The sequence below is a fragment of the Mycolicibacterium chlorophenolicum genome, from assembly GCF_001044235.1.
Classification (GTDB): Bacteria; Actinomycetota; Actinomycetes; order Mycobacteriales; family Mycobacteriaceae; genus Mycobacterium; species Mycobacterium chlorophenolicum.
The window spans coordinates 57,672-115,342 of record NZ_JYNL01000010.1 but is presented as its reverse complement, the minus strand read 5'-3'; the positions used below and the strand labels follow the sequence as shown (position 1 = coordinate 115,342).

The following is a 57,671-nucleotide window of genomic DNA, read 5'->3' as shown; positions in this document are numbered from 1 at the left end:
GCTGCGGCCGGTGTAGATCATCGACCAGTCCACACCGAGGCGGCGGGCGGCCCGCAGCATCGGCAGGACCGGGGTGATCCCGATGCCGCCGGCGATGAAGCGGAACCGCCGCGTCGGGGATCCGTGACCGGGCACCGTCAGCGGGAACGCGTTGCGCGGGCCGTGGGTGTCCACGACAGCGCCCTCGGTGAGCGCGCCGTGCACCTCGACCGATCCACCGCCGCCGGCGGGGATGCGCCGCACCGCGATCCGGTAGACGTCGGCGTCCGAGGGATCACCGCACAGCGAGTACTGCCGGACCAGACCGCTGGGCAGGTGCAGGTCCAGGTGAGCGCCGGGATACCAGCGGGGCAGCGAACCGCCGCCGACCGCGGTCAGCGTCAGCTCCACGACGTCCTGGTCGCGGGCCACGACGCGGCGCCGCAGCACGCTCAGCGCGATCGTGTCGTCGCGGCGCGCGGGCGGGGAGATCCGGCGGCGCGCCGAGGCGGCGAACAGCCCGGAGATGCCGGCGCCGGCCAGCGCCAGCACCGGGTCGTGCCGGGTACGTCCCGACGCGCTCGGCGGGGTCTGCCGGTAGTACGGCAGCAGCCGCATCACAGGTGCGCGGCGCGCGCCGCGGGCGAGGTGGCCAGATAGGCCACCGCCTGGGCGGTGGAGCCGAACTGCTCGGGGGAGTACCGGGGCCGGAAGTAGGTCAGCGTGCCCGACCCGAACAGCTGGCGGTAGCGCGGCAGCAGGCCCAGCTTCGAGTCGCGCATCCGCATCCGGTTGAACTCCCACCAGCCGACGTCGACGGCCGGGTCGTTCTTGACCAGGTACCAGGCGGTGCGCTGGAAGAACACGAACAGCATCGTGGCCGACAGCGTCATCGCCCGGATCCTCGCGAGGTAGCTGTCGTGGAAGTACGTGGCGACGTCGTGGGCGACGCTGCGGTGCTCGACCTCCTCGCTGCCGTGCCAGCGGAACAGGTCGGTCAGCGTGGGGTCGGCGCCGTGCTCGTCCCACGAGCAGTTCAGCGCGAAGTCGCCCATCACTGCGGTGTAGTGCTCGATCGCGGCGATCAGCCACAGCCGGTCGCACAGGTGGTTCATCCGCCGGGTGGGGTCGGGGGAGTCCAGCGGGGCCAGCACCCGGGAGAAGACATGCTCCACCTGGGCGAGGATCGGGGCCGGATCGACGCCGCGCTCGACCATGAAGTCGTGCAGGATCGCGTCGTGCACATCGGCGTGGGTGGCCTCCTGGCCGATGAACCCGCGGATGTCGTCGGCCAGCTTCGGATCCTGCACCATCGGCAGTGCTTCGTTGAAGGTCTGTACGAACCAGCGTTCGCCGGCGGGCAGGACCAGGTTCAGCACACTGACGACGTGGGAGGCGACGGGGTGGTCGGGAATCCAGTGCAACGGCACATCGGTGACGTCGAACGCCACCTTGCGGGCCTGGATCTGCACGGGGCCCGGATCGATCTCGTCGGCGAAACGGCGCGGTCGCAGCATGACGGGGAGTCTACGACGCCCGACCCGGTTAGTGGGAACGCTGGTCCCGGATAGCTGGGGGTGTCAGCCGGCGGGCAGCGGCTGACCGGGGATCGCCGGTCCGCCGGCGATCTGCGGCGGTGCGCCGGCGATCGGCGCGCCCGCACCCGGGGCGCCGGCGATCGGCACGACCGGCGTGGGGGTGACCGTGGTGATGCCGTTGGCGCCGACGGTGGGCCCGCCGGTGGGGCCCTGGGCCTTGATCTGGTCGGCGGCGGCCTGCGTGCAGTCCAGCGACAGCAGCATGCGTCCGCCGCTGGTGACCTTCTGCTGGTCGACCAGGCAGGCCGACTGCGGCAGCACGCTGCCACGGGAACCGCCGAAGTAGGCCTTGATGCCCTGGCTCTTGAGGATGGCCAGCGCGCGGCCGTACTGCTCGCCGGTGACGTTGTACGGGCTGGGCGCCCCGGCCGGCTGGGACAGCGCAGCACCGGCCCCGACCAGGGCGATTGTTCCGGCGGCCACCAGGCCACCGCTGAACACGACGAGCTTTCTCACGACAACTCTCTCCTCGGGTCGGCGACGCGGTGCGAACATATCGCAGCGGTGACGAATGTGAAACCGCTGCGCAGCCCCGCGGCGTTACATCGCCGGTCGCGGGTCAGCCCGCGACGGGCTTGACCGCCGCGCGCATCACCTCGCACAGCGCGGCCGTCCGGGGATCGTCGAACACGTCGTCGAGCAGCACCGCCCGCCCGTCGGGACCGGCCAGCGGAACCCGCCAGTTGGGGTATTCATCGGTGGTTCCCGGCTGGTTCTGGGTGCGCGTCTCCCCGACGGCGTCGGCCAGCGACATCGCCAGCAGGCGCGACGGCGTGCGGCCCAGATACCGGTGCAGGGCCCGCACGACCTCCTCGGGGTCGGGGTCGGTCTCGCTGTCGGGCAGCAGCCCGGCCCGGCGCAGCTCGCTCATCCAGGCCCGCTGGTGGGCGCGGTCGGTCGCCAGTTCCTCGGCGGCGGGCCGGGCCAGCAGACCCAGCTCGTCGCGCAGCCGGACGTGCTCCCCGGCCAGATAGCCGGCGGTCGGCGGCAGGTCGTGGGTGGTGACCGCCGACAGCGCGGTCTCCCGCCACCGCTCGGCGGGCAGCGGCGCACCGTCGTGGTCGGCTTCGAACCACAGGATCGAGGTGCCGAACAGACCGCGCTCGTGGAGATAGTCGCGCACCCAGCGCTCGACGGTGCCGAGGTCCTCACCGACGACCAGAGCGCCGGCCCGGTGCGCCTCCAGCGCGACGATGCCGATCATCGCCTCGTGGTCGTAGCGGACGTAGGTGCCCTCGGTCGGGAGCGCGCCCTTCGGGATCCACCACAGCCGGAACAACCCGATGATGTGGTCGATGCGCACGCCGCCCGCATGCCGCACCGCCGCCTGCACGAGCGCCCGGAACGGCTCGTAGGCGGTCTCGGCGAGCCGGTCGGGGCGCCACGGCGGCTGGGACCAGTCCTGGCCGAGCTGGTTGAACTCGTCGGGCGGGGCGCCGGCGGTGACCCCGAGCGCCAGCGTGTCCTGCAGCGCCCAGGCGTCCGCGCCGTCGGGATCCACGCCGACCGCGAGGTCGGCCATGATGCCGAGCTCCATGCCCGCCGACAACGCGGTGGCCTGTGCGGCGGTCAGCTGCTCGTCGAGCAGCCACTGCAGCCAGCGATGGAAGTCCACCTCGGCGGCGTGGGCGGCGGCGAACTCGGCGACCGCCGGACTGCGCGGATGCTGCAGCCCCGCCGGCCACCCGTGCCAGTCGGAGCCGTGATGTTCGGCCAGTGCACACCACGTCGCGAAGTCGTCGAGGCTGCGGCCCTCGCGCCGGCAGTAGGCCTGGTAGGCGATCTCGCGGCCGGCCGAGAACTCGACCAGGTAGATGCTCTCCAGCGCAGCGCGTTTGGCCTTCCACACCCCGTCGCGATCGATGCGTTTCGAGCGGGCGGCCTTCGCCTGCACCTGCGCGCGGGCCTTGCGGATCCGCCCGCGGTGGCGCAGGTAGGCGTATTCGGGCACCGCCTCGACCCGCAGATAGAGCGGGTTGACGAAGCGGCGCGAGGTCGGCAGGTAGGGCGAGGGCTCCATCGGGGCCGTGGGAGCCGCCGCGTGCAGCGGGTTGACCAGCACGAACCCGGCGCCGTGCCGGGCCGCGGACCACACCGCCAGATCGGTCAGATCCGCCAGATCGCCCACGCCCCAGGACTTCTGCGACCGCACGCTGTAGAGCTGGGTGGACAGTCCCCATGCCCGGCTCTGACCCAGCCGCGCGGGCGGCGCGATCCGCGCCGGGGACACGATCACCGTCGTCGCCGCGTCGAACGAGCCGACCTGCAGGTGCAGCCGGTGATAGCCGACCGGCAGATCGGCGGGCAGCTCGAAGGTCGCCTCGCCGATCAGTCGGCCGTCCAGATCGTAAGGGGGACTGTTGTTCTCGAGCTGGCGCAGCCCGGTGCGCACGCTGCCGTCCTCCAGTCGCAGCCACAGCCCCACCGGGTCGCCGTGCGTCACGTGCACCCAGAACGGGGTGGCGGCCCCGGTGCGGGCGACGATCGCGGGGGGCACAGACCGCGCCCAGTGGGCGCGCTCGTGCGCGGTGAGCGCCTCGGCGCGCTGCTCCTCGGTCGCCGCCGGCACCCCGAGCGCGGCGAGGACCGCGATCAGCGTGGCGGCAGGCACCGTGATCCGCCGGCCGCCGGTCCAGTCGTCGTACTCGGTGGCCACGCCGTACCGGGCGGCGAGATCGATCAGCGACGCGGTGCGCTCCTGCTCGGACATGGCGCAATCTTGCCCTCACCGCCGGTGCCGCGTCGCGTCGACGGTGTCGACGGCCCGGTAGGGTCGGTGCACCATGCCGCCACACCCGCTCGACGGCGGCGAGGCGCGCGACCGGCGGGCCCGTGTCGCGATCGGCGCCGTCTTCCTCACCAACGGTGCGCTGTTCGCCAATCTGCTGCCCCGGCTGCCGGAGATCAAGACCGACCTGGGGCTGTCCAACGCGATGCTCGGCGGTGCGGTCGCGTCGTTCTCCGCGGGCGCGCTGATCGCCGGGCCGACGGCCGCCGCGCTGATCCGGCGGTTCGACTCCGCGCGGGTGTCGCTGGCCACCACCGTGGTGCTCGCCCTGTTCATCGTGATCGCCGCGTCGGCGCCCGCGCCGCTGATCCTCGGTGTCGCGCTGTTCCTCGCCGGCGCCGCGGACGCCATCACCGACGTCGCCCAGAACGTCAACGCCCTACGGCTGCAACGACAGTACGGCCGGTCGATCATCAACTCGCTGCACGCGGTGTGGGCGGTGGGCGCCGTCACGGGCGGCCTGATGGCGGCCGCCGCCATCGCCGCGCACGTACCGCGAGCGATTCACCTCGGCGGCTCCGCGGTGCTGTTCTGCGCCGTCGCCGCCGCGGCCTACCCGTTCCTGCTGCACGGGCCCGACCACGACGACCATCCGGCGCGCCGGGACGGGGCCGCGCCCGCGGGCGCCGCGGTGTATCTGACGCTGCTGGCGCTGGTCGGGATCGCGATCGCCGGCGCCACCGTCGAGGACGCCGGAAGCTCCTGGGCGACGCTGTATCTGCGGGACAGCCTCGGCGCGCCCGGGCCGGTCGCCGCGCTGGGCTACGTCGCGCTGGTGGGGTGCATGTGCGTGGGACGGCTCATCGGGGACCGGCTCGTCGACCGGTTCGGTGAGCGGGCCGTGGCACGCGCCGGCGGCGTCGTCACCGCGGCCGGAATGGCTGCGGCGCTGGCGTTTCCGTCGGTGCCCGGCAGCATCGCGGGCTTCGCCGCGGCCGGTCTGGGGGTGGCCACCGCGGTGCCCGCCGCGATGCGTGCCGCCGACGAGCTGCCGGGCCTGCGTGCCGGCACCGGGCTGACGATCCTGACCTGGCTGATGCGGGTCGGCTTCCTCGGGGCGCCCCTGGTCGTGGGGGTGGTGGCCGATGCGGCGAGTCTGCGAGTGGGGCTGCTCAGCGTGGTGGTCGCCGGGGTGAGCCTGATCGCGTTGAGCGGGGTGCTGGCCGGCCGGCGCCGGTAGCCGTCAGTACACCAGCCCGAGCCGCGGCGGACGGGTGCCGTGCAGCGTGTGGTTGCCCAGGTGCACGTATTTCCACCGGGCCGGATCGTGCAGCGAGTGCACCCGCACGTTGCGCCAGTGCCGGTCCAGGTTGACCGCACCGTCGGTGGCCGAGGTGCCCGCCAACTCGAAGATGCCCCCGGCGATCTCGACGCCGTCCTGCTGGGCCAGCGCCTTGGCCGCCGCGACGGTCAGAGACGCCTCGGCGGCGGCGTCGCGGGTCATCTCCGGCGCGGCGAGCGCCTCGTCGATCAGGGCGGTGCCCCGCGCCAGCAGCGCCTCCAGCACGTAGAGCCGCGCGGTGAGCTCGCCGAACCGCCGCACGATGTGCGGCTCCTCGTCGGCGCGGTCGATGCCGGCGTCGAGCGCCTCCTTCCACGGCCGCGAGCGGGTGCGGACGAACTCCGCGCCGTCCTCGAGGGCAGCCCGCGCGATGCCGATGTCGATCGCGGCGTGCAGCGCCTGATCGAAGGCGCCCGCCACGCTGGGCGGCGCGTCGACCGGGTGCGGCGGCGGGCCCTCGTCGATGACCAGGTCGGCGGGGACGGTCACGTCGCGCAGCGTCACCCGGCCGCTGCGGGTGCCGCGCTGCCCGAACGCCGACCACTCGTCCAGATCCAGCGTGACGCCGGGTGGGTCGGGCCGCACGAACAGCGTGGCGGTGTCTCCCGAATCCCGGTCGGCGATCCGCGCCGACACCGCGATCCACGCCGCGCCGAGCGCGCCCGTCGCGTAGTACTTGGTGCCGTTGGCCACCCAGTCGCCGTCGCGGCGGGTCACCGTGGTGCGGCGGTCCAGCGCGTGGGCGGTGCCCCGCTCGGCGGTCGCGTTGCCGAGCTGGGCGCCGGCGAGCAGATCGGCGAAGATCCGCGGCGCCGGCTGCCGGTCGCCCAGTCCGGCGATGTTGTGGGCGATGACGTAGTGCGCCAGCAGCAGCTGCCCGACGGCTCCGTCGGCGCGCGAGAGCCGGCGCAGCACCTCGACGACCGTGGACGCCGGCAGCCCGGGACCGCCGTGCTCCGCCGGAACGGAGATGCCCAGCAGCCCGGCCTCGGCGACCAGGCGCAGCTGCGGGATCAGCACGGCGTCGGCGCGCTCCCGTTCGGCGCTGCCGGGTGAGATCGCGGCGGCGACCCGGTCGGCGGCGGCCAGGGCGTCGCGCGGCGTGGACAGCACCGGCGGTGTGGTGTCGGTCGACCCGCCGGGGGTCGGGGCGAGGATGTCGGCGGTCATGGCGGCACCGTAGGGAGGGGCGGCGCGGCGCGGGAGAGTTGTGAGCAGCGAGAATCTTTGTCGTGCCGCGCCGTCGGGGCGATCTCGGCGGAGCACGCCGCTGGTACAGTTACGTACCGGCTGTCGATCGAAGGAGATCAGCGATGACCGCGGAGGCGACGACCCGCAGCAATGCGGACGGACGGCCAATTGTGGACACCACCTACGGGCCTGTCCGCGGCGCCGACGACGGGGTGGTCGCCTCGTGGAAAGCGGTCCGCTACGCTGCCGCGCCGGTCGGTGACCTGCGCTGGCGGGCGCCACAGGCGCCGACCCCGTGGACCGAACCGTTCGACGCCACCCGCGTGGGCCCGGTGTGCCCGCAGCCCACCGATCCGCGCATCCCCATCGACCTCGGCGCCCCGCAGGGCGAGGACTTCCTGCGCCTCAACGTGTGGGCGCCGTCGGGTACCGAAGCCGGTGCCGGCAAGCCGGTGATGGTGTGGGTGCACGGCGGCGCCTACATCCTCGGGTCGGCCAGCCAGCCGCTCTACCACGGCCGACGGCTGGCCGCCGACGGCGACGTCATCGTGGTGACGGTCAACTACCGGCTCGGCGCACTGGGCTTCCTCGAGCTGGCCACCCTGGGTGCCGACTCCGAGCGGTTCGCCACCAACCTCGGCCTGCGCGACGTGCTCGCCGCGCTGGAGTGGGTGCGCGACAACATCGCCGCCTTCGGCGGTGACCCCGGCCAGGTCACGCTCTTCGGCGAATCGGCCGGCGCCGGCGTGGTGACCACGCTGCTCGGCAGCCCGGCGGCCAAGGGCCTGTTCCACGCCGCGATCGCCCAGAGCTCCCCGGTGACGTCGTCCTACGACGCGGAGCCGGCCAGCCGGATCGCCGCCCGCTTCCTCGAGGTCGTCGGGGTGGGCCGCGACGAGCTGTCACGACTGGCGGACGTGCCGATCGAGGCGATCGTCGCCGCGTCGCGCACCGTGTTCGACGAGGTGCCGGTGCACACCCCCGGCCGGCTGGCGTTCGCGCCGATCGTCGACCGCGACATCATCCCCGACTATCCCGTGCGGTTGGCGCGGGCCGGCCAGACGCATCCGGTGCCGCTGATCATCGGCACCAACCGCAACGAGGCGGCCCTGTTCCGCTACATGAAGTCGCCGCTGATGCCGATCAAGCCGGAGTCCATCCGGGCGATGTTCGCCGAGATCGCGGCCGAGCAGCCGGAGCTCTCCCTGCCCGCGCAGCGCGAGCTCGAGGGGATCTACCGGGGCCGCCGCAAGGGCAAGGGGCTGGGCCTGGCCGGTGACCTCGGCTTCCGGATGCCGTCGATCTGGTTCGCCGACGGTCACCGCACCTCCGCGCCGGTGTATCTGTACCGCTTCGACTTCGCCACCCCGATGCTGCGGCTGCTGCGCCTGCACGCCGCGCACGCCACCGAGTTGCCGTTCGTCTGGGGCAATCTCGGTGCGGTACGCCGGGATCCGATGTTCGCCCTCGGCGGCCGCGCGGCCGGCGAACAGGTGTCGCGCCGGGTGCGCGCACGCTGGACGAACTTCGCGCGCGGCGGGGTGCCGACGGGGCCGGCCGGCGAACCGCAGTGGCGTCCCTACGGCGCCGACGACCGCGCCACGCTGGTCATCGACCGGCAGGACTCCGTGATCGACGACCTCGACGGGCCGGTACGGCGCGCCTGGGGCGACGACATCCTGAGCTTCCGGTAGGAGCGGGGGAGCGACGTGGACTTCCTGGACGTGCTGCCCCCGCAGATGCGCGACCCGGTGCTGTTCGCGATCCCGTTCTTCCTGCTGCTGCTGATCCTCGAGTGGACCGCAGCCCGCAAGCTCGAACACGTTGTGGCGCAGAGACGGTCACCGGAACCGGGGCGGCCCGCCGCCGGCGCGTACCTGACGCGTGACTCCTGGGCCAGCATCTCGATGGGGCTGGTGTCGGTCGCGACGATGGGCGCGTGGAAGTTCCTGGCGCTGCTGGGCTACGCGGCGATCTACACCTATCTGGCGCCGTGGCACCTGTCGGCCACCCAGTGGTACACGTGGGTGATCGCGCTCGTCGGGGTGGATCTGCTGTTCTACTGCTACCACCGCATCGCCCACCGCGTCCGGCTGATCTGGGCCACCCACCAGGCCCACCATTCCAGCCAGTACTTCAACTTCGCGACCGCGCTGCGCCAGAAATGGAACAACAGCGGCGAGATCCTGATGTGGATCCCGTTGCCGCTGTTGGGCGTTCCGCCGTGGATGGTGTTCTTCAGCTTCTCGGTCAGCCTCGTCTACCAGTTCTGGATCCACACCGAGCGCATCGGCACGCTGCCGCGGGCCGTCGAGTTCGTGTTCAACACCCCCTCGCATCACCGGGTGCACCACGGCATGGACCAGATCTACCTCGACAAGAACTACGGCGGCATCCTGATCATCTGGGACCGGCTGTTCGGCACCTTCCAGCCCGAGGTGTTCCGGCCGCACTACGGGCTGACCAAACCGGTGAACACGTTCAACATCTGGCGCCTGCAGACGCGCGAGTACGTCGCGATCGGCCGCGACGTGCGCGCCGCGCGGCGGTTCCGGGACAAACTCGGCTACGTCTTCGGCCCGCCCGGCTGGGAACCCGCGAGTGTGGCCGGCAGCGAGACCACAGCGCATGTCACGCCGTAGTCTGCGCGGTGTGGAGACCGTCTTCGATGCCCCAGTCGACCCCGCGCTGATCGACCGGTCGCTGTCCGGCAGCACGCTGGGCTCGGTCTGGCTGGACACGCCCCGGCCGGACTACCCGCCGCCGTCGGGTCCCGTCACCGCCGACCTGCTGGTCATCGGCGGCGGCTACACCGGGCTGTGGAGTGCGCTGCATGCCGCACGCCGCCATCCCGACCGGCGGGTGATCCTGATCGAGGCCGACCGCATCGGCTGGGCCGCGTCCGGGCGCAACGGTGGATTCGTCGACGCCAGCCTGACCCACGGCTACGACAACGGGAAGTCCCGCTGGCCAGACGAGATGGACACCCTCGAAGCACTGGGCATGGAGAACCTCGACGGCATGGCCGCCGAGATCGCCGAGCTCGGCCTCGACGTCGAATGGCAGCGCACCGGCATGCTGACCGTGGCCACCGAGCAGCATCAGGTGGCCTGGCTGGCCGAGGCCGCCGCCGACAAGCACGGCGAGTTCTTCGACACCGCGCGGGTGCGCGAGGAGGTGCACTCACCGACCTATCTGGCCGGGCTGTTCAGCGCCGACGACTGCGCGATCGTCAACCCGGCGAAGCTGGCGCTCGAGCTCGCCCGGGCCTGCCGGGAGGCGGGCGTGGAGATCTTCGAGCACACGACGGCCCGCGGGATCGACTCGGGTGGCGCGTCGATCCGGGTGCACACCGACGGCCCGACGCTGACGTGCCGGCAGATCGTGTTGGCCACCAACGTGTTTCCCAGCCTGCTGCGCCGCAACCGGCTCTACACGGTGCCGGTCTACGACTACGTCCTGGCCACCGAACCGCTGACCGACGCCCAGCTGGACCGCATCGGGTGGCGCAACCGCCAGGGCATCGGCGACTCCGCCAACCAGTTCCACTACTACCGGCTGTCGATGGACAACCGGATCGTGTGGGGCGGCTACGACGCGGTGTACCACTTCGGCCGACGGGTCACGTCCGCCTACGAGGACCGCACCGCGAGCTACCGGCGGCTGGCCGCCCACTTCTTCCTGACCTTCCCCGCCCTCGACGACGTGCGCTTCACCCACCGGTGGGCCGGCCCGATCGACACCAACACCCGGTTCTGCGCGCACTGGGGGCTGGCGCGGGAAGGCCGCGTCGCCTACGTCAACGGGTTCACCGGCCTGGGCGTCGGCGCCACCCGGTTCGCCGCCGACGTCTGCCTGGATCTGCTGGACGGCGTCTCCACCCCGCGCACCCGGCTGGAGATGGTGCGCCGCAAGCCGCTGCCGTTCCCGCCCGAGCCGCTGGCCAGCGCCGGGATCCAGGCCACCCGGTGGTCGCTGGACCGGGCCGACCACAACGCGGGGCGCCGCAACCTGCTGCTGCGCGCCCTCGACGCCGCGGGCCTGGGCTTCGATTCTTGAGACGAATCTCTAAATCTTCACCCCGGGCTCTCGGCGCTGAGTAGCGTCTCTCGCACCTGAGCGAGAGAGAGACACCGACATGAGCGACAGACTTCTCAAGGGCGAGAAACTGGACCGAGGGCAATCGCTGACGTCACGCAACGGCGCCTACGCGCTGACGCTGCAGGACGACGGCAACCTCGTGCTCACAGAACGCGGGCGCGCCGTCTGGGCCACGGCCACCGACGGACAGGACGTCGTCCGCGCCGAGGTGCAAACCGACGGGAACTTCGTGCTGTACACCCGCGACAAGCCGGTGTGGCACAGCGACACCAAGGGCGCCAAGGACGTTCGCCTGGTGCTTCAGGACGACCGCAACCTCGTTCTCTACGGGTTCGACGGCCCGGCCTGGGCATCGAACACCCACACCGACGACGCTCCGGCGCCGCCCGCGGCCGAGACCGCCGACCAGCCGGCGACCGCGCAGCCGCAGGCCGCCACGGAGCAGGAGGCCGTCGCGCAGCCGCAGAGCGCGCCGGCGCCCGTCCCCGCCGAAGCGCCCGCGCCACCACCCCCGCCGCCGCCGCCCGCGCCGCGCACCTACACCGTGGTCTCGGGCGACTCGTTGTGGGCGATCGCGGAGCGGTTCTACGGCGACGGGAACCGTTACCGGGCCATCGCCGACGCCAGCGGCATCACCAACCCGGACCTCATCCACCCCGGTCAGGTCCTCACCATCCCCTGACCGCGGCGCGGCCCGGCACGCCGTCCCGCGTGTAACGCCCCGTTATCGGCCCGCGATGAGCCGGTTACACCGTCGGAGCACGCGGGTATCACCCCGATGTCCGGCGGTCGCCGAGAACTCATCCGGGGAGAGTGGAGGGGCTGTGTCGAATCGACCGCCGTCGCGAGGACCGAAGATGCTGCCCGCGCTGCTGGCCTGCCTGGCCGCACTGCTGGTGCCGTCGGCCCCGGCCAACGCCCAACCCGACGTGCTCGTCCACCCGGGCATGGAGATCCACCAGGACTCGGTGCTGTGCACGCTGGGCTACGTCGACCCTCAGAGCCGCATCGCGTTCACGGCGGGCCACTGCCGGGCCTCGGGCACCGTCACCGACAAGGGCGGCACCGTGATCGGCACCCAGGTCTCGTTCCGGGACAACACTCCCGACGGCACCACGATCGACACCAACCACCAGATCGCCGACTGGCAGGTGATCCAGCTGCTGCCGACCGCCGCGGCCAACAACGTGCTGCCCAGCGGCAAGGTGCTGGTCACCGATCCGGCCGTACTGCCGGTGGCGGGCATGCCGGTGTGCCATTTCGGCGTGGTGACCGGGGAGAGCTGCGGCACCGTCGACGCGGTCAACAACGGCTGGTTCACGATGGCCAACGGCGTGGTGAGCCGCAAGGGCGACTCCGGCGGACCGGTCTACACCACCACTCCCGACGGCCGCACCGTGCTCATCGGCGTCTTCAACAGCACCTGGGGCACGTTCCCGGCGGCGGTGTCGTGGCAAACGGCCAGCCAGGAGGCCCGTGCGGACACCATCTCCGCCGCGTCCGCGACGATCACGCCGGTGGCGGCGCAGCCCTAACCCGTCAGCTCGAACACCGGGATCGAGCCGGCGGCCGCCCGGACCTGCCCGTCGCTCGACGCCGGTGTCAGCCCGCCGGTATGGCCCTTGACCTGCCAGTACCACCGGTCCAGGTACCGCCGCAGCAGCGCCGGTTTCGCGTCGTCGGGCACCTCGACGACGCCGCGGCGCCGGGGTCGGTGACGCGGCCCGGTCTCGACGTCGCCGGCGGCGCGCACGTTGCGGGCCCACTGGGTGTTGCCGCGCGGCGACACGAGGTAGTCGCGGCCGTCGACGGTGAGCAGGTTGACCACCACCGAGCGGACCTCCCCACTGGTGCGGCCCCGCACGCGCAACGCCGTGCTGCCCTGGACACTGACTCCCCGCTCGGCCAGTCGCCGGATCAGGCCGTTGAAGAGGCGGGTGGCCCGCCCCGGAACGTCGTAGCGCTCGGACATGGTGGTTTCCTTCCGGTTCGAATGCGAGAGCACTGCTCTCGCTTCCAGCGTGACACGGCCGCACGAGAAATTCAAGAGCACTGCTCTCGGATATGTCACACTGGCGGCGTGGGCACCCGACAGGACAGCCGTGACCGGATCGAGCGCCGCATCGTCGAGCTGGGCCGGCGCCACCTGATCACCGACGGTGCAGCGGGCCTGTCCCTGCGGGCGATCGCCCGCGACCTCGGCATGGTGTCCTCGGCGGTCTACCGGTACGTGGCCAGCCGCGACGACCTGCTGACCCTGCTGCTCGTCGACGCCTACACCGAGCTGGCCGACGCCGTCGACGATGCGCGGGGGGCCGCCGGCGACGACTGGCGGGCACAGCTGGCGGCCGTCGCCCGTGCGGCCCGGCGGTGGGCCGTCGACCAGCCGGCGAGCTGGGCGCTGCTCTACGGCAGCCCGGTGCCCGGCTACCACGCCCCTCGCGACCGGACCGTCGGCCCCGGCACCCGCGTGGTCGGCACGCTGTTCGCGGTCGTCGCCGCCGGGGCGGCCGCCGGCGACATCCCGTCGGCGAAAAGCGCGGCGCCGCAACCACTCTCCTCGGACTTCGAGAGTCTACGGGCCGAGTTCGCGGTCTCCGTGGACGATGCGACGCTCACCAAGTGTCTGGTGCTGTGGGCGGCGCTGGTCGGCGCGATCAGCCTGGAGGTGTTCGGGCAGTACGGATCCGACACCCTCACCGACCCCGCGCTCGCGTTCGACACGCAGGTCGCGCTGCTGACCGGGATGCTCGCTCAGTAGGTCCAGCTGCCGGCGGGGGCGAGGACGAATCCGTGCTCGCCGTAATGCCGGTCGGGGGGATCCGGGGTGTCGACCGGCCAGGAGTCGGGTTTGGCGGCGCGGCAGGCCAGCGTGTCCGCGGTCGGCACGGCGCAGACCACGCCGTTGCCCGCCGCGAACCGGGACCCCGTCGGCAGCAGGGGATAGGACCCCTCGTCGGTTCCCACGTCGTCGTGCCCGATCTCGCCGGCGTGCGTCAGCGACACCGACGCCGTCGAGACCCCGGACGAGGAGCCCGGCAGCGGACCCCGACAGTAGATGCCGAGATCCGGGATCAGGCTGTCCTGGCAGCGCAGGCCCGCGGGGGTGCTGAAGACCCAGCCCGACATGCTCGGGTGCGCCCCGAAGACCTGGTAGCCCGCCGGATCGACCGCGGGAAACGCGTCGAGGTCGGGGAAACCGGGCGGGGTCGCCGCCGCCGGTGCGGCGCCGGCCAGCAGCCCGGCCACCACCAGTGGGACGACAAGTGCACGCATGACCGGACTATCGGGTCCCGCCGACCCCGCGTTAGCGACCGAAAGTAGAACACGTTCTAGCTTGGGCGGGCCGGTGGCGATATTCTCGAACCGATGCTTGACCAGACACCTGTCCAGATTGCGTGGGTGACCCGCGATCTGGCGGCCACCGAGGCGGCGCTGAGCGCACTGCTCGGCGCCAAGACATGGGTGCGCATGCCCGGCGTGCACTTCGGCCCGCAGACGTGCACCTACCGCGGCCGCCCCGCCGACCACGTCGCCGACATCGCGCTGAGCTACGCCGGTGACACCCAGCTCGAGGTGATCGCCCCGGTGCGCGGGGACAGCGTCTACACCGAGTTCCTCGACCGCAGCGGACCCGGCCTGCACCACGTGTGCCGGGCCGCCCCCGATGGCGACGCGTTCGACACGGCGGTGCGCGACGCGCAGCGCGACGGCGCCGAGGTCGCCATGGCGGGCACGATGCCCGGCGGCATGCGCTTCGCCTACCTCTCGGCCGCCGACGCCGGTGTGCCCTACCTCGAAATCGCCTACATACCAGACGAATTCGCTGCATTCTTCGACCACATCAAACAGGAGCAGAAGTGAGCATGCACATCCCCGACACCGTCCGCTCGGCCGACGTCACGTCGTGGTCCGACGAGGTGGACGTGGTCGTCCTCGGATTCGGCATCGCCGGCGGGTGTGCGGCGGTCAGTGCGGCCGCCGCCGGCGCGCGCGTGTTGGTGCTCGAGAAGGCGGCCGCCGCGGGCGGCACCACGTCGATGGCCGGCGGGCACTTCTACCTGGGCGGCGGCACCGCCGTCCAGCAGGCCACCGGGCACGACGATTCGCCCGAGGAGATGTACAAATACCTCGTCTCCCAGTCCCACGACCCCGAACTCGACAAGATCCGCGCCTACTGCGAGGGCAGCGTCGAACACTTCGACTGGCTCGAGGACCTCGGTTTCCAGTTCGAGCGCAGCTACTACCCGGGCAAGGTGGTCGTGCCGCCCGGCACCGAGGGCCTGTCGTACACCGGCAACGAGAAGGTCTGGCCGTTCTGCGAGCAGGCCGTGCCCGCCCCGCGCGGCCACTCCGTGCCGGTGCCCGGCGAACTCGGCGGCGCCTCGATGGTGATCGATCTGCTGGTGAAGCGGGCCGCCGACCTGGGCGTGCAGTTCCGGTACGAGACCGGGGCGACGGCGCTGGTGGTCGACGACGACGGCGCCGTGGTCGGGGTGCGGTGGAAGCACTTCGGCGAGACCGGCGACGTGTCGGCCGACGCGGTGGTGATCGCCGCCGGCGGCTTCGCGATGAACGCCGCGATGGTCGCCGAGTACACCCCGGCCCTCGGGGCCGAACGCAAGACCAAGCACCACGGCACCGTGGCGCCCTACATCCTGGGCAACCCGAACGACGACGGCCTCGGCATCGGGCTCGGCGTCTCGGCCGGCGGCGTCGCGACGAACATGGAGGAACTGTTCATCACCGCCGCGGCCTATCCGCCCGAGATCCTGCTCACCGGGGTGATCGTGAACGCCGAGGGCAAGCGGTTCGTCGCCGAGGACTCCTACCACGCGCGGACGTCGGCGTTCGTGCTCGAACAGCCCGATCAGGTCGCCTACCTGATCGTCGACGAGGCGCACATGCAGATGCCCGCGATGCCGCTGATCAAGTTCATCGACGGCTGGGAGACGGTCGCGGAGATGGAAGAGGCGCTGGGCATCCCGGCCGGGAATCTGGCGGCCACGCTGGAGCGCTACAACGCCAACGCCGCCGAGGGCGCCGACCCCGACTTCCACAAGCAGCCCGAATACGTTGCCGCACAGGACAAAGGCCCGTGGGCGGCGTTCGACCTGTCACTGGGCCGGGCCATGTACTCGGGGTTCACGATGGGCGGGCTGAAGGTGTCCATCGACGGGGAGGTGCTGCGCGAGGACGGCAGCCCGATCGCCGGGCTGTACGCGGCGGGCGCGTGCGCGTCCAACATCGCCCAGGACGGCAAGGGGTACGCCAGCGGCACCCAGTTGGGCGAAGGCTCGTTCTTCGGCCGGCGGGCCGGCGAGCATGCGGCGCGGCGGGCCCGGGCGACCGCGGGGCAGCAGGGCTAGACCCGGGCGCCCCAGCCCTGCACGTTCTGCAGGTGGCTACTCGAACATCCTCTGCAGACCGTGCAGTCCTGTTGCTCGTGGGGCAGCAGGCCTAGACCCGGGCGGGCTCCCCGCCGATCACGCCGAGTTCCCACGCGCCCTCGCCGAGGAGCTTCAGCTCGCGGGTGTGGTGCCGCTGCAACGTGCTGCGGTGGCTGACGCTGACCAGGATGGTGTCGGGCAGCTCGGTACGCACCAGGTCGTACATCGTCAGCTCGAGGCCCTCGTCGAGCGCCGACGTGGACTCGTCGAGGAACACGGCCTTCGGGCGGGTCAGCAGGATCCGCGCGAACGCGATGCGCTGCTGCTCGCCGGGGGAGAGCACCTTGGCCCAGTCCTGGACCTCGTCGAGGCGGTCGACGAGATGCGGTAGCGCCACCTTCTGCAGCGCCGTCCGCAGCCGGTCGTCCTCGATGTCGCCGGTCTTGCTCGGGTAGGACACCACGGCCCGCAGATCGCCGAGCGGAACGTAGGGCATCTGCGACAGGAACAGCGTCTCGTTCTCGTCGATCGGGTAGGTCAGCCGCCCCGACGTGAACGGCCACAGCTGCGCGAGGCTGCGCAGCAGCGTGGTCTTGCCGGTGCCGGACTTGCCGGTGATCATCAGGCATTCGCCCGGCTCCAGGCGCAGGTTCACCGGGTCGAGCAGCTGCGTGCCGTCCGGGGTGCGGACCTCGACGTTCTCGAGCGTGACGTTCTGGCCGGTGCAGCCCGCCACGTCGAGCACGGGCAGCGCGCGGCCCTGCTCGTCGGCGGTGACCAGCCCGTCGAGACGGATGATCGCCGCGCGGTAGCCGGCGAACAGGTCATAGGCGTTGCGGAAGAACGACAGCCCGGACTGGATCGCGCCGAACGCCGACGCCGACTGGTTGAGCGCGCCGAGCGGGATCTCCCCGGCGGCGAACCGCGGGAACTGCACCAGATAAGGCAGCGGCACGATGACCTGGCCCATCGACCAGTTCCAGCCGTTGAACCGCAGTGACCGGTTGATGTACCGGCGATAGTTGGCCACGACCGGGGTGAACAACCGGCGCAGCCCGGTGCGCTCGGCGACCTCACCGCGGTAGAACGCCACGGCCTCCGACGCGTCGCGCAACCGCACCAGTGCATAACGGAACGCGGCGTTGTACTTCTCGTTGAGGAACGACAGGCCGATGATGGGCCGGCCGATCCAGAACGCAACGACCGAGGCGAACAGCACGTAGACGATGCCGATCCAGAAGATCGCGTGGGACAGGGTGAGCCCGAACATGGTCAGCGGGCCGGACAGCTCCCACAGAATCGCGGTGAACGACACCACCGACACCACCGCCGAGATCGCGCCGAACAGCAGCGAACTCGACGAGCCGTAGTACGGCACATTGGGCAACGGCCCGTTGGTCGCGGTGAAGATGTCGATGTCGGACTGGATGCGCTGATCCGGGTTGTCGATGGTCTCGTCGATGAATCGCGCGCGGTAGTAGGCCCGGCCGTCGAGCCAGTCCCCGGTCATCCGGTCGGTCAGCCAGGCGCGCCACCGCAGGCAGAACCGCTGGAACAGGTACATGTCCAGCAGCAGCTGGGTGATGGACAGCACGGCCAGGATCGAGAAGATCCCGATGGTCGACCAGAAGCCGTCGATACCGGACTGCCGGACCGCGTCGTTGTCCGAGGTCAGGCCCGACACCACCACCTGGAAGCTGGTCAGCAGGTCGTTGCTCTGGTACGTGAACAGCACGTCGAGCCGGACGTTGATCATCACCGAGGCCAGCAGTACCGCGAGGAAGATCCACACCTTGACGCTCTCGCGCCCGGTGAAATAGGCGCCGGAGATGCGCCAGAACTGCTTGCCCCAGGTGGTGAACCGGCCGATCAGCGCGAGCACGATCAGCGTGGCGACCGCGGCGATGGCCCAGCCCTTGGCGATCCACACCAGTGAGATCCACAGCTCGCTGCCCCAGTCCAGCGTCGGGGCGAACATTTCTTGCATGCGGGCAAGGTACCGCGACAACCTGGTTGCGGCGTGGCGGAGGCGTCAACCCGTGCGCGCGAGTCTCTCCAGTCGCCACCGCCCGTCGCCGATCAGCGAGAGCCGCCGGTCGTGCAGCAGGTGCACGCTGGCGCGGTGGCTCACGCTGACGATGATCATGTCGGGCAGCCGCTCACGCAGCAGGCCGTAGAGCATCTGCTCCAGATCCTCGTCCATCGCCGAGGTCGACTCGTCGAGGAACACCGCGCTGGGCGCCCCGAGCAGCACCCGGGCGAACGCGATGCGCTGCTGCTCACCGACCGAGAGCACCTTCGCCCAGTCCTGGCTGTCACCGAGCCGGATCATCAAGTGCGGCAACGCCACATCGAGCAACGCCCGCTGGATGGCGGTGTCGTCGACGCCGCCGGGCGGGCGCGGATAGGTGACCGCGGCGCGCAGATCCCCCAGCGGCAGGTAGGGCAGTTGGGGCACGAACATCACCGCGTCGCGCCCGCGTGGCAGCCGCACCCGGCCCGTCGCGTACGGCCACAGCCCGGCCAGGCTCGCCAGCAGCACCGACTTCCCGATCCCCGACGGACCCGCGACGACCAGCGATTCCCCGCTGCCGATGTCCAGATCCAGTGGATGCAGCAGCGTCGTCCCGTCGGGCTTGCGCACCTCCACCCCGGCCACGTTCAGGTCGCCGCCGGGGGAGTCGACGACCTCGACGGCGGTGAACGTGCCCGCCCGGTCGTTCTGCTCGGCCAGTCCGTCGAGCCGGATGATCGCCGCCCGGTAGCTCGCGAACTGGTCGTAGGCGTTACGGAAGAACGACAGCGAGTCGTGGATGGCGCCGAAGGCGTTGGAGGACTGCCACACCCCGCCGAAGGAGATCCGCTGCGCGAACAGGCCTTGGGCCTGCACCAGCCACGGCAGCGGGTTGATGGCCTGGCTCATCGACACGTTCCACCCGAAGAACAGCATCATCCGGTGCAGCCAGTGCCGGTAGTTGTCCATCACCGCGTCGAGGCGCCCCCGCAGCAGCGAGCGTTCGGCCGGTTCGCCGCGGTACAGCCCGATCGCCGCACTGCCGTCGCGCACCCGCACCAGCGCGTACCGGAAGCCCGCGTTGCGCAACTCGTTGAGGTAACTGAGCCGGATCAGCGGACGGCCGATCGCGAACGCCACGATGGTCGCGACCAGCACGTAGACCAGCACGATCCAGAACAGGGCGCGCTGCAGCGTCCCCCCGCCGAGCGTGACCGGTTCCGAGAGCCGCCACAGGATGGTGCCGAACGACAGCACCGACAGCACGGCCTCGACCGCACCGAACAGCAGCGTGTTGCCGGAGTTGTAGATCGGGTTGTTGGTGTCGCCGCCCACGCCGGTGGTGAACACGTCGACGTCCTGCTGGATGCGCTGGTCCGGGTTGTCGATGGGCCGGCCCGCGAACTGCGCCCGGTAGTACGCCAGGTCGCCCAGCCAGCCGTCGATGAAGCGCCGGCTCAGCCAGATCCGCCACCGCATGATGAACCGCTGCGTGAGGTACATGTCGAGCAGCAGGCGCACGATGTAGCAGCCGGCGAGCACCGCGAACACCACCATCGTGGCCCAGAACCCCGCGATGCCGCTCGAGCGGCCCGCCCCCTGGGAGAACGCGATCTGCAGCGCGGTGAACAGGTCGTTGACGTAGTAGGTCAGCAGCACGTTGATGCGCACCGAGACGATCACCGACAGCAGCAGCAGCCCGACGAGTGCCCAGACCTTCAGGCTGGCCCGGCCGGTGAAGTAGCCGCCGGTGACCCGCCAGAACTGGCGGCCCCATTCGGTGAACCGCCCGATCAGCACCAACACGACGCCCAGGCAGACCGCGCTCACGACGAACGCGGTGAGCACCCAGATCGTCGAGCTGACCCACTCACGGCCCCAGTCGAGGGTCGGCTGGAACGACTCGGTGTCCACGACGCGCACCCCCCTTCCGCGGTCCGGCCTGCGGCGAAGTTACCGCAGGACCGCCGCGCCGACGGGGAACGCGCCACGATTGCCCAGGCCGTGGGAGCCACGCACCCGGCGAACGCGCCCGCGTACCGTGATCATGTGGCACGCACCTCATCGAAGACGACGAAATCCTCGACCGGGCGCCTGTCCGGCCGGTTCTGGAAACTCCTCGGCGCCAGCACGGACAAGGACCAGAGCCGCTCGATGGAGCAGGTCCGCGGGGCAGCCGATTTCGACGCCAAGGCCGCCGACCTCGACGACGAGCAGCTGCGCAAGGCCGCCACCCTGCTCGAGCTCGACGACCTGGCGGACTCGGCCGACATCCCGCAGTTCCTGGCGATCGCGCGGGAGGCCTCCGAACGCGCCACCGGCCTGCGCGCGTTCGACGTGCAGCTGCTCGGTGCGCAGCGGATGCTCGCCGGCGATGTCGTCGAGATGGCCACCGGCGAGGGCAAGACCCTCTCCGGCGCGATCGCGGCCGCCGGTTACGCGCTGGCGGGGCGCAACGTGCACGTCATCACGATCAACGACTACCTGGCCCGCCGCGACGCCGAGTGGATGGGTCCGCTGATCGAGGCCATGGGGCTGACGGTCGGCTGGATCACCGCCGACTCGACCCCCGCCGAGCGCCGCGCCGCCTACGAGTGCGACATCACCTACGCCTCGGTCAACGAGATCGGCTTCGACGTGCTGCGCGACCAGCTGGTCACCGACGTCGCCGACCTCGTGTCGCCGAACCCGGACGTCGCACTCATCGACGAAGCCGACTCGGTGCTCGTCGACGAGGCGCTGGTGCCGCTGGTGCTGGCGGGCACCAGCCACCGCGAGTCGCCGCGGGTGGACCTGATCCGGTTCGTCGGCGAGCTCGTCGAGGGCACCGATTACGCCACCGACGCCGAGGGCCGCAACGTCCACCTCACCGAATCCGGCGCCCAGAAGATCGAGGCCCGGCTCGGCGGTATCGACCTGTACTCCGAAGAGCACGTCGCGACCACGCTGACCGAGGTCAACGTCGCGCTGCACGCGCACGTGCTGCTGCAGCGCGACGTGCACTACATCGTCCGCGACGACGCGGTGCACCTGATCAACGCCTCCCGCGGCCGCATCGCCACGCTGCAGCGCTGGCCGGACGGGCTGCAGGCCGCGGTGGAGGCCAAGGAGGGCATCGAGACCACCGAGACCGGCGAGGTGCTCGACACCATCACCGTGCAGGCGCTGATCAACCGCTACCCGACGGTGTGCGGGATGACCGGCACCGCGCTGGCCGCCGGTGAGCAGCTGCGCCAGTTCTACAAGCTGGGTGTCTCACCGATCCCGCCCAACGCGCCCAACATCCGCGAGGACGAACCCGACCGCGTCTACGTCACCGCGGCCGCCCGCAACGACGCCGTCGTCGACCACATCGCCGAGGTGCACAAGACGCGCCAACCGATCCTCGTCGGCACCCGCGACGTCGCCGAGTCCGAGGACCTGCACCGCCGGCTGGTCAAGGCCGGTGTGCCCGCGGTGGTGCTGAACGCCAAGAACGACGCCGAGGAGGCGGCCGTCATCGCCGAAGCCGGCAAGCTCGGCGCGGTCACCGTGTCGACCCAGATGGCCGGCCGCGGCACCGACATCCGCCTGGGCGGCTCCGACGAAGCCGACCACGACGCTGTCGCCGACCTGGGCGGTCTGCACGTGATCGGAACCGGCAGGCACCACACCGAACGGCTCGACAACCAGTTGCGCGGCCGCGCCGGCCGCCAGGGCGACCCCGGGTCGACGGTGTTCTTCTCCAGCTGGGAGGACGACGTCGTGGTGTCACACCTGGACGCCGGCAAGCTGCCGCTGGACTGCGACGAGGACGGCAAGGTGCTCAGCCCCAAGGCAGCCAGCCTGCTCGAGCACGCCCAGCGCATCGCCGAGGGCCGGCTGCTCGACGTGCACGCCAACACCTGGCGCTACAACCAGCTGATCGCCCAGCAGCGCGCCATCCTGGTCGAACGTCGCGACACGTTGCTGCGCACCGCGACCGCCCGGGACGAACTGGCCAACCTGTCCCCGGAGCGGTACGCCGACCTCAGTGAACAGGTGGGGGAGGAGAAGCTGGAGAAGATCTGCCGGCTGATCATGCTGTACCACCTGGACCGCGGCTGGGCCGATCACCTCGCCTACCTGGCCGACATCCGGGAGAGCATCCACCTGCGCGCGCTGGGCAGGCAGAACCCGCTCGACGAGTTCCACCGCCTCGCCGTCGACGCGTTCGGATCCCTGGCCGCCGACGCGATCGAGGCCGCCCAGCAGACCTTCGACACCGCGCCGTCGATCGAGGACGAGCCGGGGGTCGACCTGTCGAAGCTGGCGCGGCCGACCTCGACGTGGACGTACATGGTCCACGACAACCCGCTCAACGACGACACCCTCTCGGCGCTGAGCCTGCCCGGGGTGTTCCGCTAGGTTCTACCCATGGCCCGCGGGTTGGAACACGGGGAAGCCCCGGCGCCGCGCGACCGGATCTGGACGGTGCCCAACGCGCTGTCGGTGATCCGGCTCGTGCTGGTCCCGGTGTTCCTGGTGCTGCTGCTCGTGCTGCACGCCAACGCCTGGGCCGTCGTGGTGCTGATGTTCAGCGGGGCGTCCGACTGGGCCGACGGCAAGATCGCGCGGCTGTTCGCCAACCAGTCCTCCCGGCTGGGCGCGCTGCTCGACCCGGCGGTCGACCGCATCTACATGATCGTCACCCCGGTGGCCATGGCGCTCGCCGGTGCGCTGCCGTGGTGGATCGTCGCGACGCTGCTGGGCCGCGACCTGGTGCTGGCGACCACGCTGCCGCTGCTGCGCAGCCGCGGCCTGACCGCGCTGCCGGTCACCTACATCGGCAAGGCCGCGACGTTCGCGCTGATGTCCGGGCTGCCGCTGGTGTTGCTCGGGCAGGACACTGCGCAGTGGAGCCGGGTGGTGCTGGCTATCGGGTGGGGCTTCCTGATCTGGGGCATGGCGATGTACCTGTGGTCCGGGGTGCTGTACCTGCTGCAGGTCGGCATGGTGGCGCGACGGATGCCCCGGGTGTCGTCCCGAACGTCGGTGACGTGACCGAGCTGGGGGGCTGGGATCCCACGTCCGGGCGCAGCGCGCACCGGGCGGGCGCCCCGACGCTGATCCCGGTGCCGTCCCTGCTGCGGTCCCTGCTGTCCGACCACCTCGACCCCGGCTATGCCGCCGCCGCACGCTCACCGCGTCCGCGCCGGGCCGTCGACCGCGTGTGGCAGGTGGCCGCCGCGGCGCTGGTGGCCGCGGTCTTCGCGCTGGCCTGGTCGCAGGCCAAGGCCACCGCGCCGGGAGTCCGGGAGTCCCAGCAGGTGCTCGCCGCCAGCGTGCGCTCGGCCGAGGCGTCCACCGACGCGCTGACCGTCCGGCGCAACGGGCTGGCCGCCGAGGTGGACTCCGAGCGCCGCAGCCGGCTGGCCGGCGACGCGACCGGCCGGCAACTGCTCGGCGACCTCGACCAGGCGAACTTCGCGGCGGCCACCACACCGGTCATCGGACCCGGGCTGACCGTCACCGTCACCGATCCCGGCGTCGGCCGTGACCTCACCGACGTGTCCAAGCAGCGGGTGGAGGGCAGCCGCCAGGTGATCCTCGACCGCGACCTGCAGCTGGTGGTGAACTCGCTGTGGCTCAGCGGCGCCGAGGCGATCTCGGTCGGGGGAGTCCGCATCGGCCCCAACGTGACCATCCGGCAGGCGGGCGGCGGCATCCTGGTCGACAATCAACCGATCGCCAGTCCCTACGTCATCCTCGCGGTGGGCCCGCCGCACGCGATGGCCGACACCTTCGACCGCAGCTCGGGCCTGCAGCGGCTGCGGCTGCTCGAGTCGTCCTACGGAGTCGGGGTGAGCGTGGCGAACGGGGACGGGCTGACCCTGCCCGCCGGCTCGATCCGCGACCTCAACTTCGCCACCGAGCCGGGTCCGAAGTGAGAGGCACATCCGCGTGATCGGCATCATCGCGCTCGTCGTCGGCATCGTCATCGGGGTGGTCTTCCACCCCAGCGTTCCCGAGGTGATCCAGCCGTACCTGCCCATCGCCGTCGTCGCCGCGCTGGACGCGGTGTTCGGCGGCCTGCGCGCCTACCTGGAGAAGATCTTCGACGCCAAGGTGTTCGTGGTGTCGTTCGTCTTCAACGTCCTGGTGGCGGCCCTGATCGTCTACGTCGGCGACCAGCTCGGGGTGGGCACTCAGCTGTCCACCGCGATCATCGTCGTCCTCGGCATCCGGATCTTCGGCAACGCCGCGGCGCTGCGGCGGAGGCTGTTCGGGGCGTGAGGTGAGCGACGAGCAGCACGGCCGCCACGAGCTGCCCCCCGAGGCCGGGACCGCCCCGCGCGGCGGGCGCCGGGTGTTCGGGGTGCTGGCGGTGCTGCTGTGCCTGGTGCTCGGCATCGCGATCGCCACGCAGGTGCGGCAGACCGATTCGGGTGACTCCCTGGAAACCGCCCGCCCCGCCGACCTGCTGGTGCTGCTCGACTCGCTGCAGCAGCGCGAGGCCGCGCTCAACTCCGAGGTCGCGGACCTGCAGCGGACACTGGCCGAACTGCAGGCCTCGGGCAGCAGCGACCAGGCCGCGATCGAGAACGCCAGGTCCCGGCTGGCCGCGCTGTCGATCCTGATCGGCACCGTGGCCGCGACCGGGCCGGGGGTGACGCTGACGATCACCGACCCCGCGCCGGGCGTAGCGGCCGAGACGATGCTCGACGTGATCAACGAGCTGCGCGCCGCGGGTGCCGAGGCGATGGAGATCCGCGGCGGGCAGAACTCCGTGCGCATCGGCGTGGACACCTGGGTGGTCGGGCCCCCGGGTGCGCTGGTGGTCGATTCGGCCACGCTCAACCCCGCGTATTCCGTTGTCGCCATTGGGGATCCGCCGACGCTGGCGGCCGCGATGAACATCCCCGGCGGAGCGATGGACAGCATCGAACGCGTCGGCGGGACGATGGTGGTACAACAGTCCGACCGGGTCGACGTGACCGCCTTGCGGCAACCGAAACCGCGCCAATACGCTCAGCCCGTCAAGTGACGTGACCGTCAGGTCGCACGAGAACCAAGGAGCGCCGTGACCGAGATTCCCGCCGACCTGTCCTACACCGCCGAACACGAGTGGGTGGCACAGAAGGGCGACGACACGGTCCGCGTCGGCATCACCGACTTCGCGCAGTCCGCGCTGGGCGACGTGGTGTTCGTCCAGCTGCCCGACGTCGGGGCGCAGATCAGCGCGGGAGAGTCCTTCGGCGAGGTGGAGTCGACGAAGTCGGTGTCGGATCTCTACGCCCCCGTCACCGCGAAAGTCGTTGCGGTCAATGGTGATCTGGAGTCGAATCCGCAGCTGGTCAACTCCGACCCGTACGGCGAGGGCTGGCTGGTCGAACTGCAGGCCGACGGCGAGTCGCTGCGCGCCGCGCTGGACGCGCTGCTCGACGCGGAGGGCTACCGCGCCCACGTGACCGAGTAGGTGTTGTTAGGGTCGGTGCGACCAGGATGCGGATCCGGCCGTGGTGGACACAACGCGGTCCACTGCACGGTACGGTCGACACCAGCGGCGCGATGGCTGGATGTCCCGGCCGGATACCGCCACAGCAGCCAGTGAGGAGCAGCGGGTGACGGAAAAAGACTTCAACTCGGGGGCCGACTCTGACGAAGTCACCGTGGAAACGACATCGGTCTTCCGCGCCGACTTCCTCAACGAGCTCGACGCACCGCCCGCGGCGGGCGGCGAGAGCGCGGTGTCCGGCGTCGAAGGGCTGCCGGTGGGGTCGGCGCTGCTGGTGGTGAAGCGGGGGCCCAACGCGGGCTCGCGGTTCCTGCTGGACCAGCCCACCACGTCGGCGGGCCGGCATCCCGACAGCGACATCTTCCTCGACGACGTCACCGTGAGCCGCCGGCACGCGGAGTTCCGTCTCGAGGGCGGCGAGTTCCAGGTCGTCGACGTCGGCAGCCTCAACGGCACCTACGTCAACCGGGAGCCCGTCGACTCCGCGGTGCTGGCCAACGGCGACGAGGTTCAGATCGGCAAGTTCCGCCTGGTGTTCCTGACCGGACCCAAGGGCGACGACGGCACCGCCGAGTAACCGACCCACCGACCGCGGCGGCGATCTGCGATGACCCAACCCGAGACCCCGGCGCTCGCCGGGATGTCGATCGGGGTCGTGCTGGACACGCTGCGCTCCGAGTTCCCCGACGTCACGATCTCCAAGATCCGGTTCCTCGAGGCCGAAGGGCTCGTCACACCGCAGCGCACCGCGTCGGGCTACCGGCGCTTCACCGCCTACGACTGTGCCCGGCTGCGCTTCATCCTCACCGCGCAGCGCGATCACTATCTGCCGCTGAAGGTGATCAAGGCTCAGCTCGACGCGCTGCCCGACGGCGAACTGCCGCAGAGCGGTTCGGCCTACGCCGCTCCCCGCCTGGTGCCGGTGGGCGGCTCCGACGGCGCGGAGGCGGTGCTCCCCAGTGCGCCGGCCCAGAGCCGGCTCAGCCGCGAGGCGCTGCTGGAACGCTCGGGCGTCGACGAGGAGTTGCTGAACTCTCTGGTGAAGGCCGGCATCATCACGCCGATCTTCAAGGGCGCCGGCACCGTGTTCTTCGACGAGCACGCGGTCGTCATCGCCCAGTGCGCGCGGGCGCTGGCGGACTACGGCGTCGAACCGCGGCACCTGCGGGCGTTCCGGTCCGCGGCCGACCGGCAGTCGGACCTGATCGCCCAGATCGCGGGCCCGGTCGTCAAGGCGGGCAAGGCCGGCGCGCGTGACCGCGCCGACGACCTGGCACGCGAGGTGGCGGCCCTGGCGATCACGTTGCACACGTCGTTGATCAAGTCGGCCGTACGCGACGTTCTGGATCGCTGAGGACTAGACTCGATTCGACGGCTTCACCGTCGCGTCCGGGCCGTCGACAGGGCCGGACGGAACAGGGCAACACCGGTGCGGAGGGCAGGCACACATGGGTGAGGTTCGCGTCGTCGGAATCCGCGTGGAACAGCCGCAGAACCAGCCCGTTCTGTTGCTGCGCGAATCCAACGGCGACCGCTATCTGCCGATCTGGATCGGGCAGTCGGAGGCCGCGGCCATTGCCCTGGAGCAGCAGGGGGTGGAGCCCGCCCGGCCGCTCACCCATGACCTGTTCCGCGATGTCATTGCCGCCCTTGGCCATTCACTCAAGGAAGTGCGCATCGTCGATCTGCAGGAAGGCACGTTCTACGCCGACCTGATCTTCGACCGGGACATCAAGGTCTCGGCGCGGCCGTCGGATTCGGTGGCCATCGCGCTGCGGGTCGGGGTGCCGATCTACGTCGAGGAGGCGGTGCTCGCCGAAGCCGGGCTGCTGATCCCCGACGAGAACGACGACGAGGCCACCGGCGCCGTCCGCGAGGACGAGGTGGAGAAGTTCAAGGAGTTCCTGGATTCGGTGTCCCCGGACGACTTCAAAGCGACCTAGGACTGCCCCCTAGCGCCTCTTGGTCACGGATGCGTCTCGTCGCGCTCGACACGCGGGGCGAGTTTCCGGCACCTCCCCGACGGGCAGCCATACTTGGTCCCGACGGGCAGTCAAGACAGTCGTCCGAGCGTATGCTCGAACGAGGTTCGGGCTGGGATAACGTGCGCCCACGCAGGTCAGGCGACGCGAGTTCGATCGGCGAGAGGATTCGACAAGTGGGAGACACGCCCCGCCAGGAGCAACTGGATCTCAACACCGGCGCTCCTTCGGCGGACCCTCTTCCCCGGGCAGCCGAGCCGGTGCAGGCCGGTCTGTTCCCCGATGACTCGGTGCCCGACGAACTCGTCGGCTACCGCGGGCCCAGCGCCTGCCAGATCGCCGGCATCACCTACCGGCAGCTCGACTACTGGGCCAGGACCTCACTGGTGGTGCCCTCGATCCGCGGCGCCGCGGGATCGGGCAGCCAGCGGCTGTACTCCTTCAAGGACATCCTGGTCCTCAAGATCGTCAAACGCCTCCTCGACACCGGCATCTCGCTGCACAACATCCGGGTCGCGGTCGACCATCTGCGCCAGCGCGGCGTCTCCGATCTGGCCAACATCACGCTGTTCTCCGACGGCACCACGGTCTACGAGTGCACCTCGGCCGAGGAAGTGGTGGACCTGCTGCAGGGCGGTCAGGGCGTGTTTGGCATCGCGGTCTCGGGCGCGATGCGGGAACTGACGGGCGCCATCGCCGACTTCCCGGGCGAGCGTGCCGACGGCGGCGAGTCGATCTCCGCGCCCGAGGACGAACTCGCCTCCCGGCGCAAGCACCGCGACCGCAAGATCGGCTGATCGGGCGAGCGGAGATCCGGGCCGGTAGACTCGGGCCCGCATCGCCCTCTCGCGGGAGAGTTCCGTGGCCGCCAGCCACGGACGCCGAAGGAGCAACACCTCTCCGTCAACCTCTCAGGCACCCCGGACCGCGACCGGCCCCGATGCCTCTGGAAAGCGGTGCCTCGCACCCGCCCATGGGGAAAGGCCACTCGACCCGCGTCGAGAGGGCCGAATCTCTCAGGCCGCCCGGACCGGGCCGACGACAGAGGGGGAGGAGCCGCTCCGCGTGCGCTCCTCGCGCCCGAACGTCGGGAGACGTCCCTCGTGTCTGATCAGCCCACCCCCACCGAGCTCACCTTCGTCGACCGCCACATCGGCCCGGACGCCGCCGCCGTCGCCACGCTGCTCACCACCATCGGTGTCGACTCCCTCGACGAACTGGCCGCCAAGGCGCTGCCCGCCGGCATCCTCGACGCACTGACCGACGAGGGCGTGGCCCCCGGTCTCGACCACCTGCCGCCGGCCGCGTCGGAGGCCGAAGCGCTCGCCGAGCTGCGGGCGCTCGCCCAGTCGAACACCGTCGCGGTGTCGATGATCGGGCAGGGCTACTTCGACACGCTGACCCCGCCGGTGCTCAAGCGCAACATCCTCGAGAACCCGGCGTGGTACACCGCCTACACGCCCTACCAGCCCGAGATCAGCCAGGGCCGGCTCGAGGCGCTGCTGAACTTCCAGACGATGGTGACCGACCTGACCGGGCTGGAGGTGGCCAACGCCTCGATGCTGGACGAGGCCACCGCCGCCGCCGAGGCGATGACGCTGATGCAGCGCGCGGTGCGCGGATCGGGTCGCCGCCTCGCTGTCGATATCGACGTCTACCCGCAGACCGCCGCCGTGCTCGCCACCCGCGCCCAGCCGCTCGGCATCGAGATCGTCACCGCCGATCTGCGCCAGGGCCTGCCCGAGGGCGACTTCTTCGGCGTGATCGCCCAGCTGCCGGGCGCGAGCGGCGCCGTGCACGACTGGAGCGACCTCGTCGCGCAGGCCCACGAGCGCGGCGCCCTGGTGGCGATCGGCGCCGACCTGCTCGCGCTGACCCTGATCGCGCCGCCGGGCGAGATCGGCGCGGACGTCGCGTTCGGCACCACCCAGCGGTTCGGGGTGCCGATGGGGTTCGGCGGTCCGCACGCCGGCTATCTGGCCGTGCACTCGAAGCACGCCCGCCAGCTGCCCGGCCGGCTGGTCGGGGTGTCCGTCGACGCCGACGGGGCGCCGGCCTACCGACTGGCGCTGCAGACCCGGGAACAGCACATTCGCCGCGACAAGGCGACCAGCAACATCTGCACCGCGCAGGTGCTGCTCGCCGTGATGGCCGCGATGTACGCGAGCTACCACGGGGCCGACGGCCTGCGCGCGATCGCCGGCCGCGTGCACGATCACGCCCGGACCCTGGCGGGCGGGCTGGCCGAGGCCGGCGTCGAGGTGGTGCACTCCGCGTTCTTCGACACCGTGCTGGCGCACGTGCCGGGCCGGGCCCGTGAGGTCGTCGACGCCGCCAAGCGCCGCGGCATCAACCTCTGGCTGGTCGACGCCGACCACGTGTCGGTGGCCTGCGACGAGGCCACCACCGAGGCGCACGTCGCCGACGTGCTCAGCGCGTTCAGCGGCGGGGCCACCACGGTGCCGGCCGCGCGCAACGGTTCGGACATCGCGACGAGGACCACCGAGTTCCTGACCCACCCGGCGTTCACGTCGTACCGCACCGAGACCGCGATGATGCGGTACCTGCGCTCGCTGGCCGACAAGGACATCGCGCTGGACCGCAGCATGATCCCGCTGGGCTCCTGCACGATGAAACTCAACGCGGCCGCCGAGATGGAGCCGATCACGTGGCCCGAGTTCGGCCGCCAGCATCCGTTCGCGCCGGCCTCGGACACCCCGGGCCTGCGCCGGCTGATCGCCGACCTGCAGGCGTGGCTGACCGGGATCACCGGATACGACGAGATCTCGCTGCAGCCCAACGCCGGATCGCAGGGCGAGTACGCGGGTCTGCTGGCGATCCAGGCCTACCACATCGCCAACGGCCAGGCCGAGCGCAACGTGTGCCTGATCCCGTCCAGCGCGCACGGCACCAACGCCGCGTCAGCCGCGCTGGCCGGCATGAAGGTGGTCGTGGTGGCCTGCCGGGAGAACGGGGACGTCGACCTCGACGACCTACGCGCCAAGGTCGCCGAGCACGCCGAGCGGCTCTCGGCGCTGATGATCACCTACCCGTCCACCCACGGCGTCTACGAGCACGACGTCGCCGACATCTGCGCGGCCGTGCACGACGCCGGCGGTCAGGTCTACGTCGACGGTGCGAACCTCAACGCGCTGGTCGGGCTGGCCCGCCCGGGTCGGTTCGGCGGCGACGTCAGCCACCTCAACCTGCACAAGACGTTCTGCATCCCCCACGGCGGCGGCGGGCCGGGGGTGGGTCCGGTGGCGGTGCGCGCGCACCTGGCGCCGTACCTGCCCGGGCATCCGCTGGCCGAGGAACTGTCCGACGACCTGACCGTGTCGGCGGCGCCGTACGGGTCGGCGTCGATCCTGCCCATCACGTGGGCCTACATCCGGATGATGGGCGCCTCCGGGCTGCGGTCGGCGACGTTGGTGGCGATCGCGTCGGCCAACTACATCGCCCGCCGTCTCGACGAGTACTACCCGGTGCTCTACACCGGGGAGAACGGCATGGTCGCCCACGAGTGCATCCTGGACCTGCGCGGGATCACCAAGGCGACGGGTGTGACGGTCGACGACGTGGCCAAGCGCCTGGCCGACTACGGCTTCCATGCCCCGACGATGAGCTTCCCGGTGGCCGGCACGCTGATGGTGGAGCCGACCGAGAGCGAGTCGCTGGCCGAGGTCGATGCCTTCTGCGAGGCGATGATCGCGATCCGCGCCGAGATCGACAAGGTCGGCTCCGGGGTGTGGCCCGCCGACGACAATCCGCTGCGCGGCGCTCCGCACACCGCGGAATGCCTGACGGCCGACGACTGGCCGCATCCGTACACCCGGCAGGAGGCGGCGTACCCGCTGGGCCACGGGTTCCGGCCGAAGGTGTGGCCGCCGGTGCGCCGCATCGACGGCGCCTACGGCGACCGCAACCTGGTGTGCTCGTGCCCGCCCGTGGAGGCGTTCGCCTGACGGGGACGGACGATAGGGTGTCCGGGTGACACAGCCCAGGTTGTTCATCTTCCCGCACGCCGGCGGGTCGGCGCAGTACTACGTGCCGTTCGCCAAGACGTTCACGATCGACGTCAAGCGGACGGCGGTGCAGTACCCCGGGCAGCGCGGTAAGCAGGACTTCGCGTCGTTCACCAGCCTGCCCGCGCTGGCCGACGAGGTGGTGACGATGGTGTCGCCGGACCAAGATCACGGTGGACCGGTCTTCTTCTTCGGGCACAGCATGGGTGGCCTGCTGGCCTTCGAGGTGGCGCGCCGGTTCGAGGCGGCGGGCCGGCCGATCGGCGCGTTGTTCGTCTCGGCGGTCGCCGCACCGGGCCACGTCGGGTACGAGGACATCCCGGACGACGACGACGGCCTGCTGGCGGCGGTCAGCACGATGACGGGCGCCAATCCCGAGTTCATGAAGAACCCGGAGTTTGCCACGGCGATCCTGCCGACCCTGCGCGGGCTCAAGGCGATCGCGTCCTACAGCTGCCCGCCCGAGGTGACGCTGTCCTGCCCGATCCACGCCTACTACGGCGACGACGACGAGATCGCGACGGCCGAGAAGGTCAAGCCCTGGGCCGATCGCACCACCGCCGAGTTCACCGCCACCGAGCTGCCGGGGCACCATTTCTACCTCAATGAGCACCTCGGCGAGGTGGTGCCCGACATCGAGGGCAAGATCGCGGCGCGCGCGGCCCGATAGCCTACGACACGGCTGTGGTCTTCGCCACACCATTGGCGGACCTTTCGGGAACCGTCATCTCCGGTAGAGCACACCTGTGCGGTCGGGAGGTGGGCGGGCGACAGGCCGGTCCGAACCTCCCCGGACCTGCTTCTTACCGGCGAGTCAGGAGCAAACACGACGCGGCCGTGCAGATTCCGCAAATCACTTACGCGCGCGTCAAGACGAAAGGAGCATTGCGTTAAGCTGCCCTGCTCAGGTGCCCGCGTACCGGGCAGTTTCCCACTTGAGCAACCAGTGTCCCCGAAGTGAAGTGGGGCGTTTGCAGTACTGGCAAAACTTCGGGCCCGTCGGAGGGAATAAATTGCACACCCGCGTTTGCTCCTTGCGAGCGAAATTTTCGCTGGTCGCGCCGCTTTCCTCTGGCAAGCAATTCGTGGTCTAATCCTTGGTCGGATTGCACGACATGGAAGACGGGTCGGTGTTAGCCTTCGGGCGAGCGGGGGTTGCGCGGCCACGAGCTGCGATTCGGTTTGCCACACGGCAATGGGGCCGGGACGCAGAACTATTGATGAAAGGACGTCGCCATGCCTTTGCTTGAGTCGACCATTCCCGGCATCCTCGCCGAGCGGGCTCGTCAGCAGCCCGATGATGTGGCGTACACCTTCATCGACTTCGACATCGACCCGGCCGGATACGCCGAGTCGCTGACCTGGTCCCAGGTCCACCACCGCGTTCAGGTCGTCGCCGAGGAACTGCTGCGGCACGGCTCCAAGGGCGATCGCGCCGCGATCCTGGCGCCCCAGGGCCTCGAGTACATCATCGCGTTCTACGGCGCCATGGCCGCCGGCTTCATCGCCGTGCCGCTGCCCGTGCCCGCCATGGGCCAGCTCGACGAGCGGGTCAACGGCGCGCTGCGCGATTGCCAGCCGGTCGCGGTGCTCACCACGTCGGCCGTCGTGCACGACATCATGACGTACGTCGGCACCCTGCCCGGCGGCAATCCGCCCGCCGTGATCGAGGTCGACGCGCTGGACTTCGACTCGCCGCGCACCGTGGAGCTGAACGTCGGTCCTCTGCCCAAGACTGCGTACCTGCAGTACACCTCGGGATCCACGCGCGCGCCGGCCGGCGTGATCATGACGCACCGCAACGTGATCGCCAACGTCAAGCAGGTGTTCGACGACTACATGGAGCACCGCAACGGCATCCCGCCGGAGGACATCACGTTGGTGTCGTGGCTGCCCTTCTACCACGACATGGGCCTGATCCAGGGTGTCTTCGCGTCGCTGCTCACGCCGTCGGAGAACGGCGGTCTGCACGGCCGCCCGGCGATGCTGATGAGCCCCGTCGCGTTCCTGCAGAAGCCGGCGCGCTGGATCCAGCAGCTGGCGACCCACACGCACGCCTGGTCGGCCGCGCCGAACTTCGCGTTCGAGTTGTCGGTCCGCCGTACCAGCGACGCCGATCTGGAAGGCATGGACCTCGGCGACGTCCTGGGCATCATCAGCGGCAGCGAGCGCATCCACTCGGCGACGATCCGGCGCTTCAACGAGCGGTTCGCGAAGTTCAACATGCCGGCCACCACGGTGCGTCCGTCCTACGGCCTGGCCGAGGCCACGCTGTACGTCATCTCCGCCCCGATGGGCCACACGCCGTCCACCGTCCGGTTCGACTACGAGAAGCTCGCGGCCGGTCACGCCGAGCGCTGCGGCACCGAGGCGGGCACCGAGCTGGTCACCTACGGCGCCCCGCGGTCCTCGACCGTGCGCATCGTCGATCCGGAGACCCGCACCGAGAACCCCGACGGCAAGGTCGGCGAGATCTGGGTGCACGGCGACCAGGTCGCGATGGGCTACTGGCGCAACCCGCAGCAGACCGAGCGCACCTTCGGCGGCGAGATGGTCAACCCGTCGGAGGGCACCCCGGTCGGTCCGTGGCTGCGCACCGGCGACCTCGGCGTGATGAGCGAGGGCGAGATGTTCATCATCGGCCGCATCAAGGACATGCTGATCGTCGACGGACGCAACCACTACCCGGACGACATCGAGGCCACCATCCAGGAGATCACCGGCGGTCGTGTCGCCGCGATCTCGGTGCTCGACGACACCAGCGAGCAGCTCGTCGCGGTCGTCGAGATGAAGAAGAAGGGCAGCTCCGAGGCCGAGGCCATGGACAAGCTGCGCGCGGTCAAACGTGAGGTGGCCTCGGCCATCAAGAAGACCCACAGCGTGCGGGTCGCCGATCTGGTGCTCGTCGCGCCCGGGTCGATCCCGATCACCACCAGCGGCAAGATTCGGCGCTCGGCCTGCGTGGATCGTTATCGCCAGGACGAGTTCAGCCGGTTGGACATCACTACATGACCTCTGCTTTCGACGAGGACGCCCTGCGGAACTGGTTGGTCGACTATCTGGTCACCAACATCGGGTGCAGCCCCGACGAGATCGATTTCGACGCACCGCTCAACGACCTCGCCGTCGGTTCGAGCGATGCCGTCGTGCTCACCGGTGAGCTCTCCGAGCTGCTGGGCCGCACCGTCTCGCCGGTGGAGTTCTGGCAGTACCCCACGATCAACGCGCTCGCCAAGTTCCTGACCGGCGGGGAGGTCGAACCGGTCGTCGAGGCCGCCGCCGCGACCGTCGGCGCCGAGTACGTGGCCGGCAACGAGCCGATCGCGGTGATCGGCCTGGGCTGCCGCTTCCCGGGCGGCACCGACCTCGACGGCAACATCGAGGGGCCGGACGCCTACTGGCAGTTCCTCACCGAGGGCCGTTCCGCGGTCCGCGAGGTTCCGGCCGACCGGTGGGAGACCTTCGCGGTGGACTCGCCCGAGGCCGCCGCGGCGCTCGCCGGGACCACCCGGTGGGGATCGTTCCTGCGCGACGTCGACTCCTTCGACGCGGAGTTCTTCGAGATCTCGCCCAGCGAGGCCGACAAGATGGACCCGCAGCAGCGACTGCTGCTGGAGGTCACCCAGGAGGCGCTCGAGCACGCCGGCATCCAGGCGCACAGCCTGCGGCACTCCCAGACCGGGGTGTTCGCCGCGGCGTGCCTGGGGGAGTACGGCTACCTGTCGACCGTCGACCTCGGCGACGTGGACTCCTGGTCGGGCACCGGCGGTGCGCTGTCGATCATCGCCAACCGGGTGTCGTACTACTTCGATCTGCGCGGCCCGTCGATGACCATCGACACCGCCTGCTCGTCCTCGCTGGTGACGATCCATCTGGCCTGCCAGAGCCTGCGCGCGGGCGATTCGAACCTCGCGCTGGCCGCGGGGGTGAACCTGCTGCTGTCGCCGGCGGTGACCCGCAGCTTCGACCAGCTCGAGGCGATGTCGAAGACGGGGCAGTGCCATTCGTTCGACGCCGCCGCCGACGGGTTCGTCCGCGGCGAGGGGTGCGGCGTGGCGGTGCTCAAGCGGCTCTCCGACGCCCAACGCGACGGTGACCGGATCCTCGCGGTGATCCGCGGTTCGGCGGTCAACCAGGACGGCCGCTCCAACGGCCTGATGGCCCCGAATCCGGCCGCCCAGATGGCGGTGCTGCGCTCGGCGTACACCGCCGCGGGCGTCGAGCCCCGCGAGGTGGACTACGTCGAGGCGCACGGCACCGGCACGCTGCTCGGCGATCCGATCGAGGCCCGCGCGCTGGGCACGGTGCTGGGCAAGGGCCGACCCGCCGAGCGCCCGCTGCTGCTGGGCGCGGTCAAGTCCAACCTCGGGCACCTCGAGGCCGCGGCCGGTATCGCCGGATTCGCCAAGGCCGTGCTCGCCCTGCAGCACAACGCGATCCCGGCCAACCTCGGATACCAGAAGCCCAACCCGCACATCCCGTTCGACAACCTGCGCCTCAAAGTCGTGGACGCACCGACCGAGTGGGCGCCCGCGGGCCGGCCGCGTCGCGCCGGCATCTCGTCGTTCGGCTTCGGCGGCACCAACGCCCACGTCGTCATCGAGGAAGCGCCCGTCGCCGCGCCGCAGCCCGCCGAGGCTGCCCAGCCCGCGGTCACGACGCTGGTGGTGTCGGGCCGCACGCCCGAGCGCATCGCGTCGCAGGCGGCGATGCTCGCGGAGTGGATGGCCGGCCCCGGCGCCGAGGCCACGCTCAGCGAGATCGCGCACACGCTCAACCACCACCGCTCCCAGCACGCCAAGTTCGCCACGGTGGCGGCCCGCGACCGCGAGCAGGCCATCGCCGGGCTGCGGGCGCTCGCGGCCCAGCAGGCCGCACCCGGGGTGGTCGGCCCCCACGTCGGCGCCTGCAAGCGCGGCACGGTGTTCGTGTTCTCCGGGCAGGGTTCGCAGTGGGCGGGCATGGGCCGGCAGCTGCTGGCCGACGAGCCCGCGTTCGCCGCGGCGGTGGCCGAGATCGNCGGTGTTCGTGTTCTCCGGGCAGGGTTCGCAGTGGGCGGGCATGGGCCGGCAGCTGCTGGCCGACGAGCCCGCGTTCGCCGCGGCGGTGGCCGAGATCGAGCCGGTGTTCGTCGAACAGGTCGGCTTCTCGCTGCACGACATCCTCGCCGAGGGCCGCCCGGTCAGCGGCGACGCCGAGGTGCAACCCGTGCTGATGGGCCTGCAGCTGGCCCTGACCGAGCTGTGGCGCTCCTACGGTGTGCACCCCGACGCGGTNCCCGGTCAGCGGCGACGCCGAGGTGCAACCCGTGCTGATGGGCCTGCAGCTGGCCCTGACCGAGCTGTGGCGCTCCTACGGTGTGCACCCCGACGCGGTGATCGGCCACTCCATGGGCGAGGTCACCGCCGCCGTCGTGGCCGGCGCGCTCAGCCTGGCCGACGGCCTCAAGGTCATCGCCCACCGCTCACGCATCATGTCCAGGCTGGCCGGGCAGGGCGCCGTCGGGCTCGTGGAGCTGGCGCCCGACGCGGCCGAGGCGTTCGTCGCCGACTATCCCAGCGTCGAGGTCGCGGGCTACGTGTCGCCGCGCCAGACCGTGGTCGCCGGCCTGCCCGACGAGGTCGACGCCGTCATCGCCGCGGTCGGCGCGCAGGACCGCTTCGCGCGCCGGGTCAACATGGAGGTCGCCTCCCACACCGCGCTGATGGACCCGGTGCTGGACGACCTGCGCGCGGCGTTCGCCGGGATCACCCCGCGCACGCCGACGATCCCGTTCCTGTCCACGGTCGTCGATGCCGAGGAGCCGGTGCTGGACGCCGACTACTGGGTGGCCAACGTGCGGCAGCCGGTCAGGTTCAGCCAGGCCGTCGCGGCGGCGGCGCAGGAGATCGGCACGTTCATCGAGGTCAGCGCCAACCCGATCCTGACCTACGCGGTCGCGGACACGCTGGGTACCGGCCACCACCACAGCCTCGGCACGCTGGTCAAGGACGGCGACGACACGCTGTCGTTCCACACCACGCTCAACGCGACGCACACCACCTACGCCCCGGAGACCGTCCACCCGGAGCACCAGGGCGGGCCGCTGCTCGACCTGCCCGCCACGCCGTGGCACCGCACCCACCACTGGGCGATCCGCAAACCGGTGTCCTCCGGCGCGTCCGCCCCGCGGCCGGGCACCGTGCTGGGCGCGCACACCCCGGTGGCGGGCCCGCAGCCCGGCCATCTGTGGCAGGCCCGGCTCAGCCCGCAGGCCAAGCCGTACCCGCACGCCCACCGCTTCGCCGGGGTGGAGATCGTGCCGCTGTCGGTGCTGCTGCAGACGCTCGCTCTGGCCGCGGCGCACGCCGGGGCCACGGCGGTCGCCGACGTGCGCTTCGCGTTCCCGATCGCCGTCGACGCGCCCCGCGTCGTGCAGGTGTACGCCGACGCCGACACCGTGACCATCTCGTCGGCCACCGGCGAGGAGACCGAGGACCGGCACTGGGTGCGGCATGTCACCGCGCGCATCAGCCGCGACGCGGTCGGCCCCGCCGCACCGGCCGCGGCCGACGCGTCGGGATACGACCCCGCCGCGCTGGCGGAACTGCACACCGCGTGGGGCATCGACGGGCTGGCCTATCCCTGGACCGTGGAGTCGCACACCGGGGGTCGCGGGGAGTCGCGCACCGAGGTGACGTTCGCCGACGCTCCCGACGCACCGCTGGCCGCGGTGCTCGACGCGGCGGTCAACCTGGGCCGTCTGGTCGACGCGTCGAGCCCCGGGCTGATGGTGCCCTCCTCGGCCGACGTCGTTATCTTCGCGGCCACGCAGCCGACGGCACGAGGGACGATCGTGACCCGCAGCCGCGGCCGCGACGACGACGCGCTCGTCGTCGACGTCTCGGTCACCGCCGAGGACGGCAGCCCGGTCGCCGAGCTGCGCGGACTGCGGTACACGCCGGTCGAGGCGGGCGACGCTGCCGAGCCCGACGCCGCACCCCAGCGCATCGCGCACCGGCTGGACTGGCAGCCCTGGACCGCCGAGGCCGCGGACTCCGCGCTCGGCACGGTCGCTGTCGTCGGCACCGGCGAGGTCGCCACCGGGCTGCGCGCGCTGGTCGACGCCGCGGAGGTGGCCGACGCCCGGCACGTGGTCTACGTGGCCGAGCCGGACGCCTCGGCGCAATCCGACCAGGAGACCGCGGTCCGCCTCACCACCGAGGTGTCCGAGCTCGTCGGCACGCTCGCCGACCGGGGCCCGCGCGAACCGGCGACGCTGTGGATCCTCACCCGCGGGGTCTACGAGGCGGTGTCGGACGCGGCGTTGAGCCAGAGCTGCCTGTGGGGCGTGGCCGGCGTGGTCGGTGCCGAGCAGCCGCAGCTGTGGGGCGGTCTGGTGGACCTGCCCGAGAACGCCGACCCGGAGCTGTCCGCACTGGTCGACGTGCTGTCGACGCCGGTCAAATCTGTGGCGGTATGGCGCGACGGACAGCTGCGCACCTCGACGTTGGCCGAGATCGGCGAGGAGCCGGTGCGTGAGACGCTGCGCTGCCGGCCCGATGCGGCCTACCTGATCACCGGTGGGCTGGGCGTGCTCGGCCTGCTGACGGCCGACTGGCTCGCCGACCGCGGCGCGCGGCGCCTCGTGCTGGCCGGCCGCACCGCGCTGCCGCCCCGACGTGACTGGGACGCCGCCTCGGACCCGGACGTCCGGGCCCGGATCGCCGCGATCCGCGCGCTGGAGCTGCGCGGCGTCAGCGTCGACACGGTGGCGGTGGACATCGCCGACCGCGACGCGGTCGCCGCCGTCCTGGACCGGCGCGACGCCGACGGCGCACCCCCGATCCGCGGCGTCATCCACGCGGCGGGCATGACCGAGGCGCAGCTGCTCACCGAGATCGAGGCCGACCGCGTGCACCGCACGGTGTGGCCGAAGATCGCCGGGGCACGGGTGCTCGACGCACTGTTCCCGCCCGGCAGCCTGGACTTCCTGTACCTCGCCGCGTCGGCCGGCGCGGTGTTCGGCATCCCCGGTCAGGGCGCCTACGCGGCGGGCAACGCCTACCTCGACGCGCTCGCGCGGTCGCGGCACGCCCGCGGCGACAACACCGTCAGCCTGGACTGGGTGGCCTGGCGCGGTCTGGGCTTCGGCGGCGAAGCCCAGGTCGTCGAGGCCGAACTCGAGCGGGTCGGCTCACGGCCGGTCGGGGCGAGCGAGGCGTTCGCCGCGTGGGACCACGTCACCCGATTCGACGTCGACCAGGTGGTGATGGCCCCGATGCAGTCCGCCGAGGACGCCGCGGCCGTCGCCTCCGACGCGCACCGGCCCGCGGCGCCGACGCGCAACTGGTCGGCGATGAGCGCCGACGAGCTACTCGCCGAACTGCGCACCGGGCTGCGCGGCATCCTCGCGACCGAGCTGCGGCTGCCCGAGGACGACATCGCCACCGATCGGCCGTTCGCCGAGATGGGCCTGAACTCGGTGATGGCGATGTCGATCCGGCGCGAGATCGAACGCCTGGTCGGGCTGGAGTTGTCGGCGACGATGCTGTTCAACCACCCGACGGTCGACTCGTTCGCGACCTACCTCGCTCAGCAGCTGGTACCCGACATGGACGTCGGCGGCGACGACGAGGGGGCCGACGACGAGGGGGACAGCCTGCTGGACTCGCTGTTCGACAGCGTCGAATCGAACTGAGCCGGCCGGGGGATCGATGCGACGAACCACCCAGGATTTCTCGGATCGACCCGACGCGCGAGACGATGTCGGGAGTTATGTCGGGAGTTTCAGAGAGGAACACTGATGCCAGCACTGACGGCGCCCACCGTGACGACCATTCCCGCGCTCCTGGCTGACCGTGTCCGGCAGCAGCCCGAGGACACCGCGTACACGTTCGTCGACTACGAGTCGGATCCGGGCGGCATCGCCGACAGCCTGACGTGGGCGGAGTTCCACCACCGCGTCAAGGTCGTCGCCGCGCAGCTGGCCAAGATCGGCTCACCGGGGGACCGCGCCGTGGTGCTCGCCCCGCAGGGGCTCGAATACATCATCGGGTTCTTCGGCGCGATCGAGGCCGGCTTCATCGCCGTACCGCTGACCATGCCGCAGCTGCGCCAGCACGACGAACGCGTCACCGGCGCGATGAAGGACTCCCAGCCCGTCGCGGTGCTGACCACCTCGGCCGTCGTCGACGACATCCGCCGCTACGGCCAGGCCGACCCCCGCCAGCGGCCCCCGAAGTTCATCGAGGTCGACACGCTGGACTTCGACTCACCGCTGCGCCCCGCCGCCCCGGTGTCGCTGCCCAAGACCGCGTATCTGCAGTACACGTCGGGTTCGACCCGGCTGCCCGCCGGCGTCGTCGTCACCCACAAGAACGTGCTCGTCAACGTCCCCGAGCTGCTCACCGACTACTACGAGAGCCACCCCGACGGCCGCGCGCCGCAGGACACCACCGTGGTGTCCTGGCTGCCCTTCTACCACGACATGGGGCTGATCGTCGGCGTGTTCATCCCGATCCTGCTCGGCTGCCCCGCGGTGCTGATGAGCCCGATCGCGTTCATGCAGAAGCCGTCCCGCTGGATGCAGCTGCTGGGGTCGAACCCGGGTGCGTTCACCGCGGCGCCGAACTTCGCGTTCGAGCTGGCCGTCAAGCGCACCAGCGACGAGGACATGGCCGGCAAGGATCTGAGCGGGGTGGCCGTGATGATCAACGGCGCCGAGCGGGTGCACGGCACGACGGTGCGCCGCTTCAACGAGCGCTTCGCGGCGTTCGGCCTGCCGGACTCGGCGATGCGCCCGTCTTACGGGCTGGCCGAGGCGACGGTGTACGTGGTGGCGTCCGCGGGCGGGCGGCCGCCGACGTCGGTGCGGTTCGACTACGAGAAGCTCGCTGCGGGGCACGCGGAGCGCTGCGATGACGAGAGTGGTACCGAGCAGATCGGGCTGGGCCGGCCGCGCACCACGACGGTACGGGTGGTCGATCCGGAGACCCTCACCGAGAACCCGGCGGGCAAGATCGGCGAGGTGTGGCTGCACGGCGAGCACGTCGCCGGCGGCTACTACCAGAACCCCGAGCTGACGCAGAAGCACTTCGCGGGCCAGCTCGCCGAGCCGACCGCGGGCACGCCCAAGGGCCCGTGGCTGCGCACCGGCGACCTCGGGGTGCTGTTCGACGACGAGCTCTACCTCGTCGGCCGGATCAAGGACCTGCTGATCGTCGACGGGCGCAATCACTACCCGGACGACATCGAGGGCACGGTGGCCGAGTTCACCGGCGGCCGGGTGGCCGCGATCTCGGTGGACGACGACGCCAGCGAGCGGCTGGTGGTGATCGCCGAGCTGAAGAAGCAGGTCGATCCGGCGGAGCTGGAGGCGGTCACCCAGCAGGTCACCTCGGCGGTGTCGATGACGCACAGCGTGCGGCTGTCGGACTTCGCGCTGGTACCCCCGGGCTCGCTGCCGCTGACGACCAGCGGCAAGGTGCGCCGCGCGATGAGCAAGGACCTGTACCTCGAGGGTGCCTTCACCCGGTTGGACGCCACTTAGATGACCTCAGCTTTCGACGAGGCTGCTGTTCGTCGCTGGCTCACCGACTATCTGGTCACGAACAACGGTTGCAGTCCTGAGCAGATCGCTCGAGGGGCGTCGATGCACGACCTCGGCGTGGGCTCGCGCGACGCCGTGGTGCTGACCGGGGTGCTGTCGGAGTACCTGGGTCGCCCGGTGTCGCCGGTCGACTTCTGGCAGTACCCGACGGTCGACGCGCTGGCCCGGTTCCTGACCGGCGGCGAGGTCGAGCCCGTCGACACTCCGGTCGGCGCGGCCGCGGGCCGGTCGGGCTCGGCCGACGAGCCCGTCGCGGTCGTCGGGCTGGGGTTGCGGCTGCCCGGCGGCGCGGATCTCGACGGCAACATCGAGGGCCCGGACGCGTTCTGGGACTTTCTGACCGAGGGCCGTTCGTCGGTGGTCGAGGTGCCCGCCGACCGGTGGGCCCCATTCGACGACGGCACCGCCGAGGGTGCGGCGGCGCTGGCGGGCACCACCCGCTGGGGTTCCTACCTGCGCGACATCGACGCGTTCGACGCCGAGTACTTCGAGGTGATCCCGCGCGAGGCGATGCGGATGGATCCGCAGCAGCGGCTGCTGCTCGAGGTGGTGCACGAGGCGCTGGAGAGCGCCGGCATCCCCGCCGACACGCTCGCCGAGACACGCACCGGCGTGTTCGCCGGCGCCAGCGCGGGGGATTACGCCCAGCTGGGCGCGTCGGATCTCAGCCAGGTGGACGCCTGGTACGGCACCGGCGGCTCGATCAGCATCATCGCCAACCGGGTGTCCTACTTCTTCGACTTCCGCGGGCCGTCGGTGACCATCGACACCGCATGCTCGTCGTCTCTGGTGGCGATCCATCTGGCCTGCCAGAGCCTGCGCACCGGCGATTCCGACGTGGCGCTGGCCGCGGGGGTGAACCTGCTGCTGTCCCCGGCCGGCACGCGCAGCCTGGATCAGGCCGACGCGATGTCGAAGACGGGGCAGTGCCACGCCTTCGACGCCGCCGCCGACGGGTTCGTCCGCGGCGAGGGCTGCGGCGTGGCGGTCCTCAAGCGGCTCTCCGACGCCCAGCGCGACGGCGACCGGATCCTCGCGGTGATCCGGGGTTCGGCGGTCAACCAGGACGGTCGCTCCAACGGCCTGATGGCGCCCAACCCGTCGGCGCAGATGGCGGTGCTGCGGGCCGCCTATGCGACGGCCGGCGTGGACCCCCGCGAGGTGGACTACGTCGAGGCGCACGGCACCGGCACGCTGCTGGGCGATCCGATCGAGGCCCGCGCGCTGGGCACGGTGCTGGGCAAGGGCCGGCCCGCGGAGCGTCCGCTGCTGCTGGGTGCGGTCAAGTCCAACCTCGGGCACCTTGAGGCGGCGGCCGGTATCGCCGGGTTCGCCAAGGCCGTGCTGGCGTTGCAGCACAACACGATCCCCGCCAACCGCGGATACGAGAACCCCAATCCGCACATCCCGTTCGACAAGCTGCGGCTGCGCGTCGTCGACGAGCACACCGAGTGGGCGCCGGCCGGGCGGCCGCGCCGCGCCGGCATCTCGTCGTTCGGCTTCGGCGGCACCAACGCCCACGTCGTCATCGAGCAGCCGCCGGTGGCCGTCCCCGCCGACAACCCGGCCGAGCCGGCCGTGACGACGCTGGTGGTGTCGGGCCGCACGCCCGAGCGCGTCGCGTCGCAGGCCGCGATGCTCGCGGAGTGGATGGCCGGCCCCGGCGCCGAGGCCACGCTCAGCGATGTCGCGCACACGCTGAACCACCACCGGTCCCAGCACGGCACGTTCGGCACGGTCGTCGCCCGCGACCGGGCCCACGCCGTCGAGGGCCTGCAGGCGCTGGCCGCCGGGCGGTCGGCGCCCGGAGTCGTGCCCGCGGGCGCGGTCGCGCCGAAACCGGGGACCGTCTTCGTGTTCTCCGGGCAGGGTTCGCAGTGGGCGGGCATGGGCCGGCAGCTGCTGGCCGACGAGCCCGCGTTCGCCGCGGCGGTGGCCGAGATCGGNCGCCCACTGCGAACCCTGCCCGGGGACCGTCTTCGTGTTCTCCGGGCAGGGTTCGCAGTGGGCGGGCATGGGCCGGCAGCTGCTGGCCGACGAGCCCGCGTTCGCCGCGGCGGTGGCCGAGATCGGGCCGGTGTTCGTCGAACAGGTCGGCTTCTCGCTGCACGACATCCTCGCCGAGGGCCGGCCGGTCAGCGGCGACGCCGAGGTGCAACCCGTGCTGATGGGCCTGCAGCTGGCCCTGACCGAGCTGTGGCGCTCCTACGGTGTGCACCCCGACGCGGTNGCCGGTCAGCGGCGACGCCGAGGTGCAACCCGTGCTGATGGGCCTGCAGCTGGCCCTGACCGAGCTGTGGCGCTCCTACGGTGTGCACCCCGACGCGGTGATCGGCCATTCGATGGGCGAGGTCACCGCCGCCGTGGCGGCCGGCGCCCTGAGCCTGGCCGACGGCCTGAAGGTGATCGCCCACCGCTCACGCATCATGTCCCGGCTGGCCGGGCAGGGCGCCGTGGCGCTGCTGGCGCTCGACGAGCACGCCGCCGCCGCCCAGATCGCCGGTCACCCGAGTGTGGAGATCGCCGGGTACCTGTCGCCGCGCCAGACCGTGGTCGCCGGCCTGCCCGACGAGGTGGACGCCGTCATCGCCGCGGTGACCGCGCAGAACGCGTTCGCCCGCCGGGTGAACATGGTGGTCGCCTCGCACACCGCGCTGATGGACCCGGTGCTGCCCGACATCCGCGCGGCGCTGGCCGACATCGACGCCGGCGCTCCGACGGTGAGGTTCCTGTCCACGGTCACCGACCCCGCCGAGACGCCGACGCTGGACGCCGACTACTGGGTGGCCAACGTGCGCCGGCCGGTGCAGTTCAGCCGTGCCGTCACCGCCGCGGCCGCCGATCACGGCACCTTCATCGAGATCAGCCCGCACGCCACGCTGGGGCAGCCGATCGCCGCCACGCTGGCCGAGCAGACCGACGTCCACTCACTCGGCACGCTCTCCCGCGACGCCGACGACACCGTCACGTTCCACACCAACCTCAACGCCACGCACACCACCCGCGCGCCGCAGACCCCGCACCACGGCGAGCCGCACGTGGTGCTGCCCGCCACGCCGTGGCACCGCACCCGGCACTGGGTCGACGTCCGGCCGGCGCGCCGCGTCGCCGAGGATCGTCCCGCCACGGTTCCCGCCGACACCACGGTGCCGGCCGAGTGGTTCTGCGCGTTGACCTGGCCGGTGAAACCCCTTGCCGAACAGCAGGATTCGGCCCCGTCGCACGGCGCATGGCTGGTCGTCGGCGACGCCCGGATCGGCGAGGCGATGGCCCGCCTGCTCGGCGGCCCGGTGAGCACGCTGGCGGCAGGCGACGACGGCCTGGCCGATGCGGTGGCCGCCGCCACCCACGTCCTCTACGCCCCACAGGAGCGCGACGGCGACGAGCTGGGCTACGAACTGTTCGAGGCCGGCCGCGCGATCGCCTCGGCGGCCGCGGCGAGCCCGGCGCGCCCGGCGCTGTACCTGGTGACCCGCAACGCCCAGCCCGTCAGCGAGGGCGACCGGGCCAACCCGGCCCAGGCGGTGCTGTGGGGGCTGGGCCGCACGCTGGCCCTCGAGCATCCCGAGATCTGGGGCGGCCTCGTCGACGTCGACGCGTCGGTCCCGGCGCCGGTGACCGCGCGCTGGGTGCTGGCCGAGGCTCACGCCGGGGACGGCGAGGACCAGGTCGTGTACCGGGCGGGTACGCGCCGGGTGGCCCGGCTGGTACACCAGCCGCCCACGGCCGCCGGCACCGCCGTGCTGGACCCGAACCGGGCGCACCTGGTCATCGGCGCCACCGGCAACATCGGGCCCCGGCTGATCGAGCAGCTCGCCGCGATGGGGGCGAAAACCGTGGTGGCCGTCTCCCGGAACCCCGGCGGCCGGCTCGACGAGCTGACCGCACGGCTGGCGACGACGGGCACCACGGTCGTCACCGCGGCCGCCGACGCCTCCGACGAGACGGCGCTGCGCGCACTGTTCGACCGGTTCGGCACCGACCTGCCGCCGCTGGGCGGGATCTACCTCGCCGCGATGAGCGGGGGACCGGTGACGCTGGCGGAGATGACGCACGACGACGTCGTCGCGATGTTTCGCTCCAAGATGGACGCCGCCGCGCTGCTGCACACGCTGTCGCTGGGACACCCGGTCGAGCAGTTCGTGCTGTTCTCGTCGATCTCCGGTGTGCTCGGCTCCCGCTGGCTGGCCCACTACGCGGCGACGACGACGTTCCTGGACACGTTCGCGTTCGCCCGGCGCGCGGCCGGCCTGCCGGCCACCGCGATCAACTGGGGTCTGTGGAAGTCGCTCGCCGACGTGCAGGAGGGCTTCGAGAAGCAGGCGACGGCCGAGTCGGGCCTGGAGCCGATGGACGACGACACCGCGATCGAGGCGCTGCGCCTGTTCGTCGGGCCCGTGGCGCCGGCGCGCGCCACCGTGGTCGCCGCGGACTGGCCCCGGCTGGCCGCCGCATACCACACCCGCGCCCAGTTGCACATCCTCGACGACCTGCTCGCCGAGGACGCGGGCACGCAGGCCGCGTTGACCGGGGACACCCCATTCCGGGGTGAGCTGCGTGCCGCCGACCCGGAGCGACGCAGAGATTTGCTGGCCGACCATGTCGGTGCCCAGGTCGCCGCGGCGATGGGGCTGGCCTCGGCGCACACGCTGGATCCGACCGTCGGGTTCTTCCAGTTCGGCATGGATTCGCTGATGAGCGTAACGTTGCAACGTTCTCTGAGCGAAAGCCTTGGGGAGGTCCTGCCTGCCTCGGTGGTGTTCGACTATCCGACCATCGAGGCGCTCACCGATTATCTGGCGTCGGTCCTGCCTGAGATAATCGAGACCGCCGGTCACGACGACGAGGTCGCGGCGGGCGAGGGCGGTGACGGCTCCGACGAGGCCGCAGACGCCTACGACGACCTGGCCGAGGACGAACTGCTTGCCAGACTTTCGGAAAGATTGAGTTGACTGAGATGACCCAAGCGTCGCCTGCTTCGCCGGATCGCCGGGCGATCATCACCGAGGCCCTGCGCAAGATCGACGATCTGAGCGCGCGGCTGGCGGTGGCCGAGAAGGCCGAGACCGAACCGATCGCCGTCGTGGGCATCGGCGCGCGACTGCCCGGCGGGGTCGACAACGCGTCGCAGTTCTGGCAGTTGCTGCTCGACGGCGGCAACGGCGTCATCCGGGTGCCGGCCGACCGCTGGGACGCCGACGAGTTCTACTCGCCCGACCACAGCGTGCCCGGCACCATCGTCAACCGCGAGGGCGGGTTCCTGACCACTTGGCAGCCCGACGAGTTCGACGCGGAGTTCTTCTCGATCTCCCCGCGCGAGGCCGCCGGCATGGATCCCCAGCAGCGGCTGCTGATGGAGGTCGCGGTAGAGGCGCTCGAGGACGCCAACATCAGCCCGCGATCGCTGCGCGGCTCGTCGACCGGCGTGTTCGTCGGCCTGACCGCCAACGACTACTTCCGCTCGGTGATCGGCAAGCTCGAGCCCGAGGAGATCGACCCCTACATCCCGTTCGGCAACGCGCCGAACTTCGCGGCCGGTCGGCTGTCCTACTTCCTCGGCGTGCGGGGTCCCGCGGTGGTCAGCGACACCGCGTGCTCGTCGTCGCTGGTGTCGATCCACCTGGCCTGCCAGAGCCTGCGCCGCGGCGAGAGCGACCACGCGCTGGCCGCCGGGGTGAACCTGATCCTGAGCCCGGAGAACAACATCGCCTGCTCGCGGTGGGGCATGCTGTCGCCGACCGGCCGGTGCGCGACGTTCGACGCCGACGCCGACGGCTACGTGCGCAGCGAGGGCTGCGGCGTCGTCGTGCTCAAGCGCCTCACCGACGCGCTGCGCGACGGGGACCGCGTGCTCGCGGTCGTCCGCGGCTCGGCGGTCAACCAGGACGGCGCCAGCAGCGGCCAGACCGTCCCCAACGGCCCCGCCCAGCAGGAGCTGATGCGCACCGCGCTGGCCAACGCGCGGCTGGCCCCGTCGGACATCGACTACATCGAGGCACACGGCACCGGCACCGGGCTCGGCGACCCCATCGAGCTCGACGCGCTGGCCGCCGTGTACGGCGACCGCAAGGACTCCGCGCCGCTGGTGCTCGGGTCGGTCAAGACGAACCTCGGGCACCTGGAGTCCGCGGCGGGCGTCACCGGCTTCATCAAGACGGTGCTCAGTGTGGCGCACGGCCACATCCCCAAGCAGCTGCACTTCACGAAGATGACCCCGCAGGCGTCCGAGGGCGCGTCGAAGTTCCACATCGCCGCCGAGCCGATGGACTGGCCGGCCCACGACCGTCCGCGCCGCGCCGCGGTGTCGTCGTTCGGCGTCAGCGGCACCAACGCCCACATCGTCCTCGAGCAGGCCCCCGAGCCCGACCCTGCGAAAACGCCGGCGGCTCAACCGGAACCGCCGGTGAGCACACTGGTGGTCACCGGCAAGACCCCGGCCCGTGTCGCGTCGCTGGCCGGCGCGCTGGCCGACTGGCTGCAGAGCCCGGACGCCGCGTCGGTCGGCCTGGCCGACGTCGCCGAGACGCTCAATCACCGCCGCGCCCAGCACCCGCGGTTCGCCACCGTGGCCGCCACCGACCGCGACCAGGCCGTCGCCGGGCTACGGGCGATCGCCGGGGGCTACCCGGCGCCGGGTGTGGTGCCCGTGCACGACGGCGCCTGCGGTTCCGGCACGGTGTTCCTGTACTCGGGGCAGGGCTCGCAGTGGGCCGGCATGGGCCGACGGTTGCTGGCCGACGAGCCGGCGTTCGCCGCGGCGGTCGACGAGCTGGAGCCCGACTTCGTCGCGCAGGCCGGGTTCTCGCTACGCGACGTGCTGACGTCCGGGGAGACCGTCGTCGGCATCGACCGCATCCAGCCGGTGCTGGTCGGGGTGCAGCTGGCCCTGACCGCGCTGTGGCGGTCCTGCGGCGTCGTCCCCGACGCCGTGATCGGGCATTCGATGGGTGAGGTGACGGCCGCGGTGGTGGCCGGCGCGCTCAGCCCGGCCGACGGCCTGAAGGTGATCTCCACCCGCTCGCGGCTGATGAAGCGCCTGTCCGGGCAGGGCGCGATGGCCCTGCTGGAACTCGACGCCGCAGCGGCCGAGAAGCTGATCGCCGGCTACGACGGGCTGACCGTGGCCGTCTACGCCTCGCCACATCAGACCGTGATCGCCGGCCCGCCGGACCAGGTCGACGCCGCGGTCGCGGTGGTCGACGCGCAGGACCGGCTGGCCCGCCGCGTCGACGTCGACGTGGCCTCGCACCACCCGATCATCGATCCGATCCTCGACGAGCTGCGCACCGAACTGGCGACGCTGCAGCCGAAGGCGCCGGCCATCCCGGTGATCGTGACCACCGATCAGCGGCCGACCGATGGTTCGAACGTGTTCGACGCCGACCACTGGGTGGCCAACCTGCGCAACCCGGTGCGGTTCGCCCGCGCGGTCGCCACCGCCGGGGCCGACCACGCCGTGTTCGTCGAGGTGAGCCCGCACCCGCTGCTGGGCTACGCGATCAAGGACACGCTGGCCGAGCAGCACCACCACAGCATCGCCACGCTGCAGCGCGACGCCAACGACACGCTCACCTTCCGCACGAACCTCAATGCCACCCACACGACGCGGCCGCCGAAGACGCCGGAGCGGCCCGGCCCGCGGGTGCAGATCCCGACCACGCCGTGGCACCACTCGCACCACTGGATCCACACCGCCGCGATGCGAAAAGCGGCTGAGGACAACGGTTCTGCGGTGTCGCCGGCCGGCGGCGAGGGCGGCTACCACGAGTGGATGCACCGGCTGAGCTGGCCGGTACGTGAGCTCGGCGCAGCCCGCGCCGACGGCTCCTGGCTGGTGCTCTCCGACGACGAGGGCCTGGCGAAGGCGCTGGGCGCGCAGGGGCTGCCGCTGTCCGCGCTGGACGACCCCGCCGCGCTCCAGAGTGCTTTCGGCGCAGCGGATGTCGTCGTGTACGCACCGTCGGTGCCCGCGCAGCGCTTCGACGCCGCCGCGGCCTACCAGATGTTCGACGAGCTGCGCCGCCTCGTGGTCGCGCTGGCCGGAACCGGTTCGGCACCAAGGCTCTTCGTTGCGACGCGCAACGCGCAGCCGGTCGTCGACGGGGACCGCGCGAACCCCGCGCACGCAGTGCTGTGGGGCCAGGGTCGCACGCTGGCGCTGGAGCATCCCGAGTTCTGGGGCGGTCTGGTCGACGTCGACGAGACGCTGCCGCCGGAACTGCTGGGCGCCTACCTGCGCACCGAGGCGTCGACGCTGGGGGACACCGACCGCGACGACCAGGTGGTCTACCGGGTCGGCGAACGGCGTGTTCCGCGGCTGGAGTCGGCGGCGCTGCCGGCGGTGGCGGTCAGCCGCCTCGAGAGCGGCACCAGCCACCTCGTCGTCGGCGCCACCGGCAACGTCGGCCCGTACCTGATCCGCCAGCTCGCCGAGATGGGCGCCTCGACGGTCGTCGCGGTGTCGCGGCGCGGCACAGGGCTCGCCGAGCTGGCCGCCGAGCTGGCCCCGCACGGCACCACGCTGGTCGAGGTCGCCGCCGACGCCGCCGACGAGGCGTCGATGGCTGCGGTGTTCGACCGGTTCGGCGCCGACCTGCCGCCGCTCGACGGCGTGTACCTCGCGTCGCTGGCGGGCGGCGAAGCGCTGCTCACCGACATGACCGACGACGACCTGCGGCCGATGTTCCGGGCCAAGGTCGACGCCGCGGCGGTGCTGCACAAGCTGTCGCTGACCACCGCCGTACGCCGGTTCGTGCTGTTCTCGTCGATCACCGGGCTGCTCGGTTCCCGCGCGGTCGCCCATTACACGGCGGCCAACGCCTTCGCCGACGCGTTCGCCTACGCCCGCCGGGCGCTGGGCCTGCCGGCGACGGTCGTGGACTGGGGCCTGTGGAAGTCGTGGTCGGACGCCCAGCCGCAGATGAAGGCGGCCGGGCTGGAGCCCATGCCCAACGACGTCGCGATCCGGATGCTGCCGACGGTGCTCAGCCCCGACGCCGGCACGCAGATCGTGCTCGCGGGCGCCGACTGGCCGCGGCTGGCCGACGCCTACCGGATGCGCGCCGCGGTCAAGGTGCTCGACCACCTGGTCAGCGGGCCGGTCGACGGCGCGGACCTGTCGGCGCTTCCCGCGCCTGCCTGGGGCACGGTGCTCGGCGACCCGGTCGAGGCGGCCGGTCACGATCACGTGTGGCGGGCGCGGCTGCAGCCCGGCGAACGGTCCTACCCGGTTGCGCACCGCGTGCGCGGCGTCGAGGTGGTGCCGGTGTCGGTGGTGCTGCACACGCTGTCGGCCGTGGCCGCCCGCATCGGTGACGGGAAGGTCGCCGGGGACATCCGGTTCGAGTACCCGATCGTCGCCGATCAGCCGAAGGTCGTCCACGTCGTCGCCACGGGCGACGCGCTCAGCGTGTGGTCGAGCGCCGGACCCGACACCCCCGAGCAGAAGTGGACCCGGCACGCCGGGGCCACGCTGGTCACCGCCCCCGGGGCGGCGCCGCAGGGCGATCAGAGCCCCGTCGGGACGGTGTTCGACGGCGCGGCGATCGAGGAGATGCAGCGCGCGTGGGGGGTGGAGGGCCGGCCGTTCTCCTGGACCGTCGCCGACGCCACCGCCACCGCCGCCGGCGCCCGGGGCACGGTCGACGTGCCCGCGGGAACGGACACGCCTGCTGCGGCGCTGCTGGACGCCGCCGTGCATGTGGCCCGCCTCGCCGACGCCGACAACCCGGCGCTGCTGCTGCCCGCGGGCGTCGAGAGTCTCGCCGAGGCCGACGCCGCGGTGGACGGGCCGGCCGTGATCGAGGTGTACCGGCGGGCCGGCGCCGGCGACGGACTGGTCGTCGACGCGGTGGTCACCGGACCCGACGGTGCCGCGTGGGTGGACATCCGCGGCCTGCACTTCGCCCCGGTGGAGTCGGCCCCGGCCCCGAGCACGGGCCAGACGGCAACGGCGACAACCGAATTCGTCGACTGGACGACGATGTCGGGCGCGGACACGATTGCGCAGCTGCGGGTGCGGCTGCGCGCGATCCTGGCCCGCGAGCTCGGCATGCCGGAGGACGCGGTCGACGTCGACGCGCCGTTCCCCGAGCTGGGCCTGGACTCGATGATGGCGATGAACCTGTTGCGCGACGCCAAGGCGCTCGTGCGCATCGACCTGTCCGCGACGATGCTCTGGAACCACCCGTCGATCGCGCTGCTGTCGCAGTTCATCGCCGAACTGCTCGCACCGACGCAGCAGGCCGCACCGGAGTCCGAGCCTGAGCCCGAACCCGAGGACGACTCGGATGAGTTCAGTCTCGACGACCTGTTCGACAGCATCGAATCTTCCGTCGAGTCGGCCAACGCCGGCAGTGAGGGCGCCATCTGATGAAGACCACCTTCGACCGGATCTCGGCGATGACCGTCGAGCAGCGCGACAAGCTGGCCGAACAGTTCGAGAAGGCGTCGCGCGTCGCCGGTGCCGAGCCGATCGCCGTCGTCGGCATCGGCTGCCGGCTGCCCGGCGGGGTCACCGGACCCGACAGCTTCTGGAAGCTGCTGGAGAGCGGCACCGACGCGGTCACCGAGGTGCCCGCCGACCGGTGGGACGCCGAGGCGTTCTACGACCCCGACCTGAGCGCGCCGGGCCGGATGCCCACCAAGTGGGGCGCCTACCTCGACGACGTGACCGGCTTCGACGCCGACTTCTTCGGCATCACCCCGCGTGAGGCGACGTCGATGGATCCGCAGCAGCGGGTGGCCCTCGAGGTCGCCTGGGAGGCGCTGGAGAACGCCGGGTACGCCCCCGATCAGCTCGGCGAATCCCGCACCGCGGTGATGCTGGGCGTCTACTACAGCGAGTATCAGAACGCCTCGCCCGACAACGCCGACGCCATCGACGCGTACTCGGCGACCGGCAACGCGCACAGCGTGACCGTCGGCCGCATCGCCTACCTGCTGGGCCTCAAGGGCCCGGCGGTGGCCGTGGACACCGCGTGCTCGTCGTCGCTGGTGTCGATCCACCTGGCCTGCCAGAGCCTGCGCATGCGCGAGAGCGACCTCGCGCTGGCAGGCGGCGTGAACCTCAACCTGCGCCCGGAAACCCAACTGGCGCTGGCCAAGTGGGGCATGCTCTCGCCGCACGGGCACTGCTATGCGTTCGACTCGCGTGCCGACGGGTTCGTCCGCGGCGAAGGTGCCGGCGTCGTGGTGCTCAAGCGGCTGACCGACGCGGTGCGCGACGGGGACCGTGTGCTCGCGGTCGTGCGCGGCTCGGCCGTCAACCAGGACGGCCGCTCCAACGGCCTCACCGCCCCCAACGCGCCGTCGCAGCGCGACGTCCTCACCCGGGCGTTGAAGTCGGCCGACGTCGCGGCGGCGACCGTCGACTACATCGAATGCCACGGCACCGGAACGGCTCTCGGCGATCCGATCGAGTTCGACGCGCTGGCCGCGATCTACGGCAAGGGCGAGGTGCCCTGCGCGCTGGGCACGCTCAAGACGAACATGGGCCACCTCGAGGCGGCCGCCGGCGTGGCCGGATTCATCAAGACCGTGCTGACGCTGCAGCACGGCACGATCGCGCCGAACCTGCACTTCGACAAGTGGAATCCGCAGATCGACCCGAAGCCGACGCGGCTGTTCGTGCCGACCGAGGCCAAGCAGTGGCCCACCAGCGACCACCCGCGCCGCGCGGCGGTGTCGTCGTTCGGCTTCAGCGGCACCAACGCCCACATCGTGCTGGAGCAGGGACCGGAGAGCCCGGCGGCAACGCCCGCACCGGAAACCGGCGTGACCACCCTGGTGGTCTCCGGCAAGACCCCGGCCCGCCTCGCCGCGTCGGCGAAGGCGCTGGCCGACTGGCTGGAGGGCGACGGCGCGGCGGTGCCGCTCACCGATGTCGCGTTCACCGTCAACCACCACCGCAGCCGCTACCAGACCATCGCCACGGTGTGCGCCCGCACCCACGCCGAGGCCGTGACGGGCCTGCGCGCGCTGGCCGCCGGCCAGAGCGCGCCCGGCGTGATCGGCGCGCACGACGCCAAGGTCGGCAAGGGCACGGTGTTCCTGTACTCGGGGCAGGGTGCGCAGTGGGCCGGCATGGGCAAGGCGCTGCTGGCCGAGGAGCCGGCGTTCGCCAAGGCCGTCGACGAGCTCGAGCCGGCATTCGTCGACAAGGTGGGCTTCTCGCTGCGCCAGACGCTGGAGGCCGGCGAGCCGGTCGTCGGCATCGACCGCATCCAGCCGGTGCTGGTCGGCATGCAGCTGGCACTGACGGAGCTGTGGCGCTCCTACGGCGTGGAACCCGACGCGGTGATCGGCCACTCGATGGGCGAGACGACGGCCGCGGTGGTGGCCGGGGTGCTCACGCCCGCCGAGGGCCTCGACGTGATCGCCACCCGGACCCGGCTGATGAAGCGGCTGTCCGGCCAGGGCGCGATGGCGCTGCTCGAACTCGATCCCGCGGCGGCGGAGAAGCTGATCGCCGACCGTCCGGACGTGACGATCGCGGTGTACGCGTCACCGAAGCAGGTGGTGATCGCCGGACCGCCCGATCAGGTCGACGAGCTCGTCGCGCAGGTCGACGGGCAGGGCAAGCTGGCCCGCCGCGTCGAGGTGGACGTGGCGTCGCACCACCCGACCATCGACCCGGTGCTGCCCGAGCTGCGCGAGGCGCTGACCGCGCTGAGCCCGGCCGCGCCGAAGATCCCGCTGGTCTCGACCGTCGCCTACACCGGCTCCTCGCTGATGTACAGCGCCGACTACTGGGCCGCGAACCTGCGCAACCCGGTGCGGTTCAGCCAGGCCGTGCACGAGGCGTCGGCCGAGAACAGCAACTTCATCGAGATCAGCCCGCATCCGCTGCTGAGCCACGCGATCTCCGACACCCTCGCCGCGCAGTCGACCAGCCGGCGGTTCCACGTCGGCTCGACCGTGAACCGGGACCACCCGGAGACGCTGGCGTTCCACGCGCAGCTCGCCGCGGTGCGCCCGCCGGCGGTCAAGGCCGCCGACGGCGAGTTCGGCCGCGTGGTGGACGCGCCGACGAGTGCCTGGCAGCACGTGCCGTTCTGGCAGTCCGACCGCGGGTCGGGTCAGCAGTTCACCGGTGCGCACCCGCTGCTGGGCCTGCACGTGGAACTGCCGTCGGGCAGCGGCCACGTCTGGCAGTCCGACGTCGGCACCGAGCCGCATCCGTGGCTGGCCGACCACATCGTGCACGGCCTGCCGGTGATGCCCGGCGCCGGATTCGCCGAGATCGCGCTGGCCGCGGCCCAGGAGGCCCTGGGCGTGCCCGCGACCGGGGTCGAGGTCTCGGTCGAGGTCGAGCAGATGCTGCCGCTCGACCCGCACACGAAGCTCACCACCCAGCTGCACACCGCCGACGACGGCGCGCTGCGGGTGGAGATCCACTCGCGGTCCGACGCGGGCGGTTGGACCCGGCACGCGGTCGGCACCGTCCGGGCCGTCGACGCGGGCGACGCACCGGCGAAGGTGACGCCCACGGCGGGCGGCACCCCGGTGTCCCCGGCCGACTTCTACACCGCGCTGCGCCGAACCGGCGCCCATCACGGCCACGCGTTCGCGGCGCTGACCCGCATCGCGCGGTCGACCGATGCGGCCGACACCGAGATCGAGCTGCCCGACGAGGCGACGCCGCACCGGGGTATCGCGCTGCACCCGGTGATGCTCGACGCCGCGCTGCAGGGCCTGGCCGCCGCGATGAGCGACTCCACGCTCGCCGACTCCGGCGAGGACACCTATCTGCCGGTCGCGTTCGGCTCGATCCGGGTGTTCGGGACGGTCGGGCGGCGCGCCCGGTGCCGCGCCGAACTGGTCAGCGTGGTCGCCGACACGGGTGACGCCGTCGGCCGCGTCACGCTGACCGACGACACCGGCACCGTGCTGGCGCGCGTCGACAACGTCACCCTGAAGCGGGTCCAGCGGCGCACCGTCCCACTTCCGTTGTCGCAGAAGATCTTCGACTCCCGGTGGGTCGAGTCGGCGGCGACGACGGCGGGATCGCCGACGGGCAGCTGGCTGGCTTTGGCCGACGGCTCGGCGGGCCTGGCCGCGGCGCAGGACTTCGCCACCCGGTTCGGCGGCGCCACCCGGCGGGTCGTCACCGCCGACCTCGGCGACGAGGCGGCCGTGCGGGAGGCGTTCGCCACCGCGACGGCCGACCCCGACCTGCCACCGGCCGGCGTGATCGTGTTCGGCGACTTCGGCTCCGGCGATGCCGCCGACGCCGCAGCCGGACTGGACCATGCCCGCGACGTGATCTGGGGCGTGGCCGGCACAGTGCGCGCGATCGTGGGCAGCTGGCACGGCAAGGCGCCGCGGCTGTGGCTGGTCACCCGCGGCGGCCTGGTCGTCGCTGCCGAAGACGGGCCGGGCAACCCGGCCGCCAACAGCCTCAAGGGCCTGGTGCGGGTGCTGGCCTACGAGCATCCGGATCTGAAGACCACGCTGCTCGACACCGGCGCCGACGACCCGGCCGGGGCGCTGGCCGCCGAGATCGACGCCAACGGTGCCGATGACGTGATCGCGTGGCGCGGCGGCACCCGGTTCGTCGAGCGGCTTTCCCGCGCGGCGCTGCCGGCCACCCCGGGACAGCTGACCGTCCGCAGGGACGGCTCCTATGTCGTGACCGGTGCGCTGGGCGGCGTCGGCATGTCCGTGGTGACCTGGCTGGTCGAGCACGGCGCGGGACGTCTCGTGCTCAACGGCCGCCGCGGACCCTCCGAGGAGGTGCAGGCCGTTCTCGACGGGCTGTCGCAGCGCGCCGAGATCGCGGTCGTCACCGGCGACATCGCCGACCCGGGGGTGGCCGACCGGCTGGTCACCGCCGCCGAGGAGACCGGCAAGCCGCTGCGCGGTGTCATCCACTCGGCCGCGGTGCTCGAGGACGAGATCTTCGTCGGCCTCACCCGCGAGAGCCTGGACACGATCTGGGCGCCGAAGGCGACCGGCGCGCTGCGGCTGCACGAGGCCACCGTCGGCAAGGACCTGGACTGGTGGGTCGGCTTCAGCTCGATCGTGTCGCTGCTGGGTTCACCGGGTCAGGCGGCCTACGCCGCCGCCAACGCCTGGGTGGACGGGCTGGTGGCGGCGCGGCAGGCGGCGGGGCTGCCCGCGATCGCGATCAACTGGGGCCAGTGGGCCGACGTGGGTCTGGCCAGCACGCTGCGGTTCTCGGTGCTCGACCCGATCAGCCCGGCCGAGGGCGTCGACGCGCTCGGCGGCGTGCTGGCCGCCGGGCTGTCCC

At 71.7% G+C, this 57,671-nt stretch carries 36 protein-coding genes, 4 pseudogenes and 2 riboswitches (2 of these 42 cut by a window edge); of the genes and pseudogenes, 31 read left to right on the top strand and 9 right to left on the bottom strand.

The features are described from left to right. The 4 genes from MCHLDSM_RS05975 to malQ all read right to left on the bottom strand — a co-directional run. Positions 1–597 carry the 5' portion of a PDR/VanB family oxidoreductase gene (locus MCHLDSM_RS05975; RefSeq protein WP_048469316.1) on the bottom strand. 507 nt of this gene lie to the left of the window's left edge, so 597 of the gene's 1,104 nt are visible here — the first part of the coding sequence; it begins with the start codon at positions 595–597; the stop codon falls past the left edge of the window. Continuing rightward, complete coding sequence (locus MCHLDSM_RS05970; RefSeq protein WP_048469315.1) at positions 597–1,496, bottom strand: metal-dependent hydrolase; 900 nt, start codon at positions 1,494–1,496, stop codon at positions 597–599. The genes MCHLDSM_RS05975 and MCHLDSM_RS05970 overlap by 1 nt, the downstream gene beginning before the upstream one ends. 63 nt (positions 1,497–1,559) lie before the next feature. Continuing rightward, positions 1,560–2,033 carry a hypothetical protein gene (locus MCHLDSM_RS05965; RefSeq protein ID WP_048469314.1) on the bottom strand — a complete coding sequence of 158 codons (474 nt, stop codon included), beginning with the start codon at positions 2,031–2,033 and terminating at the stop codon, positions 1,560–1,562. A gap of 103 nt (positions 2,034–2,136) precedes the next feature. Continuing rightward, positions 2,137–4,287: a 4-alpha-glucanotransferase gene (gene malQ / locus MCHLDSM_RS05960; RefSeq protein ID WP_048469313.1), complete on the bottom strand. Its 2,151-nt coding sequence runs from the start codon at positions 4,285–4,287 to the stop codon at positions 2,137–2,139. 73 nt (positions 4,288–4,360) lie between these two features. Here malQ and MCHLDSM_RS05955 point away from each other — a divergent pair, with 73 nt between their 5' ends. Next, complete coding sequence (locus MCHLDSM_RS05955) at positions 4,361–5,545, top strand: MFS transporter (RefSeq protein WP_048469312.1); 1,185 nt, start codon at positions 4,361–4,363, stop codon at positions 5,543–5,545. A gap of 3 nt (positions 5,546–5,548) precedes the next feature. Here the strand turns inward: MCHLDSM_RS05955 and MCHLDSM_RS05950 are convergent, their stop codons facing one another. Further along, positions 5,549–6,817 (bottom strand): acyl-CoA dehydrogenase family protein, encoded by a 1,269-nt coding sequence (locus MCHLDSM_RS05950; protein ID WP_048469311.1) that lies wholly within the window; start codon positions 6,815–6,817, stop codon positions 5,549–5,551. A 143-nt stretch (positions 6,818–6,960) separates the two neighbouring features. Here MCHLDSM_RS05950 and MCHLDSM_RS05945 point away from each other — a divergent pair, with 143 nt between their 5' ends. The 5 genes from MCHLDSM_RS05945 (at position 6,961) to MCHLDSM_RS05925 (ending at position 12,474) form a co-directional block, all read left to right on the top strand. Beyond that, positions 6,961–8,532: a carboxylesterase/lipase family protein gene (locus MCHLDSM_RS05945; RefSeq protein WP_048469310.1), complete on the top strand. Its 1,572-nt coding sequence runs from the start codon at positions 6,961–6,963 to the stop codon at positions 8,530–8,532. Between the two features lie 45 nt (positions 8,533–8,577). Then, the gene (locus tag MCHLDSM_RS05940) at positions 8,578–9,480 is read left to right on the top strand and encodes a sterol desaturase family protein (protein WP_048469383.1); all 903 of its coding nucleotides are present in this window, start codon (positions 8,578–8,580) and stop codon (positions 9,478–9,480) included. Between the two features lie 10 nt (positions 9,481–9,490). Continuing rightward, complete coding sequence (locus MCHLDSM_RS05935) at positions 9,491–10,897, top strand: NAD(P)/FAD-dependent oxidoreductase (protein ID WP_048469309.1); 1,407 nt, start codon at positions 9,491–9,493, stop codon at positions 10,895–10,897. Between the two features lie 79 nt (positions 10,898–10,976). Beyond that, complete coding sequence (locus MCHLDSM_RS05930) at positions 10,977–11,621, top strand: LysM peptidoglycan-binding domain-containing protein (protein WP_048469308.1); 645 nt, start codon at positions 10,977–10,979, stop codon at positions 11,619–11,621. Between the two features lie 175 nt (positions 11,622–11,796). Beyond that, a complete protein-coding gene (locus MCHLDSM_RS05925) occupies positions 11,797–12,474 on the top strand; it encodes an Rv1815 family serine proteinase (protein WP_048469307.1) in 678 nt (225 codons plus the stop codon). On the opposite strand, the gene MCHLDSM_RS05920 is transcribed toward MCHLDSM_RS05925, so the two are convergent. Beyond that, positions 12,471–12,911: a nitroreductase/quinone reductase family protein gene (locus MCHLDSM_RS05920; protein WP_048469382.1), complete on the bottom strand. Its 441-nt coding sequence runs from the start codon at positions 12,909–12,911 to the stop codon at positions 12,471–12,473. The genes MCHLDSM_RS05925 and MCHLDSM_RS05920 overlap by 4 nt on opposite strands. 108 nt (positions 12,912–13,019) lie before the next feature. On the opposite strand from MCHLDSM_RS05920, the gene MCHLDSM_RS05915 reads away from it, so the two are divergent. Then, positions 13,020–13,700 (top strand): TetR/AcrR family transcriptional regulator, encoded by a 681-nt coding sequence (locus MCHLDSM_RS05915; RefSeq protein WP_048469306.1) that lies wholly within the window; start codon positions 13,020–13,022, stop codon positions 13,698–13,700. Here the strand turns inward: MCHLDSM_RS05915 and MCHLDSM_RS38425 are convergent. Further along, positions 13,694–14,215 carry a hypothetical protein gene (locus tag MCHLDSM_RS38425; RefSeq protein WP_048469305.1) on the bottom strand — a complete coding sequence of 174 codons (522 nt, stop codon included), beginning with the start codon at positions 14,213–14,215 and terminating at the stop codon, positions 13,694–13,696. The genes MCHLDSM_RS05915 and MCHLDSM_RS38425 overlap by 7 nt on opposite strands. A gap of 93 nt (positions 14,216–14,308) precedes the next feature. On the opposite strand from MCHLDSM_RS38425, the gene MCHLDSM_RS05905 reads away from it, so the two are divergent. Together MCHLDSM_RS05905 and MCHLDSM_RS05900 are read left to right on the top strand one after the other, a co-directional pair. Continuing rightward, positions 14,309–14,803 carry a VOC family protein gene (locus MCHLDSM_RS05905; RefSeq protein WP_048469304.1) on the top strand — a complete coding sequence of 165 codons (495 nt, stop codon included), beginning with the start codon at positions 14,309–14,311 and terminating at the stop codon, positions 14,801–14,803. After that, entirely contained in the window at positions 14,800–16,308 is a 1,509-nt protein-coding gene (locus MCHLDSM_RS05900; protein WP_048469303.1) for an FAD-binding protein, read from the top strand. The genes MCHLDSM_RS05905 and MCHLDSM_RS05900 overlap by 4 nt, the downstream gene beginning before the upstream one ends. 91 nt (positions 16,309–16,399) lie before the next feature. Here MCHLDSM_RS05900 and MCHLDSM_RS05895 read toward each other — a convergent pair whose 3' ends face one another. Both MCHLDSM_RS05895 and MCHLDSM_RS05890 read right to left on the bottom strand, forming a co-directional pair. Further along, on the bottom strand, positions 16,400–18,307 hold the full coding sequence (locus MCHLDSM_RS05895) for an ABC transporter ATP-binding protein/permease (RefSeq protein ID WP_082168758.1): 1,908 nt from the start codon (positions 18,305–18,307) through the stop codon (positions 16,400–16,402). A gap of 54 nt (positions 18,308–18,361) precedes the next feature. Beyond that, positions 18,362–20,257: an ABC transporter ATP-binding protein/permease gene (locus MCHLDSM_RS05890; protein ID WP_048469381.1), complete on the bottom strand. Its 1,896-nt coding sequence runs from the start codon at positions 20,255–20,257 to the stop codon at positions 18,362–18,364. Between the two features lie 135 nt (positions 20,258–20,392). Here MCHLDSM_RS05890 and secA2 point away from each other — a divergent pair, with 135 nt between their 5' ends. The 22 genes and pseudogenes from secA2 to MCHLDSM_RS05795 all read left to right on the top strand — a co-directional run. Next, positions 20,393–22,729, top strand: a complete 2,337-nt coding sequence (gene secA2, locus MCHLDSM_RS05885) for an accessory Sec system translocase SecA2 (RefSeq protein ID WP_109788753.1) — start codon at positions 20,393–20,395, stop codon at positions 22,727–22,729. A gap of 9 nt (positions 22,730–22,738) precedes the next feature. After that, the gene (locus MCHLDSM_RS05880; RefSeq protein ID WP_063840610.1) at positions 22,739–23,365 is read left to right on the top strand and encodes a CDP-alcohol phosphatidyltransferase family protein; all 627 of its coding nucleotides are present in this window, start codon (positions 22,739–22,741) and stop codon (positions 23,363–23,365) included. Continuing rightward, positions 23,362–24,252, top strand: coding sequence for a DUF881 domain-containing protein (locus tag MCHLDSM_RS05875; protein WP_048469300.1), 891 nt, complete (start codon positions 23,362–23,364; stop codon positions 24,250–24,252). Before MCHLDSM_RS05880 ends, MCHLDSM_RS05875 begins: the two co-directional genes overlap by 4 nt. 13 nt (positions 24,253–24,265) lie before the next feature. Next, positions 24,266–24,598: a small basic family protein gene (locus tag MCHLDSM_RS05870; RefSeq protein WP_048417482.1), complete on the top strand. Its 333-nt coding sequence runs from the start codon at positions 24,266–24,268 to the stop codon at positions 24,596–24,598. 1 nt (position 24,599) lies between these two features. Continuing rightward, positions 24,600–25,349 (top strand): DUF881 domain-containing protein, encoded by a 750-nt coding sequence (locus MCHLDSM_RS05865; protein ID WP_048469299.1) that lies wholly within the window; start codon positions 24,600–24,602, stop codon positions 25,347–25,349. Between the two features lie 36 nt (positions 25,350–25,385). Then, positions 25,386–25,781: a glycine cleavage system protein GcvH gene (gene gcvH, locus MCHLDSM_RS05860; protein ID WP_048469298.1), complete on the top strand. Its 396-nt coding sequence runs from the start codon at positions 25,386–25,388 to the stop codon at positions 25,779–25,781. 145 nt (positions 25,782–25,926) lie between these two features. After that, a complete protein-coding gene (garA, locus tag MCHLDSM_RS05855) occupies positions 25,927–26,397 on the top strand; it encodes a glycogen accumulation regulator GarA (protein ID WP_048469379.1) in 471 nt (156 codons plus the stop codon). Positions 26,398–26,427: 30 nt separating this feature from the next. Beyond that, a complete protein-coding gene (gene ftsR, locus MCHLDSM_RS05850; RefSeq protein ID WP_048417479.1) occupies positions 26,428–27,174 on the top strand; it encodes a transcriptional regulator FtsR in 747 nt (248 codons plus the stop codon). 94 nt (positions 27,175–27,268) lie between these two features. Further along, the gene (locus tag MCHLDSM_RS05845; protein ID WP_043409225.1) at positions 27,269–27,763 is read left to right on the top strand and encodes a bifunctional nuclease family protein; all 495 of its coding nucleotides are present in this window, start codon (positions 27,269–27,271) and stop codon (positions 27,761–27,763) included. A 215-nt stretch (positions 27,764–27,978) separates the two neighbouring features. Beyond that, complete coding sequence (locus MCHLDSM_RS05840; RefSeq protein WP_048469297.1) at positions 27,979–28,599, top strand: MerR family transcriptional regulator; 621 nt, start codon at positions 27,979–27,981, stop codon at positions 28,597–28,599. 49 nt (positions 28,600–28,648) lie between these two features. Further along, a riboswitch (glycine riboswitch) is annotated at positions 28,649–28,733 on the top strand. 5 nt (positions 28,734–28,738) lie between these two features. Then, positions 28,739–28,857, top strand: a riboswitch (glycine riboswitch). A gap of 48 nt (positions 28,858–28,905) precedes the next feature. Further along, positions 28,906–31,767, top strand: a complete 2,862-nt coding sequence (gcvP, locus tag MCHLDSM_RS05835) for an aminomethyl-transferring glycine dehydrogenase (protein WP_048469296.1) — start codon at positions 28,906–28,908, stop codon at positions 31,765–31,767. Between the two features lie 25 nt (positions 31,768–31,792). Beyond that, complete coding sequence (locus MCHLDSM_RS05830) at positions 31,793–32,497, top strand: thioesterase II family protein (protein ID WP_048469295.1); 705 nt, start codon at positions 31,793–31,795, stop codon at positions 32,495–32,497. 566 nt (positions 32,498–33,063) lie between these two features. Beyond that, positions 33,064–34,839, top strand: coding sequence for an AMP-binding protein (locus tag MCHLDSM_RS05825; RefSeq protein WP_048469294.1), 1,776 nt, complete (start codon positions 33,064–33,066; stop codon positions 34,837–34,839). Continuing rightward, positions 34,836–36,846 (top strand): annotated as a pseudogene (locus MCHLDSM_RS39075) (type I polyketide synthase); the annotation flags it as partial. The gene MCHLDSM_RS05825 and the pseudogene MCHLDSM_RS39075, both read left to right, overlap by 4 nt. A 1-nt stretch (position 36,847) precedes the next feature. Continuing rightward, positions 36,848–37,103 (top strand): annotated as a pseudogene (locus MCHLDSM_RS40670) (acyltransferase domain-containing protein); the annotation flags it as partial. A 1-nt stretch (position 37,104) separates the two neighbouring features. Next, positions 37,105–40,507: acyltransferase domain-containing protein (locus MCHLDSM_RS39065; protein WP_234713893.1), on the top strand; the 3,403-nt coding region annotated here is incomplete at its 5' end. Positions 40,508–40,612: 105 nt separating this feature from the next. Next, complete coding sequence (locus MCHLDSM_RS05815; protein ID WP_048469293.1) at positions 40,613–42,358, top strand: AMP-binding protein; 1,746 nt, start codon at positions 40,613–40,615, stop codon at positions 42,356–42,358. Next, a pseudogene (locus MCHLDSM_RS05810) lies at positions 42,359–44,364 on the top strand (type I polyketide synthase); the annotation flags it as partial. A gap of 1 nt (position 44,365) precedes the next feature. Continuing rightward, positions 44,366–44,647, top strand: a pseudogene (locus MCHLDSM_RS38420) (acyltransferase domain-containing protein); the annotation flags it as partial. Position 44,648: 1 nt separating this feature from the next. Beyond that, positions 44,649–47,370: type I polyketide synthase (locus MCHLDSM_RS05805; RefSeq protein ID WP_131722606.1), on the top strand; the 2,722-nt coding region annotated here is incomplete at its 5' end. A gap of 5 nt (positions 47,371–47,375) precedes the next feature. Further along, positions 47,376–52,790 (top strand): type I polyketide synthase, encoded by a 5,415-nt coding sequence (locus tag MCHLDSM_RS05800; RefSeq protein WP_048469292.1) that lies wholly within the window; start codon positions 47,376–47,378, stop codon positions 52,788–52,790. After that, on the top strand, positions 52,790–57,671 hold the 5' portion of the coding sequence (locus MCHLDSM_RS05795; protein WP_048469291.1) for a type I polyketide synthase. Its footprint extends 512 nt past the window's final position; 4,882 of the gene's 5,394 nt are visible here — the first part of the coding sequence; the start codon lies at positions 52,790–52,792; its stop codon lies beyond the right edge, outside the window. The genes MCHLDSM_RS05800 and MCHLDSM_RS05795 overlap by 1 nt, the downstream gene beginning before the upstream one ends.

Excerpts from the sequence above, each read along its gene's own strand:
- MCHLDSM_RS05930 (WP_048469308.1), top strand. The coding sequence starts at position 10,977 with ATGAGCGACAGACTTCTCAAGGGCGAGAAACTGGACCGAGGGCAATCG.
- MCHLDSM_RS05920 (WP_048469382.1), bottom strand. The coding sequence starts at position 12,911 with ATGTCCGAGCGCTACGACGTTCCGGGGCGGGCCACCCGCCTCTTCAAC.
- MCHLDSM_RS05895 (WP_082168758.1), bottom strand. The coding sequence starts at position 18,307 with ATGTTCGCCCCGACGCTGGACTGGGGCAGCGAGCTGTGGATCTCACTG.
- MCHLDSM_RS05970 (WP_048469315.1), bottom strand. The coding sequence starts at position 1,496 with ATGCTGCGACCGCGCCGTTTCGCCGACGAGATCGATCCGGGCCCCGTG.
- MCHLDSM_RS05825 (WP_048469294.1), top strand. The coding sequence starts at position 33,064 with ATGCCTTTGCTTGAGTCGACCATTCCCGGCATCCTCGCCGAGCGGGCT.
- MCHLDSM_RS38425 (WP_048469305.1), bottom strand. The coding sequence starts at position 14,215 with ATGCGTGCACTTGTCGTCCCACTGGTGGTGGCCGGGCTGCTGGCCGGC.
- MCHLDSM_RS05925 (WP_048469307.1), top strand. The coding sequence starts at position 11,797 with ATGCTGCCCGCGCTGCTGGCCTGCCTGGCCGCACTGCTGGTGCCGTCG.
- MCHLDSM_RS05950 (WP_048469311.1), bottom strand. The coding sequence starts at position 6,817 with ATGACCGCCGACATCCTCGCCCCGACCCCCGGCGGGTCGACCGACACC.
- MCHLDSM_RS05945 (WP_048469310.1), top strand. The coding sequence starts at position 6,961 with ATGACCGCGGAGGCGACGACCCGCAGCAATGCGGACGGACGGCCAATT.
- MCHLDSM_RS05845 (WP_043409225.1), top strand. The coding sequence starts at position 27,269 with ATGGGTGAGGTTCGCGTCGTCGGAATCCGCGTGGAACAGCCGCAGAAC.
- MCHLDSM_RS05955 (WP_048469312.1), top strand. The coding sequence starts at position 4,361 with ATGCCGCCACACCCGCTCGACGGCGGCGAGGCGCGCGACCGGCGGGCC.
- MCHLDSM_RS05905 (WP_048469304.1), top strand. The coding sequence starts at position 14,309 with ATGCTTGACCAGACACCTGTCCAGATTGCGTGGGTGACCCGCGATCTG.
- ftsR (WP_048417479.1), top strand. The coding sequence starts at position 26,428 with ATGACCCAACCCGAGACCCCGGCGCTCGCCGGGATGTCGATCGGGGTC.
- malQ (WP_048469313.1), bottom strand. The coding sequence starts at position 4,287 with ATGTCCGAGCAGGAGCGCACCGCGTCGCTGATCGATCTCGCCGCCCGG.
- MCHLDSM_RS05815 (WP_048469293.1), top strand. The coding sequence starts at position 40,613 with ATGCCAGCACTGACGGCGCCCACCGTGACGACCATTCCCGCGCTCCTG.
- MCHLDSM_RS05880 (WP_063840610.1), top strand. The coding sequence starts at position 22,739 with ATGGCCCGCGGGTTGGAACACGGGGAAGCCCCGGCGCCGCGCGACCGG.
- MCHLDSM_RS05800 (WP_048469292.1), top strand. The coding sequence starts at position 47,376 with ATGACCCAAGCGTCGCCTGCTTCGCCGGATCGCCGGGCGATCATCACC.
- MCHLDSM_RS05940 (WP_048469383.1), top strand. The coding sequence starts at position 8,578 with ATGCGCGACCCGGTGCTGTTCGCGATCCCGTTCTTCCTGCTGCTGCTG.